51 protein-coding genes and 1 tRNA gene (1 of these 52 running past the window's edge) are annotated in these 57,671 nt (G+C 64.1%); 16 read left to right on the top strand and 36 right to left on the bottom strand.

All coding sequences use genetic code 11. The features are described from left to right. From ggt to GEV06_12265, 3 genes are all read left to right on the top strand, one after another. Positions 1-1,399 carry the 3' portion of a gamma-glutamyltransferase gene (ggt, locus tag GEV06_12275; GenBank protein ID MPZ18673.1) on the top strand. The gene continues 437 nt to the left of window position 1, outside the view, so the window shows 1,399 of its 1,836 coding nt (coding positions 438-1,836); the start codon falls outside the window, past its left edge; it ends in the stop codon at positions 1,397-1,399. 51 nt (positions 1,400-1,450) lie between these two features. Next, positions 1,451-1,909, top strand: a complete 459-nt coding sequence (gene fabZ, locus GEV06_12270) for a 3-hydroxyacyl-ACP dehydratase FabZ (protein MPZ18672.1) — start codon at positions 1,451-1,453, stop codon at positions 1,907-1,909. Between the two features lie 355 nt (positions 1,910-2,264). Beyond that, the gene (locus GEV06_12265) at positions 2,265-2,414 is read left to right on the top strand and encodes a lmo0937 family membrane protein (protein ID MPZ18671.1); all 150 of its coding nucleotides are present in this window, start codon (positions 2,265-2,267) and stop codon (positions 2,412-2,414) included. A 25-nt stretch (positions 2,415-2,439) separates the two neighbouring features. Here the strand turns inward: GEV06_12265 and GEV06_12260 are convergent, their stop codons facing one another. Continuing rightward, a complete protein-coding gene (locus GEV06_12260) occupies positions 2,440-3,441 on the bottom strand; it encodes an EamA family transporter (GenBank protein MPZ18670.1) in 1,002 nt (333 codons plus the stop codon). After that, positions 3,441-3,932 (bottom strand): winged helix-turn-helix transcriptional regulator, encoded by a 492-nt coding sequence (locus GEV06_12255; GenBank protein ID MPZ18669.1) that lies wholly within the window; start codon positions 3,930-3,932, stop codon positions 3,441-3,443. The genes GEV06_12260 and GEV06_12255 overlap by 1 nt, the downstream gene beginning before the upstream one ends. Before the next feature lie 158 nt (positions 3,933-4,090). On the opposite strand from GEV06_12255, the gene GEV06_12250 reads away from it, so the two are divergent. Further along, the gene (locus tag GEV06_12250; protein ID MPZ18668.1) at positions 4,091-5,629 is read left to right on the top strand and encodes a response regulator; all 1,539 of its coding nucleotides are present in this window, start codon (positions 4,091-4,093) and stop codon (positions 5,627-5,629) included. Here the strand turns inward: GEV06_12250 and GEV06_12245 are convergent. After that, entirely contained in the window at positions 5,452-6,480 is a 1,029-nt protein-coding gene (locus tag GEV06_12245; GenBank protein ID MPZ18667.1) for a FliA/WhiG family RNA polymerase sigma factor, read from the bottom strand. The genes GEV06_12250 and GEV06_12245 overlap by 178 nt on opposite strands. 295 nt (positions 6,481-6,775) lie before the next feature. Next, entirely contained in the window at positions 6,776-7,057 is a 282-nt protein-coding gene (locus GEV06_12240; GenBank protein MPZ18666.1) for a hypothetical protein, read from the bottom strand. 274 nt (positions 7,058-7,331) lie between these two features. On the opposite strand from GEV06_12240, the gene GEV06_12235 reads away from it, so the two are divergent. The 3 genes from GEV06_12235 to GEV06_12225 are packed head-to-tail and all read left to right on the top strand — an operon-like array spanning position 7,332 to position 9,556. Further along, on the top strand, positions 7,332-8,777 hold the full coding sequence (locus tag GEV06_12235; protein ID MPZ18665.1) for a response regulator: 1,446 nt from the start codon (positions 7,332-7,334) through the stop codon (positions 8,775-8,777). Between the two features lie 15 nt (positions 8,778-8,792). Then, positions 8,793-9,239: a hypothetical protein gene (locus GEV06_12230; protein ID MPZ18664.1), complete on the top strand. Its 447-nt coding sequence runs from the start codon at positions 8,793-8,795 to the stop codon at positions 9,237-9,239. Then, positions 9,236-9,556, top strand: a complete 321-nt coding sequence (locus tag GEV06_12225; protein ID MPZ18663.1) for a hypothetical protein — start codon at positions 9,236-9,238, stop codon at positions 9,554-9,556. The genes GEV06_12230 and GEV06_12225 overlap by 4 nt, the downstream gene beginning before the upstream one ends. Here GEV06_12225 and dusB read toward each other — a convergent pair. The 3 genes from dusB to mfd all read right to left on the bottom strand — a co-directional run bounded on the left by dusB (position 9,537) and on the right by mfd (position 15,598). Then, positions 9,537-10,649, bottom strand: a complete 1,113-nt coding sequence (gene dusB, locus GEV06_12220; GenBank protein ID MPZ18662.1) for a tRNA dihydrouridine synthase DusB — start codon at positions 10,647-10,649, stop codon at positions 9,537-9,539. The two genes, GEV06_12225 and dusB, sit on opposite strands and share 20 nt — an antisense overlap. Next, entirely contained in the window at positions 10,646-11,743 is a 1,098-nt protein-coding gene (locus GEV06_12215; protein MPZ18661.1) for a hypothetical protein, read from the bottom strand. The genes dusB and GEV06_12215 overlap by 4 nt, the downstream gene beginning before the upstream one ends. Before the next feature lie 225 nt (positions 11,744-11,968). Next, entirely contained in the window at positions 11,969-15,598 is a 3,630-nt protein-coding gene (gene mfd, locus GEV06_12210) for a transcription-repair coupling factor (protein ID MPZ18660.1), read from the bottom strand. A 309-nt stretch (positions 15,599-15,907) separates the two neighbouring features. On the opposite strand from mfd, the gene GEV06_12205 reads away from it, so the two are divergent. Beyond that, positions 15,908-16,378: a hypothetical protein gene (locus GEV06_12205; GenBank protein ID MPZ18659.1), complete on the top strand. Its 471-nt coding sequence runs from the start codon at positions 15,908-15,910 to the stop codon at positions 16,376-16,378. Positions 16,379-16,481: 103 nt separating this feature from the next. On the opposite strand, the gene GEV06_12200 is transcribed toward GEV06_12205, so the two are convergent. From GEV06_12200 to rpmH, 23 genes are all read right to left on the bottom strand, one after another. Further along, positions 16,482-17,357, bottom strand: a complete 876-nt coding sequence (locus GEV06_12200) for a DUF3014 domain-containing protein (protein MPZ18658.1) — start codon at positions 17,355-17,357, stop codon at positions 16,482-16,484. 173 nt (positions 17,358-17,530) lie between these two features. Continuing rightward, on the bottom strand, positions 17,531-18,685 hold the full coding sequence (locus GEV06_12195; protein ID MPZ18657.1) for a methyltransferase domain-containing protein: 1,155 nt from the start codon (positions 18,683-18,685) through the stop codon (positions 17,531-17,533). Beyond that, on the bottom strand, positions 18,672-19,181 hold the full coding sequence (locus GEV06_12190; protein ID MPZ18656.1) for an adenylyltransferase/cytidyltransferase family protein: 510 nt from the start codon (positions 19,179-19,181) through the stop codon (positions 18,672-18,674). Before GEV06_12190 ends, GEV06_12195 begins: the two co-directional genes overlap by 14 nt. A 76-nt stretch (positions 19,182-19,257) precedes the next feature. Beyond that, positions 19,258-19,824, bottom strand: coding sequence for a superoxide dismutase family protein (locus GEV06_12185; protein ID MPZ18655.1), 567 nt, complete (start codon positions 19,822-19,824; stop codon positions 19,258-19,260). Positions 19,825-19,879: 55 nt separating this feature from the next. Next, positions 19,880-21,253, bottom strand: coding sequence for an ATP-binding cassette domain-containing protein (locus GEV06_12180; protein MPZ18654.1), 1,374 nt, complete (start codon positions 21,251-21,253; stop codon positions 19,880-19,882). Further along, complete coding sequence (locus tag GEV06_12175; protein MPZ18653.1) at positions 21,250-22,035, bottom strand: hypothetical protein; 786 nt, start codon at positions 22,033-22,035, stop codon at positions 21,250-21,252. Before GEV06_12175 ends, GEV06_12180 begins: the two co-directional genes overlap by 4 nt. Then, on the bottom strand, positions 22,025-22,759 hold the full coding sequence (locus GEV06_12170; GenBank protein MPZ18652.1) for a SpoIIE family protein phosphatase: 735 nt from the start codon (positions 22,757-22,759) through the stop codon (positions 22,025-22,027). The genes GEV06_12175 and GEV06_12170 overlap by 11 nt, the downstream gene beginning before the upstream one ends. A gap of 80 nt (positions 22,760-22,839) precedes the next feature. Next, complete coding sequence (locus tag GEV06_12165; protein ID MPZ18651.1) at positions 22,840-23,250, bottom strand: F0F1 ATP synthase subunit epsilon; 411 nt, start codon at positions 23,248-23,250, stop codon at positions 22,840-22,842. Between the two features lie 21 nt (positions 23,251-23,271). Continuing rightward, positions 23,272-24,720, bottom strand: a complete 1,449-nt coding sequence (atpD, locus tag GEV06_12160) for a F0F1 ATP synthase subunit beta (protein MPZ18650.1) — start codon at positions 24,718-24,720, stop codon at positions 23,272-23,274. A 65-nt stretch (positions 24,721-24,785) separates the two neighbouring features. Next, entirely contained in the window at positions 24,786-25,649 is an 864-nt protein-coding gene (gene atpG, locus GEV06_12155; protein MPZ18649.1) for an ATP synthase F1 subunit gamma, read from the bottom strand. A gap of 105 nt (positions 25,650-25,754) precedes the next feature. Continuing rightward, complete coding sequence (locus tag GEV06_12150) at positions 25,755-27,284, bottom strand: F0F1 ATP synthase subunit alpha (protein ID MPZ18648.1); 1,530 nt, start codon at positions 27,282-27,284, stop codon at positions 25,755-25,757. Next, positions 27,281-27,823: an ATP synthase F1 subunit delta gene (gene atpH, locus GEV06_12145; GenBank protein MPZ18647.1), complete on the bottom strand. Its 543-nt coding sequence runs from the start codon at positions 27,821-27,823 to the stop codon at positions 27,281-27,283. Before atpH ends, GEV06_12150 begins: the two co-directional genes overlap by 4 nt. Then, the gene (locus GEV06_12140; GenBank protein MPZ18646.1) at positions 27,816-28,493 is read right to left on the bottom strand and encodes a hypothetical protein; all 678 of its coding nucleotides are present in this window, start codon (positions 28,491-28,493) and stop codon (positions 27,816-27,818) included. Before GEV06_12140 ends, atpH begins: the two co-directional genes overlap by 8 nt. Before the next feature lie 39 nt (positions 28,494-28,532). After that, entirely contained in the window at positions 28,533-29,156 is a 624-nt protein-coding gene (locus tag GEV06_12135) for a hypothetical protein (protein ID MPZ18645.1), read from the bottom strand. Then, entirely contained in the window at positions 29,086-30,135 is a 1,050-nt protein-coding gene (selD, locus tag GEV06_12130) for a selenide, water dikinase SelD (protein MPZ18644.1), read from the bottom strand. The genes GEV06_12135 and selD overlap by 71 nt, the downstream gene beginning before the upstream one ends. Position 30,136: 1 nt before the next feature. Further along, positions 30,137-31,099 carry a ParB/RepB/Spo0J family partition protein gene (locus GEV06_12125; protein MPZ18643.1) on the bottom strand — a complete coding sequence of 321 codons (963 nt, stop codon included), beginning with the start codon at positions 31,097-31,099 and terminating at the stop codon, positions 30,137-30,139. 42 nt (positions 31,100-31,141) lie between these two features. Continuing rightward, positions 31,142-31,921 carry an AAA family ATPase gene (locus tag GEV06_12120; GenBank protein ID MPZ18642.1) on the bottom strand — a complete coding sequence of 260 codons (780 nt, stop codon included), beginning with the start codon at positions 31,919-31,921 and terminating at the stop codon, positions 31,142-31,144. 278 nt (positions 31,922-32,199) lie between these two features. After that, positions 32,200-32,781, bottom strand: coding sequence for a 16S rRNA (guanine(527)-N(7))-methyltransferase RsmG (gene rsmG, locus GEV06_12115; GenBank protein MPZ18641.1), 582 nt, complete (start codon positions 32,779-32,781; stop codon positions 32,200-32,202). A gap of 242 nt (positions 32,782-33,023) precedes the next feature. Continuing rightward, complete coding sequence (locus GEV06_12110; GenBank protein MPZ18640.1) at positions 33,024-33,491, bottom strand: hypothetical protein; 468 nt, start codon at positions 33,489-33,491, stop codon at positions 33,024-33,026. Then, positions 33,491-35,266, bottom strand: a complete 1,776-nt coding sequence (gene yidC, locus GEV06_12105; GenBank protein MPZ18639.1) for a membrane protein insertase YidC — start codon at positions 35,264-35,266, stop codon at positions 33,491-33,493. The genes GEV06_12110 and yidC overlap by 1 nt, the downstream gene beginning before the upstream one ends. A gap of 3 nt (positions 35,267-35,269) precedes the next feature. Then, on the bottom strand, positions 35,270-35,551 hold the full coding sequence (yidD, locus tag GEV06_12100; protein ID MPZ18638.1) for a membrane protein insertion efficiency factor YidD: 282 nt from the start codon (positions 35,549-35,551) through the stop codon (positions 35,270-35,272). A 5-nt stretch (positions 35,552-35,556) separates the two neighbouring features. Further along, positions 35,557-35,913 carry a ribonuclease P protein component gene (rnpA, locus tag GEV06_12095; GenBank protein ID MPZ18637.1) on the bottom strand — a complete coding sequence of 119 codons (357 nt, stop codon included), beginning with the start codon at positions 35,911-35,913 and terminating at the stop codon, positions 35,557-35,559. A 157-nt stretch (positions 35,914-36,070) separates the two neighbouring features. After that, entirely contained in the window at positions 36,071-36,253 is a 183-nt protein-coding gene (rpmH, locus tag GEV06_12090; GenBank protein ID MPZ18636.1) for a 50S ribosomal protein L34, read from the bottom strand. Between the two features lie 531 nt (positions 36,254-36,784). Between rpmH and dnaA the strand changes: the two genes are divergently transcribed. The 4 genes from dnaA to gyrA all read left to right on the top strand — a co-directional run bounded on the left by dnaA (position 36,785) and on the right by gyrA (position 44,908). After that, positions 36,785-38,113, top strand: a complete 1,329-nt coding sequence (dnaA, locus tag GEV06_12085; protein ID MPZ18635.1) for a chromosomal replication initiator protein DnaA — start codon at positions 36,785-36,787, stop codon at positions 38,111-38,113. A 452-nt stretch (positions 38,114-38,565) separates the two neighbouring features. Further along, complete coding sequence (locus tag GEV06_12080) at positions 38,566-39,684, top strand: DNA polymerase III subunit beta (GenBank protein ID MPZ18634.1); 1,119 nt, start codon at positions 38,566-38,568, stop codon at positions 39,682-39,684. A 69-nt stretch (positions 39,685-39,753) separates the two neighbouring features. After that, positions 39,754-42,345 carry a DNA topoisomerase (ATP-hydrolyzing) subunit B gene (gene gyrB, locus GEV06_12075; GenBank protein ID MPZ18633.1) on the top strand — a complete coding sequence of 864 codons (2,592 nt, stop codon included), beginning with the start codon at positions 39,754-39,756 and terminating at the stop codon, positions 42,343-42,345. 13 nt (positions 42,346-42,358) lie between these two features. Further along, positions 42,359-44,908 (top strand): DNA gyrase subunit A, encoded by a 2,550-nt coding sequence (gene gyrA, locus GEV06_12070; protein ID MPZ18632.1) that lies wholly within the window; start codon positions 42,359-42,361, stop codon positions 44,906-44,908. A 30-nt stretch (positions 44,909-44,938) separates the two neighbouring features. Here gyrA and GEV06_12065 read toward each other — a convergent pair whose 3' ends face one another. The 5 genes from GEV06_12065 to rsmI all read right to left on the bottom strand — a co-directional run bounded on the left by GEV06_12065 (position 44,939) and on the right by rsmI (position 52,764). Then, positions 44,939-45,925 (bottom strand): aldo/keto reductase, encoded by a 987-nt coding sequence (locus GEV06_12065; GenBank protein MPZ18631.1) that lies wholly within the window; start codon positions 45,923-45,925, stop codon positions 44,939-44,941. 35 nt (positions 45,926-45,960) lie between these two features. Further along, complete coding sequence (locus tag GEV06_12060; GenBank protein ID MPZ18630.1) at positions 45,961-48,270, bottom strand: AAA family ATPase; 2,310 nt, start codon at positions 48,268-48,270, stop codon at positions 45,961-45,963. Positions 48,271-48,585: 315 nt separating this feature from the next. Then, positions 48,586-50,430 carry a glutamine--fructose-6-phosphate transaminase (isomerizing) gene (glmS, locus tag GEV06_12055; protein MPZ18629.1) on the bottom strand — a complete coding sequence of 615 codons (1,845 nt, stop codon included), beginning with the start codon at positions 50,428-50,430 and terminating at the stop codon, positions 48,586-48,588. A gap of 65 nt (positions 50,431-50,495) precedes the next feature. Continuing rightward, complete coding sequence (gene glmU / locus GEV06_12050; GenBank protein MPZ18628.1) at positions 50,496-51,887, bottom strand: UDP-N-acetylglucosamine diphosphorylase/glucosamine-1-phosphate N-acetyltransferase; 1,392 nt, start codon at positions 51,885-51,887, stop codon at positions 50,496-50,498. Next, a complete protein-coding gene (rsmI, locus tag GEV06_12045; GenBank protein ID MPZ18627.1) occupies positions 51,880-52,764 on the bottom strand; it encodes a 16S rRNA (cytidine(1402)-2'-O)-methyltransferase in 885 nt (294 codons plus the stop codon). Before rsmI ends, glmU begins: the two co-directional genes overlap by 8 nt. Positions 52,765-53,041: 277 nt before the next feature. On the opposite strand from rsmI, the gene GEV06_12040 reads away from it, so the two are divergent. Together GEV06_12040 and GEV06_12035 are read left to right on the top strand one after the other, a co-directional pair. Next, positions 53,042-54,760 carry a DUF885 family protein gene (locus tag GEV06_12040; GenBank protein MPZ18626.1) on the top strand — a complete coding sequence of 573 codons (1,719 nt, stop codon included), beginning with the start codon at positions 53,042-53,044 and terminating at the stop codon, positions 54,758-54,760. Positions 54,761-54,868: 108 nt separating this feature from the next. After that, positions 54,869-55,216, top strand: coding sequence for a zinc ribbon domain-containing protein (locus GEV06_12035; GenBank protein MPZ18625.1), 348 nt, complete (start codon positions 54,869-54,871; stop codon positions 55,214-55,216). Position 55,217: 1 nt separating this feature from the next. On the opposite strand, the gene galU is transcribed toward GEV06_12035, so the two are convergent. Further along, positions 55,218-56,093, bottom strand: a complete 876-nt coding sequence (gene galU / locus GEV06_12030) for a UTP--glucose-1-phosphate uridylyltransferase GalU (protein MPZ18624.1) — start codon at positions 56,091-56,093, stop codon at positions 55,218-55,220. A 33-nt stretch (positions 56,094-56,126) separates the two neighbouring features. Here galU and serS point away from each other — a divergent pair, with 33 nt between their 5' ends. Together serS and GEV06_12020 are read left to right on the top strand one after the other, a co-directional pair. After that, positions 56,127-57,416 carry a serine--tRNA ligase gene (serS, locus tag GEV06_12025; GenBank protein ID MPZ18623.1) on the top strand — a complete coding sequence of 430 codons (1,290 nt, stop codon included), beginning with the start codon at positions 56,127-56,129 and terminating at the stop codon, positions 57,414-57,416. Positions 57,417-57,425: 9 nt separating this feature from the next. Further along, positions 57,426-57,515: transfer RNA gene (locus GEV06_12020), tRNA-Ser, on the top strand. Positions 57,516-57,671 lie beyond the last annotated feature (156 nt).

The following is a 57,671-nucleotide window of genomic DNA, read 5'->3' as shown; positions in this document are numbered from 1 at the left end:
GATGGCTCCGGCCAGAGCTTCGCGCGACATGTTCCTCGACGCGCAAGGAAACGTCGTTGCCGACCGGAGCCGCATTGGCCCGCTTGCGGCCGGCGTACCCGGCTCCGTCGCAGGTCTCGTCTACGCGCAAGAGAAATACGGCCGACTGCCGCTGGCCGATCTCATTCAGCCCGCTATCGACCTCGCGGAACAGGGATTCGTTGTCAGCGAAGCCTTGGCCGACTCTCTCTCGAACGCGAAGCCGAGACTTGTCACGTTCCCAGCATCCGCGCGTGTGTTCCTCGAGAATGGCGAGCCGTACGGCGCAGGCGACCGACTCGTTCAGCGGGACCTCGCGCGGACGCTGCGCCTCATTGCCAAGCACGGAGCCGAGGGCTTCTATCGAGGGCCGGTCGCAGAGCTCATCGAGGCGGAGATGAAGCGCACTGGTGGACTGATCACCAAGGCGGACCTCAGCGCCTATCGGCCCGTCGAGCGGGAACCGCTCCACGGCAGCTATCGCGACGTCGAGATCATCGGCATGCCGCCGCCGAGCTCGGGCGGCGTCGCGTTGATCCAGCTGCTGAATATTCTCGATGCCTATCCCATCCAGGAGCTCGGGCACAACTCGCCCAAGACGATGCATCTGATGGCCGAGGCGATGCGGCGCGTCTACGCAGATCGTTCCAAATGGCTCGGCGATCCCTCGTTCTTCGATGTGCCCATAGCAGGGCTCACGTCGACACGCTATGCAGCTGCGCTGCGTCGATCGATCAATCTGGACCGGGCGACCTCCTCAACCGCGGTGCAGCCGGGGCAACCGGCCGACTTCGAGTCGGAGCAGACAACGCACTACTCGGTCGTAGACGCCCAGGGCAACGCCGTGGCCACGACCACGACGCTCAACGGGTCCTACGGGAACGGCATGGTGGTTCCCGGCACCGGGTTCCTACTCAACAACGAGATGGACGACTTCAGCGCCAAGCCGGGCGTCCCGAACATGTTTGGCCTGGTCGGCGATCGGGCGAACGAGGTTCAACCCCGCAAGCGCATGCTGAGCTCGATGACGCCAACCATTGTGACAAGGGAGGGCCGAGCGCATCTCGTCCTCGGCTCGCCTGGCGGGTCGCGCATCATCACGACCGTTCTCCAGGTGCTCATGAACGTCGTCGACCACGGAATGAACGTGCAGGAAGCCGTTGACGCTCCGCGCTTCCATCATCAATGGTTGCCAGACTACATCCGTGTAGAACGCACCGGCTTCCCAACGAACGTGCTGTCGGCCCTCGAAGCTCGGGGCCACGCCGTCAAGGCTCAAGGTGACATGGGAGACGTCCACGCCATTCTCATCGACCCGCAGTCGGGGATGCTCAAGGGCGCCTCCGATCCCCGGATGGACGGCCGGACGCTCGGATACTAGTGGGCTAGCCGCCCTTGGTCCCTTGATCCCTTGATCCCTTAAGATACCCCGATGCCCGACATCGCGCTGCCGCTCGACTATGCTGCAATCGAGCGCATCCTCCCTCATCGGTATCCGTTCCTTCTCGTCGATCGGATCACAGAGCTCGAGCCAGATCGGCGGATCGTGGGCATCAAGAACGTCTCCCTCAACGAGCGTAATCTAGTGCACCGGGCCGGCGAGCCCCCTGTGCTTCCGTCCACCCTTCTCACCGAGGCGGTAGCGCAAGTCGGTGCGATCCTGATCCTGGCCAAGCCGGAGAACCGCGAGAAGTTCATCTTCTTCATGGGCATCGAGCGCGTGCGCTACCGCCGGCCCGTCCATCCCGGCGATGTCGTCGAGATCGAAGCACGCGTCGGCCGCCTTAGGAGCCGAACAGGCGTGCTCCACGGCGTCGCTCGCGTCGACGGAGCCGTCGCGGCTGAAGGGACCATGACCTTTGCGCTCGGGCCGAGGCCGGATCCCACCTAGGTCCTTGGTTCTTGGTCCTTGGTTCTTGGTGCGCCTATTGCCCCGATGCCAAGGCGGACCAAGGATCGAGGACCAAGGACCGAGGACCGCTAGCGGCTCGAGCCCCAGCGTGTAGTTTTGACAAGCTGCGTCTTGGACGACGTCACGAGCCGGCGGCCGGGCAGCAGCTTTTCGCACAAGGTGGCGCAATCCAATGGATTTTGCGATCCTCGCGGCTGGCGTTCAATTTGCAGACAGAAGCCCCGAGACCGCGCGCGCGTGGATGCCGTTTCCACGACCAGCCCAGCCTTGGCGCCGTGCCGCGCGGTTCTCAACCCCTTCGCCCCATTCAGTCGCCAGAAGCGCCCTGCGCGAGATGCTCGAAACGGTCGCTATCCTTCTCATCGTCATCTGGCTGCTTGGGCTCGTGACGGGGCATACACTCGGCAGCTTCATTTACCTCCTGCTCGTCGCCGCGGGTGTTCTCATCGTCGTGCGGCTGGTCACGGGCCGGCGTCTGGTCTAAGGGCCACCAAAAGTACGGCACCCGGCTATTTTTCACACACCCTGAGCGTCTCACCGACAACCTGTGGCACGGCGGCGCTGCTGTCTGTCTGCGCCTGGCGGACGGGCTGCGGCTTACGCCACCACAGCGCCCGTACCGCTGCTGACCCGCCGGGCGCCGATACGACTGCCATGCCCGCGAGGATCAAGATCATCGCCAGGATCATCGTGAGCGTCACTGGCTCGCTGAGCAGCAGCGCCCCCAGAGCGACTGCAAGGACCGGATTGACGTAAGCGTAGAGCGACACCGTCGAGACGGGAAGGTGTCGCAGTGCGTAGACATAACAGGCGAAGCCGACAAGACTGCCGGCAATCGTGAGGTACACCAGGGCGGTGACAGTGCGCGCCGTGAAGCTGACCAGGCGCCACTCGCCGAGTACCGTGCTCAGCAAGAGCATGACCGCGCCGCCCGCGAGCATCTGAATCGCCGCTGCTCCGAACGGGTTTTGGTCCGTGTGACGCCGTTTTGAAAGCACCGTCCCGGCTGCCCAACCAGCGCAGGCCACCTCCAGCGTGAGCAGACCGCTCAGTGAGCCCGAGGTCATGCCCGCCTGAAGGTCCGCCCCCGCAAGCAGGAGCACGCCGATAAAGCCCAGTATCAACCCTGCCACCGCGCGGCGCGTGATGCGCTCACCATGGGGCACAAGAGCCCCGATGCCCACCATCCAAAACGGGGTCGTGGCGACCGTCACGGCCGCCATGCCGCTCGAGACGACCTGCTCTGCGAACATGACGCCCCCGTTACCCACGCCGAGGAGGAGCAGCCCGGCGAGGGCAAAGCTCGGCCAGGTGGAAGGCCTCGGTAGGCTCACTCCCCGCGCGCGCACCAATAGCACGAGGATCATGCCGCTCACCACGAACCGCGTGCCCCCCAGCAGGAATGGCGGAATCGTCTCGAGGGCTATCTTGATTCCCAGATAGGTCGTGCTCCAAATCAGGCATACGGCGAGGAACGCGGCGTAGGCCAGTTTGCGCTCGCGGCCAACCATTAGTGCACCTCCTCGGCCACAGCTGGTGTGGGTAGCGGAAGGCGGGGCGTTTCCTTGATGGTTTCGAGAACAATTGTCGTACGGGTCGACGTGATGCCGCTGATCGCGCCGATACGAGTGCGCAAGATCTCCGCGATGTGCTGCGGGTCTCGTGCGCGCACTTTGAGGAAGTAACAGTCCTCACCGGCGACGTGGTGCACCTCGAGAACCTCGGGCACAGCAGCAAGTAATCGGCTCGTTTTGTCGTCGCTCGGGCCGGAGCTGGCACGCACGGCGATGAAGGCCAGCAATTGGGCGTTGAGCGCCGCAGGGTCAACGAGCGCCGCGTATCCCGTGATCACGCCGCGCGACTCGAGCTTCCGAATGCGCTCCAGGACCGCGGAGGGTGCGATCTCCAAAGCGCGGGCGATATCCGCCTGCGACATGCGCCCGTTGAGCTGAAGCATGGCGACAATCTGAGTGTCGGTCGGGTCGAGGCTTGGAGAGGACATAGAGCACCGCCTAAGAGAATAATATTCTCATATTAGCCCTCCATATCACAGTAAATTTATGGTTACAGCACAATATCAGAACAATATTCTTTATATTCGCCTGTGAGAATTTCGGACAGCCGGTCGCTGTGATACAGTGCCGACAATTCGGCTGCAACATGTCCTCACGAGAGTCCTCGATCGGCACGGAGACCCTTGCCGCCGCACTCGATCGCTTTTTCGTCGCAATGCAGCACGGCATCTACGTTGGTGTCGTGTCGCCGGACGCGAGCTACACGCTCGCGGTGAACCCCCAAGCCAAGCTGATGTTCGGCTTCACGCCCGATCAGGCCGATGAAGAAGTCTGCCTGTTTGCTCCCGAACGATTCGTCGACGCCCAAACGCGGCGCACGTTTCTGGAGCGGTTGACGGCAGACGGCGTCGTCCGTGACCTGCTGCTGCGGTTACGCCGGATCGATGGTCGGATTGTCTGGGTGGAGGTGACGGCCCACGCGGATTCGGACGGAGATGCGCTGCGCATCCAGGCGCTGTTGCGGAACGTCAGTGACCGCAAGCGGCTCGAGGAGCAATCACGCGATATCTATCACCAGATTCTGCAAACCGAGAAGATGGCGGTCCTCGGCCAGACGCTCTCCGGTGTTGCACACGAGCTCAACAACCCGCTGGCGACCATCCTGACCGTGGCCGAGCGCGTTGCCGGTCAAGAGGTAACGCCGCGGGTCCAGGAAGCCCTGCAGACGATTCTGGCCGAGGCGGAGCGTGCGGCGAAGATCGTCCGGCATCTGCTCACCTTTGCCCGCAAGCGGCACACGACGCGGACCATGGTCGACGTCAACCAGATCGTCCGCGAGGCGCTCGAGCTCCGGTTCTACGGCCGTGGCGTCGACAACATCACCGTTACCGACGCACTCGCAGCCACCCTGCCGCAGACGTTTGCAGACCCGCACCAACTCCAGCAAGTGGTGCTCAATCTGATCATCAACGCCGAGCAGGCCATGCACGCGGCGCACGGCGGTGGAACGCTCGTCGTTAGAAGCTGGCACGATCCGGAACGCGACGCGATTCTGCTGGAGATCAACGATGATGGACCTGGTATTCCAGCAGAGGCACAGTCACGGATCTTCGACCCGTTTTTCACGACCAAGGAAGCGGGCCAAGGGACCGGTCTCGGCCTGACGGTCGCCTACGCGATCGTTCAAGAGCACGGCGGCCGGCTCTCCGTGAGGTCGGAGGTGGGACAGGGCACCTGCTTCTCCCTGGCGCTCCCGATCGCTGGAGGACAGTTGCGAGCGCCGGCACGCCGGAGCGCGCCCCAGACGCGATTCGTCGAAGGCTTGCGCGTGCTGTTGGTGGAGGATGAGATCGCTTTGGCTGCGGCAGTTGCCGATGCGATGACCGACGCCGGGTTCCTCGTGGACCGCGCCACTGATGGTCAGCAGGCTCTCGTGCGCGTTCAGGCAGAAGCCTACGATCTGATCGTCTGCGACCTCCGCTTGCCCCGCCTCGATGGGCCTTCGTTCTACCGCGCGATTGCTGGCAAGACACCGGCCCTCGCGCGCCGCGTCGTGTTCGTGACCGGCGACGTCGTGGGCAACGATGCCTCGCGGTTCCTCGAAGAGAGCGGGTGCCGCTGGCTCGCCAAGCCGTTCCGTCTCGGCGATCTGCTGGCCATTGCGCGCGAGGTCGTCTCCGGATAGCGCAAGACGACACCTGGATCCGCGTCGGCATTGCGCATCGCGGACGATGACAAGCGGGCGCGAGCCATACGGCTCTGCACGTTGGCGAGGTTGACGACGTCTCTGCCAGACCTGGACGGCGTCGTAGCCGCAGCTGAAGTCGGTGCCTCGCGCTCATCGGCCAGGAGCTGCCGCAGCCGCGCGACGGCGCGTGCATGAAGCTGTGAGACTCGTGACTCGTTGACGCCGATCTGGGCGCCAATCTCCTTCATCGTTGCCTCACGGTAGTAGTACAAACCAATCAACAGGCGCTCTCGCGGTGGAAGCTGTGCAATGGCTTGGCGCAGCAAGCGGCAGCGCTCAGACGCCTCGAGCTCGGCATCTGGTGGCGGCGTCTCTGGCGGGAGGCAGATCGCGGGCAGCAAACGATCGTCCGACTCTCCCGCGCAGGCGGCCGACGTGGACTCGATGGTCCGAATGCGAACGACGGCTCGTCCCAGCCGTTCCTCGGTGGTTCCTAGCCGCTCGGCGATGTCGGCGAGCGTCGGCTCGCGATTGTGCTCGCGGCGCAGGCAATCGCGCGTCTCGTCGAGCTGACGCCGCAGCCGTCGCACGCCGCGTGGCCACGCCGCACGCCGCAGCGCGTCGATCATGGCGCCTCGCACGCGCCGTTCGGCAAAGGTTTCGAATCGGATACCGCGAGACGCGTCGAAGCGCTGCACGGCATCAATGAGGCCGACCATCCCGTCTTGAACCAGATCGTTCAGCTCCACCGAGTTGGGCATCGATGCCGCAACCCGACGCGCCAGCGCCTCGACAAACGGCAGATGATCAGCCAGGCGAGCCTGTGTCTTCTGACAAAGCGGCTCCATCCTGCTCCCCCTCACCCCCCGAAGGTCGATGGTTCCCCTCGCCACTCAACCTTCGCCGGCGAATCCGCCGGTCGAGACGAAAGGACGCAATCGCAGTGCCAATCGTCGATTCTTCGACAGCTGCGCCGAACAATGATCGGTGCAGGCTGATAACGGATTGATTAGAAATAACTTACTGGGTATGACCGTCCTGTTTCGGACGGTTGTCGCGCGTCTCTAGCGTGGCCTGTCGTCAACAAAATGACGATATACTCCCCCCATCGACGATTCTGTGACGACGACACTGCCGCGGTCGTCACTCTTTCGAGGGGCGCGATCCCTCCCACTGTTCGCGAATCTCGCGAGTCGTGGTGAGCGCGTCGAGCGCGCCGCGCACGACCTCCGAGGCTCGCGAGCGGCTCTGCTCGTCGCCCGCCCGTACCTGCAGTAACTCGGCGTGGGCGAGGATAACGCCGAGCTGGTTGTTCAGACGATGAAACAGCGCGGTTAGGTCAGTGGCGTCGGCAGGCACGCGGCTCCCCTGCTCGTCGAGATTGCCACGGCAGACGCCGGGCCTGGCGGCTAATGAGCTCGTCACTTCCACTCTATCGTTCAGTCTATCGGTCGAACGGGCACAGGCATTAGGAGGGTGACAAGGTGAGCGGATGACAAGGTGACGGGGTGAGGGGGTGACACGGTGATGGGCAGCTCGACGACTGGGGTGAAAATTCGCTCGCTATTGCAAGTTCCTGCGCCGCGGGGCCTAAAAGGCCCCGCGCTACGTACGCCAGTTCACCCCGTCACCCCCTCACCGTGTCACCCCGATTGACGGCGAGCGGTCGGATCGTCAAAATACCGACGGGTCGTGAGAAATGGCTGACAGTAAGAAACATTTGCTCCTGGTCGAAGACGAGGCGTCGCTCCGCCTGGCGGTGGCGGAATATCTCACGGGTCAGGGCTTCATCGTCGAACAAGCTGCGACTGCCGAAGATGCGCTCGCGCGCCTGGACGACTTTGCCTTCGACGTCGTCCTCACCGACCTGCGGCTGCCTGGGCAGAGTGGGACGGTCGTGCTGGACGCAGCGCTCAATCGCTACCCTGACGTCGTCGTGATCGTCGTGACCGGGTACGGCACGGTCAAAGATGCCGTGGCCGCCATCAAGAGCGGCGCTGCGGACTTCCTGACCAAACCGTTTCAGCTCGACGAGCTGCAGCTCGTGCTCGAGGGTGCGCTCGCCGTGCGCCGCCTTCGCTCGGAGAATGCCTACCTCCGCGCCCAGCTTCAAGAGCGCTACCGGTTCGAGGGCCTCGTCGGACGCAGCGGCCTGATGCGCGAGCTCTTTCAGCTGTTGGAAACCGTCGCTGGGACGTCGAGCACTATCTTGATTTCGGGTGAAACGGGCACGGGCAAGGAGTTGGTGGCCCGAGCGCTTCACCACAATAGCCCCCGGCACCGCGAACGGTTCGTGGCCATCAACTGCAGTGCCATTCCCGAGACCCTTCTCGAGGCCGAGCTCTTCGGTCACGTGCGTGGTGCATTCACGGGTGCCGTGACCACACGAAGCGGTCGCCTGGAGCAAGCCAACAAGGGCACGCTGTTCCTCGACGAGGTGGGAACGATGAGCCCCGCCCTGCAGGCGAAGCTGCTGCGCGTGCTCCAGGAGCGGGAATTCGAGCGGGTTGGCGATACGCGGCCCGTCCGGGTCGACGTGCGCGTGATCGCCGCCACCAATGCCGACCTCGCGCAGCTGGTCAAGAGCGGGACGTTCCGTGAAGACCTCTTCTATCGACTGAACGTGATCCCTGTCAGTCTTCCCCCGCTGCGCGAGCGACGCGAGGATATCCCGCTACTCGTGCAACACTTTCTCGAGAAGCTCGGATCCGAGATGCAGCCACCGCGGCGCGGCGTCACCTTCTCGCAGGCAGCCATGCGTCGATTGATGGGCTACACCTGGCCGGGCAATATCCGTGAGCTGGAGAACGCGGTGGAGCGGGCGCTCGCGTTGAGCCCGGGATGCGCGCAAATCGACGTCGCCGCGCTGCCACCCTCACTGCAGACCGTAGAGCTCGTACAGGAGGAGCGGGATGTCGTGCTTCCGGACGAGGGACTCGGCCTCGAAAGCTACATCGGCCGGATCGAGCATGCCTTGATTCGTCAAGCACTTGCCCGTACCAGTGGCAACAAGCGGCAAGCCGCAGAATTGCTCGGTCTCAAGCGCACCACGCTCATCGAGAAGTTGAAGCGGCTCGAGCGCACGATTCTCGATCAAGACGGCGATATCTCGCGGGAATCCGAAGTCCTGACTCCTGATTCCTGATTCCCGATTCCTGAAATGTCCCGTTTGATCTATTGGACGATCCTGGTCGCCGGCGGGCCGACGGCGTTTCGCGCGCGCAATGCCGAAGATCTGCTACCAACGCTGAAGCAACTGCAACGCCGGCAGCCGGACGCGGTCCTCAAGTGGTTCGAGGGTGGGCGGATCTGGAATTCACCGGAGGAAGCCCAGGCCGAGCGGGTGCGCGCGCGTCGCGAGGCGCGGACCCGAGGACGCGACTGGCGACCGGGAGGGACGCATAGCGATCCACGTGCGCGGCCCAAGATCCCGCGGGCGATCAAGCGGCGGACGCTAGCGAGACGCTTCGGTTGGAAGAAGGCAAATGAGACCGATGACGCTGGAGGTGCAGCGCCGAGGCCACCACGCGGGCACTTTCAGGGAGGGCCGAGGGTCCGCCGGCCGCGCGAGTCCCCTGGCTCCAAGAAAGGGCCCAAACGCCGGTGACGGTCCACGTGGTCCTGTACCGGCCGCGTGCCGACGCGTCGGACGAGGAGCGCGACGCCCTCGTCCGTGCAATCGGCGTCGCCGCGCGGGACGTTCCGTCAGTCCGCCGCTTTCTCATCGGAAGCCGGGTGGCGCTTCGGCCAAGCTATGTCATGACAGGCTTTCCGGAGTTTCCCTACGTCGCTCTCGTCGAGTTCGACGATGAGGCGGGGTTGCAGGCATATCTCGAGCACCCAGCACACGCGGAGCTTGGTTGCCGTTTCAACGAGCTTGCAGAAGCGGCGCTCGTCTACGACTTCAACGTGGAAGCTGTGTAGGGACATCGAAACGGGGACAGCCCCCGTTTTCCGCGGACCGGAAAACGGGGGCTGTCCCCGTTTCCGTCGCGAAGAACGCCTCGATGACCTCGCGGAGCTCGGCGATCGAAGCGCACTGATTGATGCGAACTCTGAGGTGCGAGCCGTTTTCGACACCTTTCGTGTACCAGGAGCCCAGGGCGCGAAGCTTGTTGATGACCCAACGCTCGCGGCTCCGCTGCGACGGCTGGCCGCCAGACGAGGGCGACGTCGGCACGGCATGACGGAAGCCTTCTGCTTCGTCCATCCGCTCGCCGAGCAGCAGGTCGATGTACTCCAAGAGAAAGCGTCCCCGTTCCCACAAGGACACCTGGCGACTGGGGCTCCCGGCTCTCAGATCCGCGGCTTGAGCGAGAATCCACGGGTTGCGGAGGATGCCACGCCCCACGAGCACGCCCTCGGGCCCAAACGCGAGGCGGTCGACGACCTGTTCCGGCTCGACGCAGTCACCGCTGCCAAAGACCGGGATGTCGACGCGCTCCGCGACCCGCGCAATGAGGTTCCAGTCCGACGTTCCGCTATAGGCCTGCGCCGCAGTCCGTCCATGCACGGTGAGAGCAGCTGCACCCGCATCTTCGACCATCTCTGCCAGCAGCGGTGCATTGATGTCCTGCTCGTTCCACCCCGCACGCATCTTCACGGTGACGGGAATCTTCACGGCCTTCGCCATCGAGCCCACGACCGCCGCGGCGTGCGCCGGCTCACGCATCAAGCTACAGCCTGCGTTGTGCTTGGAGATTTTGGGTACAGGGCAGCCCATGTTGATGTCGACGACGTCGGCACCCATCGCCTCGACGATTTGCGCCGCCGCCGCCATCTTCTCCGGATCGCCGCCGAAGATCTGGATGGAGACCGGCCGCTCCTCTTCGGTGTACTCGGCGTACTCGAGCGTGCGGTGGATGCCGCGGACGAGGCCCTCAGAGCTCACCATCTCGGACACGACTAGGCCGCAGCCTCCGTGGCGCTTCACCAGACGGCGGAACGCCGTATCGGTCATGCCCGCCATCGGGGCGACACCCAGCGGGCAGTCGAGCGTGAGCGATCCAATCCTCATGACTTCGTCGACGACTGTTGCGGCTCTTGCTGCTGCGGCTGCTTTTGCGCCGCAGCAACCGCCTGTTCGTACGCCCTTTTCACCTCGTTGTTCTTCCACTCGATGATGGCCTGCCGCCGCAGCCGCCCGAGATACTTCTGGAACTCCCCACCCTGCTTCGTCTCGAAAACCTTTTGGTTGATTTCCTCACGTGCCTCGTCGAACGAAGTCACCTTCTGCGGCGTTCGCGACTCGAGCTTGATGATCTGCCAGCCGTCGTTTGTCTCGATCGGCTCGCCCACCTGGCCCGGTTCGATCTTCGCCAGTAGTTGCTGATGGTTGACCGACAACTCCCGCGCCGCAAGCGGGCCGATGAGGCCGGCGTTGGCTCGCGAGGGCGCGTCCGACATCTCGCCCGCCAGCTTCGTGAAGTCCTCACCTGCCTCGAGCCGCGCCTGCACTTTCTCGAGCTTCTCCTGCGCGGCTTGCACCGCTTTCGGGTCCGCCGGCTTGCCTTCTTCGGCCTTGGGCAGGGCCACGAAAACCTCACGCAGCGTCACCATCTCCTCCTGCGTGAACTCGGTGCTGTGCGCCTTGTAGTACTCTCGCGCCTCTTCTTCGCTGATGCTCACGCGGCTGTACACCTCTTGCTGCTGTAGCCGCTGCACGATCATTTGCCGCTCGAGCTGTCCTCGGAGGGTCTCGATCGTCAAGCCGGACTGCTTCAGCGCAGTCTTCCATTCCTCATCCGACTCCAGCTTGTTCTCTTTGCGGATGTTGCCGACTACTTCGGTGAAGCGCTCGTCCGTCAGCTTGAAGCCCAGCTCGCGGCCGCGCTGCATGAGCAACAACTCGTCGATTGTGTTGAGCACGACCTGCGGCGTGATCTCGGCAACCGCCTTCTTGAACGCCGCATCGTCGAGGTCCGCCGTCGACAGCGACTTGTTCCTCAGCTGTTCCTCTAAGGCTGCCGCCGTTCGTCGCTCCATCTCCGTCTTCGTGACGATCTCGCCGTTCACTTTGACGAGAATCTGCTCGAGGATCTCGGCCTGGAGCGGGACGATGACGCTCACGGTGAGCACACCAAGACCCGCCAAGCACCTCAACATCTTCATGGTCAACTCCAGCCGCCGGGGGCGGCGAACCTTTCTATTGTACAGGCAGGGCGTGACACGGTGACACGGTGAGGGGGTGACAAGGTGACAAGGTGACGGGGCGGCTCGATGACCGGGGTGAAGTTCGCTCGCCACTGCCGATTCCTGCGCCGCGGGGCCTAAAGGCCCCGCGCTACCTGCGCTGGTTCACCCCTCACCTTGTCACCTTGTCACCCCGTCACCCCCTCACCCCGCCACCGCAGCCTCCTCCAACTCGACCAGCAGCTGCTCGACCCGGGCGACAACCCCCCCAGGTGCTAGCGGGTCTTCCGCGGGGCGCCTCGTGACCTCCGCCTTGCTGAATCCCGCCCGAACGTCAGCTTCTCTGGCTCGTGCGGTCCACCACGACTGGCCGTCCCCGGAAGCGCGGCTGACCCGGCTGGCGGTCGCCGGCGCCGGGGCGCCGCGCACGCTCCTGTCCGGAACGTGACGCTGGGTTCGCCCCTGGAGCGATGGCGGCGCCAGCTCCAGCCTCAGCAATCCAGGCGGCACAAGCCTTACATCGGGCCGCCTGCCCATCAGGCGAACCAGACGGCCGGGCTCGATCGGTGCGTCGGACCTGAATTTAAGGACGATGGCCGACGCTTCGCGGTCGATCGACTCGACCCGCAAGCGATCCGCCGCGATCCGCAGCCGTGCGCACGCCGCCAGCTGGGACAGCGCTGCAGGTGGCGGACCGTACCGGTCCCGCACGTCCCCCAGGACGCGCTCCAGCTCGTCGAGCGATCGCGCCGAGGCGATGCGCCGATACACACTGAGCCGCTGGTTCATGTCCTCGATGTAGCTCTCGTCGATTCGAATGTCCATCTTGAGATTGAGGGCGGTCCGGCGATCGTCTTCGAGCTCCTCTCCCTTCAGAGCGCGTACGGCTTCCTCGAGCAGCTTCGTGTACATCTCGAAGCCGACCGCCTCGATGTGGCCGCTCTGCTCCCCGCCGAGCAGATTGCCCGCACCTCGGATCTCCAGGTCCAGCGCGGCAACGCGGAAGCCGGCGCCCAGGTCCGAGAACTCTCTAATGGCGGCAAGGCGGCGGCGTGCCACGTCCGACAATGTGTCGGCGGGCGGCACCACGAGGTAGGCGTACGCGCGGCGGTCCGAGCGGCCGACGCGGCCGCGCAGCTGATAGAGCTGCGCCAAGCCGTATCGGTCTGCTCGATTGACGATGAGCGTGTTGGCGTTCGGAATGTCCAGGCCGTTCTCGACAATGGTGGTGGACACGAGCACGTCGAACTTGCGGTCCACGAAGCCGACCATCACGCGCTCGAGCTCTGCTTCCTCCATCTGGCCGTGGCCGACACCCACGCGGGCATCCGGCACGAGCCGCTGGATGAGCTGAGCAAAGCTGTAGATCGACTCGACGCGGTTGTGCACGACGTACACTTGACCGCCGCGCTCGAGCTCCTGCTGAACGGCGCTCGCCAGGATCCTGGCGTCGAACTCCGTGACATGCGTTTGGATCGCCTGCCGATCCTTCGGCGGCGTTTCAATGATGGACATGTCACGGATGCCCACGAGCGACATGTTCAGCGTCCGCGGGATCGGTGTCGCCGTCATGGTCAGCACATCGACGCGCTTGCGCAGCTGTTTCAGCCGCTCCTTGTGCACGACACCGAAGCGCTGTTCCTCGTCGACGATGAGCAGCCCCAGGTCGCGAAGCACGACATCTTTCGACAGGAGACGGTGCGTCCCGACGATCACATCGACGCGGCCGTCAGCGAGCCCTGCGAGCGTGGCCTTTTGCTCGGCCCGGCTCCTGAATCGGCTCACCATGTCAATCCGGGCCGGAAAGGCCGCAAACCGCGACGTCAGCGTTCTCAAGTGCTGCAGCGCCAGGACCGTCGTCGGTGCGAGGAAGGCCACCTGCTTGCCATCCATGACCGCCTTGAACGCGGCGCGCATCGCGACTTCGGTCTTGCCGTAGCCCACGTCGCCGCACAACAAGCGGTCCATGGGCGTGGGCGCCTCCATGTCTCGCTTGATGTCGGTGATTGCACTTCGCTGGTCCACCGTCAACTCATACGGAAACGCATCCTCGAACTCCTGTTGCCAATGCGTGTCGCCGCTGAATGTATGGCCCGCGATGGCGTTGCGCGCGGCGTAGAGCTTCAGCAGCTCCTCGGCCATGTCACGCATGGCGCGCTTGACACGTGTCTTGGTCTTCTCCCAGCTCGCACCCCCGAGGCGATCCAGCACGGGGCGGCCCCCGCCGGTGTGCTTTTGCACGAGGTCGAGCCGGTCGACCGGCACGAACAGCTTGTCCTCGCCCGCGTAGCGCAGCTCCATGAACTCGCGCGCTTCGCCGCTGACGTCGATCTTGCGCAAGCCCACGAAGCGACCGACGCCGTTGTCGATGTGGACGACGAAGTCGCCCACCCTGAGATCTCGAAAGTCAGAGAGGAACGGCGACCGACGTGTCTCGCCCTTCGCGGTGATGCGGCGCCGCCGCTCGCCACCAACCCGTTCTTCATCGAAAACGTCCGTTTCTGCGTAGAGGCGAAGCTTGGCCTCCGGAAGCCGAAAGCCTTCGGAGAGATCGCCTACCACCACAAGGAGGGGTGCTTCCGGGGGTCGCGGGGCTACGTCGTGTGCTCCCTGCACGGCCTCCGCGCGAGACTGCGCTCCATCCAGCGTCTCGTCAACGGGCTCTGCAACAAGGCCGTGCTCGCGCAGCAGCTCGATCACTCGCTCTGCACGCCCGGACGTCTCGGCCACCAGCACCGTCGTTTCACCCATCTCGCGCGCACGAACGAGCTCTTCGACCCACTGGCTCACACGGCCGTGGAAGTGGACCGACGGTTGACAGCGCACGTGCCGCAAGACCTCTGGAGGCGTGGGCGCTGCGAGGTCGTCCAAACCGAGCGTCTCCAGACGTGTGGCGCGTACGAGACGCTCGGCAACGTCGCTCCAGGCCACCGTCATGCGATCGACCGGCAGCACCTCGTCTCCCCGCGCCACCGCGTCTCGATAGCTCGAGGCGATGCCCTCGGCGCGGGCCTGCCCCAGCCGATCGACATCTGTCCACTCCAGGACGACCAGCTGTGCGTCGGCGCGGGCGGCGTAATCGAAGACTGTTGTCGAGGCGGCGCCCGAATCGTCGGCGAGCTGCTCGGTGAGCGGCAGAATGCGGACATGCTCCAGCACCGACACCGAGCGCTGAGTTTCGGGGTCAAAAGCCCGGATCGACTCGACCGTGTCGCCAACGAACTCGAGACGGATGGGCAAGCGATCTCCCGCCGGGAAGACGTCAACGACACCTCCGCGGACATAGAACTCGCCATGTTGATCGACCGGATCCTCGCGTGAGAAGCCAGCCGTCACGAGCCGATCCGCGAGATCGCTCGGGGCAATCTCCTGCTCCGGCCTGAGCTCGGTGACGGCCTGCATGAGGCGATCCGGAGCGACGAGACGCGGCAACAAGGCAGCCGTCGACGCGACAACGAGCTGTGCGCGCCTCGAGGCGAGCGCGTGGAGGGCACGCGCACGTGCGGCCGCCACGTCGAAGTGCGGCGCAAGGCCGCGGTAGGGATCTACCTCGGGCGAGGGAAATGGGAGGACTCGCGGCTCCGCCGCATCGTCAGCCGTGCGCGCGAGAGCACGCAGAAAGAATCGGGCATTGGCAACGAGCGGCTCGATGTCGCGATCGGCCGGCACAACGGCGAGAATCGGCCGCTCACCCGCGGCAGCAGCGATCGCGAGGGCCTTGGCTGCTGCGGACAGCCCCGACCATCCCTGCTCCGGTCTCGTGAACCCGGCCAGGTCAGCGGCGATCGCGAGGATCGTACGAAGTGAGAAGGCGGTCGTAGCGGAGCTCATCATCCGGCAGGCGCATCGCCCGTGCGAACCCTTGATGGTAGCACGCCGCCATTTCTGTTGATTCGCCGATGCCGACAAGTCTGTTGCCGATTACCGGCCTACCTTCAAGCGTGTCTCGGCGCAGCGCCTTCCCTGGGCCGTTTCTGGCCCGGCGAGTAACGCCAGACACCACCGTGCGCGGCCATTTACATTGCCCATTCCGCTCCTGGCCTTTCCAGCCACACCAGTGGCACGTCACTTGCTGAGAACCTCACGGTTACCTACGAGCTGCCGTTCGGCGAGCAGAAGCGCTGGGGCAACCGCAGCGCGCTGGTGAACACGCTCTTCGGCGGATGGGCCGTCACCGCCGTGGGCAGCTACCAGAGTGGCTTCCCTGTGCAGGTCTACCAAGCGAACAACAATTCCGGTCTCTTCGGCAGCAATCAGCGGCCGAACCTCGTGGCCGGCGTCGACCCAAAGACCTCGGGCAGTAATACCGACCGCGTGGATGCCTGGCTCGACCCCGAAGCGTGGACCGCGGCCGACCCGTTCACCCTGGGCGACGCCCCGCGCACCGATACACGCGTCAGAACGCCGTTCAAGAAGAACTGGGACATCGCCATCCAGAAGATGCAGCGGCTCGGTCAGACGAGCCTCATGGTGCGGGCGGAGATTATCAACGCTTTCGACGATGCCAACTTCCGCGGGCCGAACACGGCGTATGGCCTGGCCTCGTTCAGCCGCGTGACGGAGGTGGGCGGCTTTCCACGCATGGTGCAGTTGATGGCGCGCCTAGCGTGGTGAGCCCACCACGAAGATCACGAAGAAAACAAACTGATCTTCGTGTCCTTCGTGTCCTTCGTGGTGTAACTCTTCGTGTCTTCGTGGTCGTCGTCTTCGTAGTGGGCTAGGTGCTCGCCGGGAGCCGGTCTGCTGGGATCCCGAGTGCCAGCGCGAGCTCGCGCACCTTCTGCTGGACCGTCTGTCGGTTACGAGGTCCCATCCGAATGAGCTGCTTCTGAGCGGACGGGAGGGCTTCGATGTTTTTGTCAACGAAGACGTAGTTGACGCCCTTCCCTTGCCGCACCACGACGGGGCCCGTCACGTCTGGCGTGGCCAGCAATCGGACCATCGCCTGCTCGATCGCCGCATCGAAGTCGTCGTCCGGATTGCCCAGCTCGCGATACGCCTCGTCGAATCGTGGCTTGAGCGTCGTGTAGAGCCGCGCGAGCGCGTCGGCATCGAGCGATGCGACCGTCGCAGCGATGCCGTTGTAGCGATCGTACGACCGCGAGTCGATGGTTATGTCTTTCCCGCTGCCCTGCACGGTGAAGTCGCCCTTGGGCGCAACGGCACGCACCTGATTGGCGGGGGCGACGCCGCGGGCGATGTTGTCGATCGAGACCACGAAACGGCGTACGAGGTCGTCCGTGGTGAGGAGTGCAGCGAGCTGCGGTTGCGACGAAAGAGGACCGACGAGTTTACGGATGAGCGTATCCAGCGCGCTTACGTCGGCCAGCGGCGGGACGTCTACCGGCTCCGCCGGTTGACCAAGGCCTTGCGGCTCTGGCGTAGGCAGCGGGGTATCGGCAGGGGCGCTCGTCTCTGCCGGCGGACTCTCCGCCCGCGACCACGGTCGCATCTTGTAGAGATAGTAGCCCGCGACGATCAGGACGACGAATAGCAGGACTGCGCCAACCCGTGCCAGAAGCGAGCCCGGCATGCCGGAGCGCGACGGCTTCTCGGGGGGCTTTTGCAGCTCATAGTTACTCAGCTCGATCATACGCGTCCCTCGGGGGCTCTCCGGCGCTGCGAAAACGTCCAGCGGCCGCCTCGGCGAGGCGGCCCTACCTTCGTCCACGGTCCCGCGGCCGCCTCACCGAAGCAACCCGACCGTCGTCCACGGTAGGGCGCGTTCGCCGAACGCGCCGTGCTCGTCGCCTCTTGCCCCTCGTGTTAAGACGCGGCATGACGGTCGCCGGCCGGGCCGCCGGGCTTCCGGCCGATCATCGCGACAAACAGCGCCGCCCGCTCGATGACGATGTCGGTAAACCCCGCACGCTCGCCGTAGATCTGGAGCTCTTCGCCGGTCGACGACTTGCTCACGTTGGGTGGCCGCAAGGCGGCGTCGACCTTTGAAATCTCGAGAAAGAGATCCCAGCCCATCTCACCGCTCAAACCAAAGTTGTCCACATACACTCGTCCACCTGGACGAAGCACACGGTAGGCTTCGGCAACGTAGCGATAGCGATCCCACTCATCGATGTGCATGAACACGGCGGTGCAGTACACGACGTCTATCGACTCGTCCTGTATGCCGTGAAGATCCACACCGTTGAGACGCACGAACGACACGTTCTCGAAGCGGTCGAGCGCCGGTCGCGCGTAGCGGAGCATGTTCGTCGACACATCGGCGCCAATCCACTGCCGGCAGCGCGGCGCGAGCTTCGCGCCGACGCGGCCCGCGCCACAGCCGATCTCCAACACCACATCGTCCGGCCCGATGCCGGTCAGCTCCGCCACGTGAGAGGCGGTGTTCTCCCCCGTCCGATTCCACTCCGCATCGTCGTCGTAGCCAGCCACCGATACGCGCGCGTCGCGCTGGTTGCGGGCGGACTCGTCCCACACATCATGGTATGCAAAGCGCGGCAGCATCCGGCGGCCGGCTCGCCACCGGACGACCGGCACCGTATCCAGTGTGCCCTCTCTGATGTGACCATTGTGGACCACGCGAGCAGTGCACTTGAGAAGAACGAGACGGCGCTTCGGCAAATCGAACGCTCTGACGAAGGCCTCGAACCCGGCGCGTTCGACGCCGGGCAGCTGGGGATGCACCCTTGCGACGTCCGGCCTCGGAAGAGAGGGCATGACCGTTTCGACCTGCTTGCCGGCGGCGGAGAGAACAATCGTGACCGGCGCGCCATCATCGGAGCAGCACCATCCGCGCACGAGGATCCACCCATGGAACGGCTGCAGGGCAAGCGGGGCATCGATGGCGCCGTAGAGCCAGCTCATTCGAGCGCGCCGACGCCGATTGAAGATCTGAAACCCCTCCTGCGTGACGCGCTGCACCCAGTAAGCGGCGAACCGCCGCAGGTCACCTTTCGCCATACGTTCCGGGCTCGACCGCAATAATGCGCGAGATCATGTCGGTCGTGGAGTGGCCCTTCTCGATTGGCGCGCGCACCACACGGCCCCCACGCGCCACGGTCGCCTCGCGCCCGACGATTTCACCCTCGGCCCAGTCCGCACCTTTCACCAGGACGTCCGGTTGCAAGCGATCAATCGCGCGCGCCGGCGTCTCATCGTCGAAGAGCAGCACGGCGTCGACCGACGCGAGACCGGCGAGCAGCTCAGCGCGCTCTGCCTCCGGAACGAGGGGACGGCGCGGTCCCTTGTTGGCCCTGGCGGAGCGATCGGAGTTCACGGCCACGATGAGGCGATCCCCCTCGGCGCGTGCGGCGGCAAGATAGCGAACGTGGCCCGGATGCAGGAGGTCGAACACCCCGTTGGTGAACACGACGGAGGCGCCGTCCTGTCGCCAGGCCGCGACGCGGGCGACGGATTCGTCCAACGACACGATCGGCGCGCTTCGAACACGAGACATGGAGGTAAGAGGTTCGAGGTAAGGGGTGGGGTGCGAGTAGGCACCATCGCCGACGTCTACCTCGAACCTCAGAACTCTACTTCTTCTCAACCACGCCGCAGGCGATGCGATCGCCGGCGTCGCCGGCCGGATCCGTCGAGTAGTCGTCCAGCTTGGCATGCACGACAATGGCCGTCCCATCGTCGTCCAGCAAGCTCTGGGCGCCAGGCGCGATAGTCACACTGGGTACGAACGCATCGACGGTCAGTGTGCCGTCCTGGCCGACGTAGACATTGGGCAGGTCACCTTTGTGGGGCCCCTCCGGGTTCTTGTACCCATGGCCCTTCGACTCTGGGTTGTAGTGCCCGCCTGCCGACTTGAAGTCGGGCCCCTCACACTGTCCCGTCATATGCAGGTGCAGCGCGTGCTCGCCCGGCGGTACGCCAGAAAGCTTCACCGTCAATAGCACACCCGCCGGCGTCTCGCTCAATTCTGCCGTGCCGAGCGACTTCCCATCCGCATCCTTCACATCTGCTGCCGCCGTCGCCGCCGTTTCAGATTGCGGCCGCAGCGCGGAACCGGATGCCGCAGCTCCGGCAGGCCCCGTCGTCAAGAGAATGCCGACCACACTCGCACTCGCAACACACAGGCTGAGATATCTCATCGTTGCCTCCATTCATTCGATCTTGAGCCACGCCTCGTCTCATGACAAGCACGGGCTATCGGCTGTGCTCCCAACCAACCGGACCGGCGACCCGCCGCAAGCGCACGTTCTCGGAAAACTCCCACGTGTGCGGCGGGCGATAGATACCCACGTCCTTCAGGCGGGATTTCACGCGGAACGTGTAGAGCTGGCGATGGTAGTCGTACGGATACCCGTCCAGCTTGTGGGCCGCAACGTCGAGCTTGTACGTTCCTTCCGTGAGGTCCAGGCGATCGATGACGAACCGCACCTCGCCCCGCCCGCGGACCACCTCCGGTTGGAGCTCCTCGATGCTGGTGTTCGTCCCATAGCAACATACGCCGTCGGCGTTGAAGATCGCGACACCGAACGCGAAGTCGCGCACGGCATCCCGCGCGTGGACCGAGAGCCGGAGCGTCACACGGTCCCCACTGTGGAAGACGTGGGCCGCCTGGCCATCCTCACCGACGAGTGTCACATCTTCGACCTCGACCTCACGCGTGCCCCATCGTCCTTCAGTGGCGCGAAACATGTCTGTCGGAGGGACGGCCCCCGGGGGGTTCCTCTCAACTGACGCGCGCACACGGGACGCGTCGGTCGATGCGTCGCTACCGCCGGCCACCTCACGCGTCACGGCATCCTCTGCTGCGAGGTGCGCCTCTTCGCTGGTCTCGACTTCGGTCACGTACGCGTCGACGACTCGCTTGGGATCACCGGCGCCGCAGACACGCCCTCGATCGAGCCACAGCGCTTCATCGCAGAAGCGCTCCACCATGCCAAGCCCGTGGGTGACCAACAAGATCGTCTTACCGCGGCGCCGGAACTCCCCGAACTTGTCGAGGCACTTGTGCGTAAAGCCCTCGTCACCCACCGCCAAGACCTCATCGATCAGGAGGACGTCGGGATCCACATTGATGGCCACGGCAAAACCGAGCCGCATGTACATGCCGGACGAGTACGTCTTGACCGGAGCATCGATGAACGACTCGAGCTCCGCGAATCGGACGATCGCATCGAAGCGCCGCGCCACTTCCGCCCTCGACAAGCCGAGCATGATGCCGTTGATGAACACGTTCTCCCGCCCAGAAATCTCCGGGTGGAAACCAGCGCCCAGCTCGATGAGCGCGGAGATCCGCCCGCGCACAACCACTGATCCGCTCGTCGGCCGCGAGATCCCCGCGACGCATTTGAGCATCGTGCTCTTGCCCGAGCCGTTCCGCCCGATGATGCCGAACGTCCTTCCGGCTGGCACCGTGAACGACACGTCCTCGAGCGCGCGAAAGGTCTCATCCGGTCGCAGCTCACCGATCAGGCTGCCGGTGATGATGGCGCTCTTGAGCGTCGCGAATTGCCGGCGATGGTTGAAGCGTCGGTACACCTTCGAGACGTTCGAGACCTCAATGGCATTCATACTTCTTCAGCAAACGAGTCACGGAGACGGTCGAAGATGAAGTATCCCACGAAGAAGACCAGAATCGCCGCGAAGGCCAACGCCATGAGCCACTTCCAATGGCCAAAAGGTCCGTCGTAGTACAGGATCTCCTGATACGAGACGGCAAGGTGCGTGAACGGGTTCAGGTTCAGGAATTTTTGGTGCGCCTCCGGCACGAACGACATCTGGTAGATGATTGGTGTCGCGAAGTACCAAAACGTCAGCAGGTTCGCGAGGATGTCCTTGATGTCACGAAAGTGGACCGTCAGCGCGGAGAGAAACAGGCCCATGCCGAGCGTCAGCACGAGCTGCACGAGCACGACGATTGGAAACCAGAGGAGCTCGCTAACGCTGACCGATGCCCTGTAATAGACGACGAACGCCGCCAGAATGGGGAGCCCGAAGAAGAAGTGCATCATGTTGGCGAGGACCGACACAATCGGCAGCACCTCGGCCGGAAAGAGCACCTTCTTGATCAGGTTACCGCCCGCGAGGAGCGAGTTCGCGGATTCCATGATCGACGCGCTGAACCAGGTCCACGGCAGCAGGCCGCAGAAGAGAAACAGCGCGTAGTTCTCGATCTGCGTGTTCGGCAGCACCACCTTGAACACGAAGGTGTAGATCAACAGAAGCAGCAGTGGGTTGATGAACGACCAGAAGAAGCCGAGGACCGAGCCTCGGTAGCGCGCCTTGAGCTCGCGCGCCACGAGGCTCTGAATGAGCGCTCGGTAGCGCAGGAGCTGCCGCAGGTTATAAATCATCGATCTGAAGGCCAATAGCGGTGATGTTGTCCGGGCCGCCTGCGCGGTTGGCTTCGTCGATCAGGCCGCCGCAGGCGCGCTCCAGGCCGTCCTCGCCAGCGAGAATCTCGCGGATCCGGTCGTCGGCAACAACCGTCGTCAGACCATCGGAGCAGAGCAGCACGCGATCGCGCCGCTCGAGCGTGAATGTGCTGACATCGATGGCCGGATCCTCCATCCCTGTGAGCGCCCGTGTGACGACGTGTCGCCACATGGAGTAGCGCGCCTCCGTGACGGAGAGACGACCTGCGTCAACCTCTTCTTGCACCCATGAGTGATCCCGCGTGAGCTGCGCGAGACTGCCTTGTCGCAGTCTGTAGACGCGACTGTCGCCGACGTGTGCGATCGCCGCGTCGCCGCGCTCGACCAGGACGGCAGATGCCGTGGTGGCCATCCCACGCAGCCGTGCCTCCGCGCGCATCGCTCTGGTCAGGCCCTGGTTCGCGTGCAAGAACGCTCGCCGGAGCTGCTCCAAGGGCGGGGCCGCTTCCCCCGCATGCAGGTCGGCCGTGAGAAATGCCTCTGCCTCCTCCACCACCAGACGCGACGCCACCTCGCCGGCGGCATGGCCTCCCATGCCGTCCGCGACGATGAAGAACCCAAGCTCCGGTCGCGCGCCGAAGGCGTCCTCGTTGACGGACCGTCGGAGGCCCGGGTGCGTGGCGGCGGCCCAGGAAATGCGCATGGATCCACGATAGAACGGTGCCTCGGTGGAATGGTGCCTGGCCCGAAGCCTCAATGGCAGCGGAATACGAACGAGAGCCCTCAGCCGCGAGCGCGTGCGTGTCGCGCCACCTGCAGCCGCGTGTTTGCCTTGTCTATGGCGGCCCGTACGCGCTCGTAATCGAGCCCCGCCTCCGGCGTCCGCGCGCGTTCATCGGCACGCGCCTTGGCGGCCTCAGCACGCGTGACGTCGATGTCCTCGGCGCGCTCGGCGCGCTCGGCCAGCACCGTCACTCGATCTGGCAACACCTCCGCAAACCCATTGGCGATCATCACATAGAGCTTTTCTGGCCCCTTACGGTACCAGAGCTCACCAATCTTCAGCGTGGCCAGGAGCGGCGTGTGACCGGGTAGAACGCCGAAGTAGCCCTCGGAGCCCGGCAGCTGGACCTCGTCCACGGTGTCGTGAACGACCTCTCGCTCCGGCATCACGATGCTCAGTGTCAAACTCATGAGTTCTGACCAAGAACCTCGTTACAGCGTCGTGGCCATTTCCAGAGCCTCGTCGATGGTGCCCATCATGTAGAACGCCTGCTCCGGCACCTCGTCATGCTTCCCGTCGCAGATCTCCTTGAAGCCGCGGATCGTATCGGCAACCGGCACGTACTTCCCCGAGCGCCCCGTGAACTGCTCCGCCACATGGAAGGGCTGCGAGAGAAACCGCTGGATCTTACGCGCGCGGCCCACGGTCAGCCTATCCTCCTCGGAGAGCTCATCGATGCCAAGAATGGCGATGATGTCCTGCAGATCCTTGTTCCGCTGCAGGACTTGCTTGACGCGCCGCGCCACCTCGTAGTGCTCCTCGCCGACGATCCGCGGATCGAGAATACGCGACGTGGAGGCGAGCGGATCCACCGCCGGGTAGATGCCCAGCGAGGCGATGTCACGAGACAGGTTCGTGGTCGCATCGAGGTGCGAGAACGTCGTCGCCGGTGCCGGATCCGTGTAGTCGTCTGCCGGCACGTAGATCGCTTGCACCGAGGTGATGGAGCCCTTCCTGGTCGACGTGATGCGCTCTTGGAGCTCCCCCATCTCGGTGAGCAGCGTCGGCTGATAACCCACCGCGGAGGGCATGCGGCCGAGAAGCGCCGAGACCTCCGAGCCGGCTTGGGTAAAGCGAAAGATGTTGTCGATGAACAGGAGCACATCCTTGCCTTCGGCGTCGCGGAAGTACTCGGCTACCGTTAGTCCCGTGAGCCCTACCCGCAGGCGGGCGCCCGGCGGTTCCGTCATCTGGCCGTAGATCAGCGCCGCACGGGACTTCTGCCAGTCGCTGGGATCGACGACGCCGCTCTCCTGCATCTCGTGCCAGAGATCGTTCCCCTCGCGGGTGCGCTCCCCGACGCCCGCGAAGACGGAGACGCCGCCGTGCTTGAGCGCGATGTTGTGAATGAGCTCCTGGATGATGACCGTCTTGCCAACGCCGGCGCCACCGAAGAGCCCGATCTTGCCGCCGCGCAGGTAGGGCTCGAGGAGATCGACGACCTTGATGCCGGTCTCGAACATCTGCAACTCGGTCGACTGCTCCTCGAGTGACGGCGCAGGTCGATGAATCGGCCATCGCTCCTGCGTCTCCACGGGGCGGTCCGGGAAGTCGACCGGCTCACCCAAGACGTTGAGCACCCGTCCGAGCGTCTGGGGGCCAACCGGCACGGTGATTGGCTCACCGAGGTCAACCACCTTCATGCCTCGCTGCATCCCGTCGGTGGCCTTCATCGCGACTGCACGCACTCGATTCTCGCCCAGGTGCTGCTCCACCTCGGCGATCACGTCGACCCGATTGCCGCTCGCGTCCCCTGAGGCGATCCGCACGGCGTTGTAGATGGCAGGCAAGCGCCCCGACTCGAACTCGATATCGACGACGGGCCCGATGATCTGCACTATACGCCCTTCCTGTTGCTCTACGGCTGCTGCATCGCTCATGTGGTGCTCTTTCGATCTCAATCCTGTCATCCACTGGGTCGTCGGCGCCGGTTTGTTCGCCCGTCCTATGCCTTCGCGCCCGAGACGACCTCGATGATCTCGCGGGTGATGGCCGCCTGGCGGACCTTGTTCATGTAAAGCGTCAGGTTGTCGATCATCTCCTCGGCGTTCCGCGAAGCGGCATCCATCGCGGTCATGCGGGCCGCGAACTCGGCTGCTTCCGACTCCAGCAACGCACGGAAGATCTGGACCTCCACGTGCTGGGGCAGGAGCCGCGCCAGGATCTCGTCGGCCGACGGCTCGTACAGGTAGTCCGCTTGCGGCGCCCCTAATTGCTCCGTGTCGGCGAGCCGCGGGATGGGCAGTAACTGTTCGACGACCACGCGCTGCTGCATCACCGTCTTGAACTCGTTGTAGGCCAGGCACACCCGGCCGGCACGCCCTTCGACGAACTCCTCCACCACCGCACGGGCAATCTCGCGCGCATGATCCAGCTTCAACCGCCCGAAAATCTGCGTGAGCTCGAAGCGCACGTCGACGCGTCGGCGCCGGAAGTAGTCGCGCCCCTTCCGGCCAACGAGCGCGAACGTCACCGCTCGTCCCTGCTGCTCACCGACGAAGCTGCTTGCCGCCTTCGTGACGTTGCCGTTGAAGCTCCCGCACAAGCCCTTGTCGGCGCTCACGACGACGAGCAGCGTCGGCGCATCGCCCATTGCCTCACTGCCCAGGAGCGGGTGTCGTCCTGCCTCGACGCGCGTCGCCAGGCTATTCAACACATACGCCATCCGCTGCGCGTACGGCCGCGCATTCACGACGCGTTCCTGCGCGCGACGCAGGCGCGACGCCGCAACCATCTTCATGGCCTTGGTGATCTGCTGTGTCGCTCGCACAGCCCGCACGCGGCGCCGGATATCAATCAGTGACGGCATAAGAACAGTTCTTGGTGCTTGGTCCTTAGTGCTTGGTTCTTCCTCCTTGGTGCTTGGTCCGGCGGCAGTCGCGCACCAAGAACTAAGGACCAAGGACTAAGGACCTTATATGACGGTTCCCTGCGGTGTCGCCACGAAGCTCTGGTTGAACTCCTTGATCGCCTCCGTCAACGTGCGCTTCGCGTCATCATCGACGGTCTTCTTCTCCGCGATCGTTGTCAGAATGCCCGGGTGACGCGTCTCGAGAAATCGGTGGAACTCCCGCTCCCAGCGCCCGACTTCCGCCACCGGAATGTCGTCGAGCAGACCGTTCGTGCCGGCAAAGGTAATCGCGACCTGCTTCTCGACGGCCAGGGGCCGATACTGCGGCTGTTTCAGGATCTCGACGAGACGCACGCCGCGATGCAGCTGCGCCTGCGATGCCTTGTCGAGGTCGCTGCCGAACTGTGCGAACGCCGCCAGTGCGCGATACTGCGCCAACTCGAGACGCAACGTTCCTGCGACCTGGCGCATGGCCTTGATCTGCGCAGCGCCGCCGACACGCGAGACCGAGTTGCCCACGTTGATGGCCGGCCTGACGCCCTGGTGGAAGAGGTCCGTCTCCAAGAAGATCTGCCCGTCGGTAATGGAGATCACGTTGGTCGGAATATACGCCGAGAGGTCACCCGCTTGCGTCTCGATGATGGGCAGCGCCGTCAGCGAGCCACCTCCGAGATCGTCATTCAACTTGGCCGCCCGTTCGAGCAAGCGCGAGTGCAGATAGAAGACGTCGCCAGGATACGCCTCTCGGCCCGGTGGCCGCCGGAGCAGCAGTGAAATCTCCCGGTATGCCTGCGCGTGCTTGGAGAGATCGTCGTAGATGACCAACGCGTGCCGCCCGCTATCACGAAAGTACTCGCCCATCGCACACGCGGCGTACGGGCTGATGTACAACATCGGCGCAGGGTTGGACGCCGCGGCCGCAACGACGATGGTGTAGTCCATCGCGCCGTGCTCCTCGAGCGTCCTGACGACTTGGGCGATCGTCGATTGCTTCTGGCCGACCGCGTTGTAGATGCAGACGACGTCCAGACCCTTTTGATTGATGATCGTGTCGACCACCACCGCGGTCTTGCCCGTCTGGCGATCCCCGATGATCAGCTCGCGCTGTCCGCGCCCAATTGGCACCATGCAGTCGATCGCCTTGAGCCCAGTCTGCAGCGGCTCTCGCACGCCCTGTCGCTCGACGACGCCCGGCGCCAGCCGTTCGATGGGCGCTGTCTTGTCGGTGACGATCGCGCCCTTCCCGTCCAGCGGCTGGCCGACCGCGTTCACCACACGGCCGAGCAGTGCCTCGCCCACCGGTACGGAAATGATGCGATTGGTACGCCGGACCGTATCGCCTTCCTTGATCTTCGAGAACTCGCCCAGCAGCACCGTGCCGACGCCATCTTCTTCGAGGTTCAGCGCAATGCCGTAGACGCCGTGCGGGAACTCGATCATCTCGCCCGCCATCGCACGCTCCACGCCGTGGAGACGCGCGATGCCGTCGCCGACCGACACGACCGTCCCCACCTCTGCGACATCGACATCCGGGGAGAAGCCGCCAATCTGCTCGCGAATGAGTCGCGAGATCTCGTCTGCTTTGATCGTCATACCTCTGCGCTCAGTTGTTCTTTGAATCGCCGGAGCTGCGTCGTGATGCTGCCATCGAACACCAAGCTGCCAACGCGTGCCACTGCGCCGCCAATGATGCTGGGGTCGACCGCGCGCACGAGCGACACGCGCCGGCCCGTCGCTCGAGACAATCCGGCCGCGATTGCCGCCGCTTGCTCCTCGCTCAGCGGCACCGCCGTAGTCACCGCGGCCTCCATCACACGTTGATGCTCGAGCATCCGTCGGTGGAAAGCGGCCGCGATGGGGCGGATGGTGGCGAGGCGATCCCGATCGGCGAGCGCCAGCAACAGCCGGTGGCTGATGGAGGTGAGATCGAGCCGCGGTGCAAGCTGATCGACCAGCGCATGCTTGGCTGCCGGCTTCACCATCGGACTGGTCAGCGCAGTCTCGAGGTCCCGGTGCGCGTCGAGTAGTTCGACCATGCGTGTGAGGTCTGAGGCCGTATGCGCTGGATCACCCTGTTGAAGCGACACGTCGAACAACGCCCTGGCCGCGCGTGTCGCTTCGAGCCTAGTCATACGGCTGCCTCACATCCGCGACATAATGCGCGATCAGACGCTCTTGATCTGCCTGCGTCATCGTGGCACGCAGATGGGCGGAGGCGACGTCAGCGGCAAGCGTCGCGGCGTCGGCCACGAGCTCCTGCTTCGCCACGCGGAGCGCCAAGTCGATCTCCCGGCGTGCCTGGGTAATCATCCGGCTCCGCTCTTCCTCGGCCGCGTGACGGATGCGCGTTTCTTCCGCCGCGATCTCCTCGACACCACGCTGCCGCAGCGCCTCTATCTCGCCCGGAAGGGCCTGGAGCTTGGCCTCGACCTCGGCGAGCTGCGCGCTGGCCGCGTTGCGGGTCGACTCTGCCTCGGCGAGGCCAGACCGGATCCCCTCCGCACGTCCGGAGAGATGTCCGGCAAGCGGCGTCCGAAGAAAGTAGTAGAGGCCGCCGGCAAGCACCAAGAAATTCACGAGCGTCGCGATCGTGCCCCAGGGGCTCTCGTCGTGGCCCGCCTCGTCTGCGTGCGCACCTTCTCCGTGCTGCGGAGGGCGCTCTTCTGAAGGCGCCACTTCGCCGGCCGCGTTCGATGCGCCCGGCTCTGCGGCAACCAACAGCGCAGGGAAGCTCAGGGCGCCGGCCAGCACTGCCGCCGCCACCGAGAGATTGATCCGAATTTCACAAGCGCGCACGTGCATCGGTCTTTCGCGTCTTGCCCCTTCGATGTTGAACCACGATTAGGAAGCTTGGCGGTCGAGCAGGCGGCTTGCGACGGCAAGACCGAGCTCGTGTGCCTCAGCAGCCAGGCGGGCCCGCGCCGCTTCAGCAGATGTGCGCAGCTCTTCAGCAGCCCGCGCTCGTTCTTGCTCGACCTCGCGGCGCGTTTCGGCAACAAGGGTCGATCGCTTCTCGAGCGCGTTGCGGCGGACCTCGTCCATTTCCCGGTAGAGACTCGCGCGTGCAGCGGCGGTCTTGGCTTCGTACTCTTCCGTGGCCCGTCGCGCTTCAGCCGCGGCACGTGCGGCCAAGGCGCGCGCCGACGCCACCGCTTCTTCACGCGCGCGCATCACGCGGGTCAGAGGCTTGAACAAGAAGTGCTGCAACGCGGCTGCTAGCACGAGAACCGAGAGGATGACCCACAGGACCGACAGGTCCAGCGACACGCAATTGCCTCCGGAGAAACCCAGCCCACGAACCTGCCGGGCATGGAAAGGCCGGATCAGGCGCGCCTCAGACGGCACGCCGAAACGTAGTTTTATACCATCCCCACCAAACTGTCGCAAGAGCACATCAGAGAAGCCGGACCTTCCACTCGCCCTGTGGCTCGACGAGCCCGACGCGGACGGCAGGCACCCCGGCACGGTGCAACCGCCCCAGAACGGTCTGTTCCTCGGCGCTCGACACGGACGCCAGCAGGCCGCCCGAGGTCTGCGGGTCGTACAGCAAGGCGAGCAGCGCCGGCTCCATGTCGCGCGGCACGTCGACGCCTGACCCGAAATAGGCCTCGTTCGTCTTACCGCCGCCGGTGAGGTTGCGCGCGACCAAAGCGCGGACACCCGCCAGCAGTGGCACCGCGCTCGCGTCGATCGCGATCGTCACTCTGCTCGCAATCGCCATCTCCGATGCATGCCCGAGCAAACCGTATCCGGTGACGTCCGTGCACGCCCCAACGCTACGCTCCGGCGCACCTGCGAGTGCCTCCGCCGCAGCGCGGTTGAGCGTCGCCATCGAGACGACAGCCGCCTCGAGCACATCGGCTGGCGCACGCTGAAACTTTGCAGCCGTGGTGATCACACCGGTTCCGAGAGGTTTCGTCAGCAAGAGGACGTCGCCGGGCCGGGCCCCGGCATTCGCCCAGATTTGCCCGGGATCGACCATACCGGTGACCGCATAGCCGAACTTCACTTCGTGGTCCTGGACAGTGTGGCCACCGAGGAGGGCCACTCCCGCCTCGACAAGCTTCTCCAGGCCGCCGTGGAAGATCGCGCGCACGACGCTCGCGTCGAAGTCGTTCGCTGGGAAGGCGGCAATAGCAAGCGCCGTGAGAGGACGCCCGCCCATCGCATAGACGTCGCTCACGGCGTTGGCTGCCGCGATCTGGCCGTAAAGACGGGGGTCGTCAACAATTGGCGTGAAAAAATCAACGGTTTGAACCAGCGCCTCGGCTGCCCCGATTTGGTACACACCCGCATCGTCCGCGGTCCTGAAGTCAACCAGAACCCGGTCAGAGGCTTCCACGGGCCAGTCGCTCAGCACGTGAGCGAGCTCGCCGGCAGCGAGCTTGCTCGCTCAACCGGCGCAGGCGGCGTAATCGGTGAGTCGGCGTTTCTTCTTGAACATTTCAGCTCGGTTCTGTAATGCGCTCGTAGATTCGATTGAGCTCCTCTTCGGAGATGAAGTCGATTTCGATACGTCCCCCTTTCCCCGCGCGGACGATACGGACGCGTGTGCCGAGCGCGAGGCGCATGCGCTCCTCGGCGTGGCGTGTGTGCACATCGGTCGACGGCTCGGTGCGTGTGGGCTTGGCCGGCGTCAGGAGACGACGCACGAGCGCTTCGGTCTCGCGCACCGAGAGATGACGATCAAGCGCCTCGCGCGCGGCTGTCTTCATGCGCGCGTGATCGTCGAGGCCAACGATGGCACGAGCGTGGCCCATCGAGAGCGCCGCGCCCGCGACGAGCTGGCGCACCTCTGCCGGCAGCTTCAGGAGTCGGAGGTGATTGGCAATCGAGGCGCGATCCTTGCCGACGGCATCCGCAATTTGTTCCTGGGTGAGATGAAACTCCTCGACGAGGCGCCTGTAGGCGAGCGCTTCGTCTATCGCGTTCAGGTCTTCCCGCTGGAGGTTTTCGATGAGCGCGACCTCGAGCAGCTTCTCGTCGGGGACGTCTCGAAGGACCACCGGCACCTTCAGCAAGCCGGCGCGCTGCGCGGCTCGCCAGCGGCGCTCGCCGGCAATGATCTGATAGCGCTCCCCGCGGCGCCGGGTGACCAGCGGTTGGATGACCCCGCTGGCACGCAGGGAGCGGGCAAGCTCGTCGAGTCGCCTATCGTCGAAGTGCGCGCGAGGCTGGAGAGGGTTGGGATCCAAGAGATCGAGGTCGACCTCGAGCGCTTGGCCGATGTTCTGCCGCCCCTCCCGGAGCTCGTGAGAAGCAACAGCCCCTGGCCCCTCCGCTTGGGAGCTCCCTCCACCAGGAGGCTCGGTAGCCGGCTGCGTGGAAGGAGCAATCGCGGGGGGCTGCCTGTCGGGAATGAGCGCGCTCAAGCCGCGCCCCAAGGCGGAGCGCTTTTCCGCTGCCATCTGCTTCACTCCTCACAAGTTAGGTCTATCAACATAGTCACGTCATGCCCTTGGACCATTCCGCGACAGGAGCTCACGTGCAAGGGTTGTGTAGGCTTCAGCGCCGCGGGATTTGGCATCGTACAGGACGGCCGGCATACCGTGGCTCGGCGCCTCGGCCAGACGGATGTTTCGTGGGATCACGGTGTCAAAGACCTTGTTGTCGAAGAACCCCCGAATCTCGCGGGCAACCTGTTGACCGAGGTTGGTTCGGTCGCCGTACATCGTCAACAGCACGCCTTCGACGTCCAATCGCGGGTTGAGGGCCGAGCGTACGCGCTTGAGCGTGGTTAGGAGATCTGCGAGTCCCTCCAGCGCAAAGTATTCGCAGTGCAATGGGATGAGCACCGTGTCGGCGGCGACGAGCGCATTGAGCGTGAGCAGGCCGAGGGAAGGCGGCGTATCGACGAGCAAGTAGGAGAAGCGATCCCGGAGCGGTTCCAGCACCTGCCGCAAGCGCCCCTCGCGGTTCGCTTGAGTGACGAGCTCTACCTCCGCACCTGAGAGGTCGCGATCGGCAGGAACTACCTTCAGCCGTTCGATCGGCGTGTCAAGGATGGGGAGGGGTATCTCGCCGTCGGCACCAGCTCCCATCAGCGCTTCGTAGATGGTGCGGCCGTCATGCTGCTTCTGTCCGACGCCGCTGGTGAGATTTCCCTGCGGGTCGATATCGACAGCGAGCACATCATGGCCGGCACTGGCCAGCGATGCACCAAGATTGATCGCCGTTGTGGTCTTGCCCACACCGCCCTTTTGGTTCGAGATCGCGATGATCTTCCCCATTTTCAAAAGCTTAGGGTCGAGTTGCTTGCAGGATGTTGGTGATCGGCGGCTCGCCGTCCGACAAAACGATAGCACAGGCAGAAATCCGATTCCTGTTTCCCATTCGACTCGTCTGACGCTCGCTCATGGCAAGCCGTCAGGTGAGTCGAAGGGTGCCTCGCGTTTCCTGGTTCCTGGTTCCTGGTTCCCGTTGTCCTGAGGTAGGGCCGCCTCGCCGAGGCGGCCGTTTTCCCTGGTTCCTGACTTCTGATTTCTGATCGTTCCACGTGGAACACCGATCAGGGGACCTTGCGCAGGATTGACAGTTGGCCCGCCTGACCCGAGAGTAATGGATACTCTCCGGCAACTTCTAGGCCTGACGCCAGCGGCGGCTTCCCCTGCCCGGCCCGAAACCACAGCAGCCGCCCTCCAGGTCGCAGAAAGGTCCCTAGCGCCGCGAGCTCCTGCGTGCCGACTCGAATCGCCCGGACCGTCACAACGTCCATCCGCGCCGCCAGCGTGCCCGCCTCGACCAACGCCTCGAAGCGTGAACGCGCCACCTCCGTTCCACTCAGCCCGAGCTCACGAACGGCTTCCTGCAGAAACGCTGCCTTCCGCACTCGACTCTCTACCATCACCAGCGCCAAGTCCGGCAGCGCCAATTTCAAAGGGATGGCGGGTGACCCTCCACCAGAGCCGACGTCAATCAGCAAGCCCGCCTCGCCAGGTATCCACTGCGCCGCCATCAGCGGCTCGACGATCAGCCGGTCCACCGCCTTGTCCGGATCGTCAAAGGCCACCAGGTTCATCCGGCGATTCCATCGACTGAGCAAGGATAGGTAAGCCGCCAACCGCGCTCGCAACGCCCGTTCCGGCGCCATCCCGGCAGCTCGCGCGCGCCGCTCGATACGCTGTTCTAGAGAGGGGAGCAAGGCAGCAACGGGGTTAAGGGCTATACCGTTCACTTACGACGTAGCGAGGGGTCTTTAGCCCCCTCGCCCGCGGAGGCGGAAAGGCCGCGCGCTACCTGCGAAACGGGGTTCGGCCAAGCAAGGCAATAGCGGGTCGTGCCGGCCGTCACGGCGGTGGCGCCGTAATTAGGTCTGTTAGCCTATCTTAGGCGCTACGGCTTCCGCGAGATGATGACGCGCTTCGCGGCACCATCCCCCTGACTTTCAGACGCCAGCTCGGGATCGGTCCCAACCTCGAGGTGGACGATGCGCCGGCTGTAAGAATTGAGTGGGCCCAGCTCCTGAGCCCCACCGGTCGCCTTTACGCGATCCATCAAGAAGCGGGCCATCTGCCGCAGCTCGTTGTCCTTCCCTTGGCGGAAGCCGCAGGCATCCACGACAATCCGATGCCCCTCCTCGAGATCCCGCCGGTACGCGGCGTTCACCACCTGCTGCAGCGCATCCAGCCCCTCGCCCTTCCGCCGCAACAGCTCCGTCGCTTCGGCGCCGCTCAACTCAACACACAGTCCGTCCTGGTGGTCCTGTACCTGCGCTTCGAGCTCCAGACCCAACGCGCTCACGACCTCCTGTACGAAGGTGCGCACCTCGCTCCGAAATTGCGTTGCTCGCTCCGTATCCATCACTGCCGCTCCTGCTGCACGGGCCGACCGCTCTTCCGCGCCTCACTTCCCTTCACACGCCGTTCGGCCGCCGGTCTCGCTGCTTGAACCTGCGGCGGCCCAATCAGCTTGTTCGTCAAGAATTGCTGGCCGATCGTCCACACGTTACTGAGCAACCAGTACACGACCAGACCGCTTGGGACCCACAAGAAGAACACCGTGAACATGACCGGCATCATCGTCATCATCTTCTGCTGCACTGGATCCATGCCGGTCGCCGGTGTCATGCGTTGCTGCAAGATCATCGATGCCCCCATCAGCAGCGGTGTCACGTAGTACGGATCGTGCACGGAGAGATCCTTGATCCACAGCATGAAGGGCGCACCACGTAGCTCGATCGCCTGCGACAGGAGCGCGTAGAACGCGAACAAAATGGGGAAGGTGAGCACCATCGGCACACACCCGCTCGCCGGGTTCACGCCCTTCTCGCGGTACAGGCCCATGAGCTCCCCGTTCATCTTCTGTCGCGCCGGATCCGTGACCTTGAGCTGTTTGTAGCGCTCCTGAATCGCCTTGACCTGCGGCTGAAGCGCCTGAAGCTTTCGCATCGACACGACACTCTTGTGCCGCAGCGGAAAGATCAGCACGTTGATGATGACGGTGAGGATCACAATCGCCCACCCGTAGTTCCCCACGTATCCGTGCACCCATTGGAGCGCGTGCAGCAGCGGCACGGCGAGGAAGGCGAAGAAGCCGAAGTTGATCGTCCGTACTAGCTCGCGATCCGTCGCGGCGAGCAGGTTGAAGTCTTTCGGTCCCAAGTACGCCCTGACCTCGGACGGCTTGGTGTCGAACCGCAATGCGTACGAGACGAGCTCCCGCTCCTCCTCTGTCCCGGGTATCGGCACCACGCGATAGTCTGCCCGCGCCGGCTGATTCCCCGGAAGGACGACGCCGAGGAAGTAGTGGTCGTCCATGCCAACGTAGCGAAATCTGCCTGCGTGCGCCGCATCCGTGCGGATGGTGCCCGGCGGGAGTCGTGTCACCTCCTCGTCCTTGTAGAAGATGCCTTGAGGCGGCTGGGAATACGTCCCAAACAAAAAGCCGCTGCCGCCCCCGCGGGTGAGATCACCGACGCCCACGCCGCCGTGAACAATGAGAGTCTCGGCCTCCCCGTTCTCCGTCACCGCGGCGTTGAAGCCGAGGACGTACGCCTGGTGATCTTTTTGGATCGTGAACGTCTTGGTCGCATGGAGGCCCGTCTCGTCGTCGTACTCGAGGACCAGCATCCCCTCTTGCGCTGGCTTGACCGTTGTTCTGCGCGTGCTCGGCCGGAACAGCGCGTTGCTCAACCGCGACGACAGCGCCTCATTGTCCGGCACTGAAAGAGCAAACGCGGCCTGCAGCACCTCGACGCCGATGTCCTGCGGCAGGAGATCGACAGCGTGCCCATTGTTATCGCGATACTTCTTCAACTGCCATCGTGTGAGCACCGCACCGCGAGTGTTGAACTCCGCCCGCACGGCGTCCGTCTCCACGACGACCGTCTCGCCGGGAGCGCCTCCATTCTCAGCGGGAGGAGAGATTCCGCTTGCTGCCGGCGGTTTCTCTTGAGCAGGCTCTGTCGCGACCGGCGCCGCGGTCGCGCTTGGCGCTCCAGCCTCCGGCCGAGACTGGCTGCCCGGCGCAGAGCTTGCTGGGGGGCGTGGGGACTGTCGCCGCGGCGCGATCAATGCTTGATAGGCATAGAGCACCACGAACGACAAGGCGAATGCCAGAATGACTCGCTTTTCCATGAATCAGGCTCTTTGGTGGCGGTCCAAGCGTCGCTCGTTGGTGCCCGTGGAGCTATCGGGCGCGGGTACGGCGTCCCAACCCGCAGGTCCGAGCGGGTGACAACGAGCGAATCGCTTCAGAGCAAGCCAACCACCTCTGAAGAAGCCGTGGATCGTCAGCGCCTCCGCTGCGTACTCCGAGCACGTCGGCTGGAAGCGGCATGCGCCGCCCGCGAACGGCGAGAGCAGGACCTGGTAAGCCCGCACCGCGGCGACGGCAAAGATCACGAGCGAAGTATGAAGGATGTGCGTCACGGACGTGTCGATCGTTGCCGGCCGCCCGCGCGGCGGATCATGGTGTCGAATTCCGTCTCGAGGCGAGTGAACGATTGGGCCAGGAGCTCGCGCTTGGGCACGAGCACGAGATCGATACCGGGCGTCGGCTTGTGCCGCCGGAACAATTCCCGCGCGAGGCGCTTGGCCCGGTTGCGCCGCACCGCGTCGCCAAGCTTCCGCGTCGCGGCCACACCGAGGCGCGTCCCCACGGCGTCGGTCGCGAGCACGAACAGCGTCATGAACCGCCCGTGCAGCTTCTGTCCTTGAGTGTAGATCCGCTGGAAGTCGGCGCGTCGCTGAATGCGCTCGGTCGGCCTGAACGTGTGGCGCATGCAAGGCCTCACTCGAGCGAAGGCTGTCTCGCCGAAGCGGCCAAGCCGCGAAGGCGGACCCCTGTAGTGTTCGCCAAACCTTGCTGGCCTCCCGCAGCCTACGGCCAGTCAGGGCCATTCCTCTGAATCCCGAATCGCCAATCCTGATTCCTGATTCTCAGCGACGGGATCCGCTCGCACGCGGCGAGTCGGGTCGCGTCGAGCCGGAAACAGCCAGCCGCTTCCGTCCCTTCGCGCGACGCCGCTTCAGGATCGAGCGTCCGCTCTTCGTACGCATCCGGACCAGGAAGCCGTGCGTACGAAGGCGACGGCGCCGACTGGGCTGATAAGTACGCTTCATGATGCCTTTCTTTCGACCAAGCTCGCGGCGCGTTCGGCAAACACGCCCCACCATAGCGTCAGTATGGACGCGTCGCCGAGGCGTCCTCGCTACACGAACAAGAACCCGTTATCGTACCGGGCTGGCACGAGCCCTGTCAATCTCGCGGGCGTTTGCGACACGACAATTCCTGCTGGAGCAGTTGCGCGACGGCACCAGCCATGATACCTTCGCGGTGCCTCACGGTGGCTCCCTAAACGACCCAACTTGAACGGCTGTTATACGAAGTTTTCCACACCTGTGGAAAAAACTGTGGAAATTCCAGGGCCTTCGCCTCGACGCACGCGACAGAGCTAGGAGTAGAGACCACTTTCGTCTAGACCACAGACAATTACAACCGATACTTGTCTGTTTTCGCCTACCTCCCCAACGCGGCGGAGGGCGCGCTGCGACGGCCGGAGATGGCGAAAGGTCAGGCTCGTCATCGAGTAAGATCGATCTTCTCGGCGCCACCCGCCGACCATTCTGATGCAAGGCGGTTACAGGGCTGTGATGAACGTGGTCATTTGGGATCAGGTGCTGGCTGTGGTGGAGACGCGGGTGAACCGCCACATCTTCAACACCTGGTTTCGCCCCACCTCGTTCATTCGGGACGAGGGCACCCGGCTGCTCGTCGGGGTGCCGAGCAATGTGTTTGGCGATTGGCTGACCAGACACTACAAGGGAGTATTGTCTGAGGCGCTCACCTCTATCGGCCGTGCCGGTATCGAGATTGCCTTCGTGGCCCAAGATCCCCCCTCGGCACCTGAGAGCGCGTCGCTCGATCACGAGCTCTTCACGCCCGAAGAGGCCGATGCCCCCGTCTCCGGCGCCCGCCTCAATCCTCGATACACGTTCGACACCTTCGTGGTGGCCTCGTCCAACCAGTTCGCGCACGCCGCTTGCCGCGCCGTCGCCGAGGCCCCGTCGCGCTCGTACAACCCCCTCTACATCTACGGCGGTGTCGGTCTCGGCAAGACGCATTTGATGCACGCCGTCGGGCACTACGTGCTGCGCCACATGAAGGGCGCCCGCCTCACCTACATCTCTGCTGAGCGCTTCATGAACGAGATGATCAATGCGCTCAAACTGGAGCGCATCATCGAGTTTCGTGAGCGCTATCGGAACGTGGAAGTCCTGCTGATCGACGACGTGCAGTTCATGGCCGGCAAAGAAGGAACACAGGTAGAGTTCTTCCACACGTTCAATGCGCTGTACGACGCGTCGAAGCAGATCGTCATCACGAGCGATTGTCCACCACACGAGATCCCACAGCTCGAGGAGCGCTTGCGATCGCGCTTCAACTGGGGGCTCATCGCCGATATCCAACCACCGGATCTCGAAACGAAGGTGGCGATTCTCAAGAAGAAAGCAGAAGCCGAGGCTGTACCGCTTCCCGACAACGTTGCGCTCTATATCGCCAGCAAGATCAAGTCGAATATTCGAGAGCTCGAAGGATCCCTCATTCGCCTCGTGGCGTACGCGTCATTGACCGGGCGCGAGATCACCGTCGCCCTCGCACACGACGTGCTCAAGAACGTCCTAAGCGGCGACGACCGCGCCGTCACGATCGACGCCGTGCAGAAATTCGTCGCCGACTACTACCAACTGCGACTGAGCGAGCTGCGATCCAAGGACAACTCCAAATCGGTCGTCATGCCTCGCCAGATCGCCATGTTCCTCTCCAAGGAGTTGACCAAGGCGTCACTCCCAGAGATTGGTCGCGCCTTCAACAAGCACCACTCGACGGTTATTCACTCGATAGGAAAGGTGGAGGAGCTGCGCAAGCGAGACACGGATTTCAACAGGATTATCAACAGCTTCATCGACAACTTTCGGTAACCTGAAACGGGGTTCGCGAGCGCGGCGCGTTCGGCGAACGCGCCCTACCATTGACAAAGTGTAGGGCCGCCTCGGCGAGCCGGCCGCGATTTTCCACAGATGATCCGACGTGGCGTCTGTGGATGTTCTGTCGATGCTTCGAGCGCCGCCGTTACCCACAAGAGGTCCGCTTACAGGCACACCGTGGATCCACAGGGATTTAGCGCTCTAAGTATCTGAAGGACAAGTAGTAATTGACGCGTCCGCCTTTTCAACACGTCTTATTCTTGCTATAATTCTATGTTGGTTTATCTCTAAGGCTAGATTACTGAAGGACCGATGGAAGGGATTGCCGAAAGGTCCTTCAAGGGGCACAAACAACGCACCCGCCGCCTGTGGAGAGGCTCACCAGCTTTTCGAGCTTGCCGCCCGTCGACGGCCGGGCAGTGCGACAGACCAAGGACAGCACGTTAATGGAACTCGTCGTCCGGAAGAGTGACCTGCTCCGTGAGCTGCAGTTCTTCCAAGGTATCGTGGAGCGCAAGACTACGCTGCCGGTGCTTGCCAATGTCTTGGTGCAGGCGGGCGGTGAGAGTGTCGAGCTTGCCGCGACCGACACCGAGGTTGGTCTTCGGAGCCGCTGTGCGGCCTCGGTGGCCAAGCAAGGTGCCGTCACCCTCCCAGCGAAGAAGCTGTACGAGATCATCAAGGCGCTGCCCGAGACGGACGTACGAATCGAGCAGGACAAGAGCGGCGTTAAAGTGGCGGCTGAACGCTTCGAATCGCGATTGTCGACGCTGCCACGGGATGAGTTCCCACAGCTGCCGGACGCGGGCGAGGCCGTGGCCACGCTACCGCGTGAGTCCCTCAAGCACATGGTCGAGAAGACGCAGTTTGCCATGACGGGGGAGGATACGCGGTACTACCTGAACGGGGCGCTCTTCATCCTAAAGCCTGAACAGATGACCTTGGTTGCGACCGATGGTCATCGCCTTGCCCTCGTCACGGTGCCGCGCGAGAACGGCGACGCGAAGGTGTCCGATGACGACGAAGGTGTGAAGGTGCTCTTGCCAAGGAAGACGACGCTCGAGCTGAGCAAGCTGCTCGGTGAGGGCAAGGAGGCGATTGCTTATGAGCGATCCGAGAACCACCTTTTCTTCCGCGTGGAGGGTCGGACACTCATTTCGCGGATGATGGATGCGCAATTTCCAGCCTATGAGCGAGTGATTCCAAAGGGAAACGACAAGACCGTGACGTTCGACCGCGAGCGCATCAACAACGCAGTGCGACGCGTCGCACTGCTGTCGAACGAGCGCTCTCGAGCCGTGAAGTTCCAGATCGCACCCGGCAAGGTCGAGGTCACGTCGAGCAGCCCAGAAGTCGGAGAAGCCCGTGAGGAGCTGCTCGTCGACTACGAAGGGGCCGCGTTGCAGATTTGCTTCAATGCTCAGTACGTGCTCGATTTCCTCGGAGCGGTGGAGAGCGATACCATCAGTCTCTCCTTGAAGGATGAGGCGAGCCAAGCGCTCCTGAAGCCCGTGGGTGTCGACGGCTACGACTACACCTACGTGATCATGCCGATGCGCATCTGACGGCAAAATGCGGTGCATTCGGGCGACCGCCGTGAATGCAGCCCGTTTTCGGCCTGCAAGAACGATTCGATGGAACACCTGACCCCCGATATTCCAGAGCCGGAGGAACGCCGCGTGTCGCCGCCCGCCGAGACGGACACCTACGGCGCCGAGAGCATCAAGGTGCTCGAAGGCCTCGAGGCGGTCCGCAAGCGGCCCGGTATGTACATCGGTACAACCGGACCGCCAGGCCTGCACCATCTCGTTTACGAGGTCGTCGACAACTCGATTGACGAGGCGCTGGCGGGCTACTGCGACGAGGTCAACATCACGATCCACGTCGACAACTCGCTCACGGTCCTCGACAACGGGCGCGGCATCCCGATCGACTTGCACGAGAGCGGAAAATCAGCAGCGGAGGTCGTCATGACCACGCTGCACGCAGGCGGCAAGTTCGGGGAGAAGGACAGCGCCTACAAGGTCTCCGGTGGGTTACACGGCGTGGGCGTGTCCGTGGTCAATGCGCTCGCGGAGAGCTTGACGCTCGAGATCTATCGCAACGGGGACGTCTTTCAGCAGATCTACGAGCGTGGAAGACCGCTTGCGCCTTTGGCAACGCTGGGCACGACGAAACGGCGGGGCACGAAAGTCACCTTCAGGCCAGACCCACTCGTCTTCGAGACCATCGAGTTCAGCTTCGACACGCTCGCGCAGCGCCTGCGAGAGCTCGCCTTCCTCAATGCAGGCGTCGTGATCACGCTCGATGACGAGCGCGAGGATGGGAAGCACGCACGGTACGAGTATCAGGGTGGCATCAGCGAGTTCGTGGCGTACTTGAACACGAACCGCACCGTGCTGCACGACGAGCCAATCTACATGCGGGGCGAGAAGGAGAGTGTCGACGTCGAGATCGCGCTGCAGTGGAACGACGCCTATATCGAGCAGGTCTATACGTACGCCAACAACATCAGCACGGTCGATGGAGGGACGCATCTCTCCGGTTTCCGCGCGGCGCTCACGGGCACCATCAACGCCTATGCGTCCAACTCCAATCTCACGAAGGACCTGAAGGATACGACGATTGACGGCAGCGACATCCGTGAGGGTCTCGTGGCCGTGGTCAGCGTGAAGGTGCCCAATCCGCAGTTCGAAGGCCAGACCAAGGCAAAGCTCGGAAGCACCGAGGTCAAGGGTATCGTCCAGAGCATCGTCAACGACCGGCTCGCCGCGGTCCTGGAAGAGAATCCAACCATCGCGCGCAAGATTGTCTCGAAGGCCATCGACGCCGCGAGGGCGCGCGAGGCTGCGCGCAAGGCGCGGGATCTCGTACGCCGCAAAGGCGCACTGGACAACAGCACGCTTCCAGGGAAGTTGGCAGACTGCCAGGAGCGTGATCCCGCGCAGAGCGAGCTGTACATCGTCGAAGGAGAGTCGGCCGGCGGATCGGCCAAGCAGGGGAGAGATCGACGCTTCCAGGCCATCCTCCCGGTCAAGGGCAAGATCCTCAACGTCGAGAAGGCACGCTTCGACAAGATGCTGGGGAGCGACGAGATCAGGACGATGATCGCCGCCCTCGGGTGTGGCATAGGCGAGAACGACTTCGACCTGTCGAAGCTGCGATACCACCGCATCATCATCATGACGGATGCGGACGTCGACGGCTCGCATATCCGGACGTTGCTGCTCACCTTCTTCTACCGCCAGATGCGCGAGCTGATCGACAACGGGTACATCTACATCGCGCAGCCGCCGCTCTACCGTGTCAAACAGGGCAAGCGGGAGACGTACATCAAGGACGATCGCGATCTCGAGACATTCCTCGTGCGTCGCGCCGTGGAGTCACGGCTGCTTCGCCTCGTCGACCAGCAGCGCGAGGTCAGCGGCGAGGAGCTCGTCCAGCTTCTGCAGCGCCTGATTGCTTTCCGGAAGAACCTGAAGCTGGTCGAGCGCCGAGGACCGGCCTCCGACCTGTTGTACGCGCTGCTCGACGAAGGGATCAAGGACCTGACGTTCTTCGCGGACCGCGCGGCCGTTGATGCCTTCGGTCAGCGGCTGGCCAGCGCCGGCCGCAGTGTCGGCGTGGAGGTGGATGAGGAGCACAATGCGTTTCGCTTGATGATCGACGATCGCACCTCCGGTTACCCCAGGCGCTTCGACATCGGGCTGGATTTCGTGAGCACGCCGGACTATCGCGCGCTCCTTGGCGGATACCGGGACGTGAAGGCGCTTCAAGGTCAGATGATCGTCGCGCATGTCGCGGGACCGGACACGCGGGAAGAAGAAGAGGCCTCGGCCGCGCCAGGAGACGCCGCTGCGGCCGCCGAGAGCGCCGCGGCCGCGGAGATCGGCGTGCCGGACGCTGCCGCAACCGCGCGGCGGGCGGCGGCGCGCAGTGCGCCGGCGGAGGTTGCAGTTGCCTCGGTCCCGGACTTGGTCGACTACTTCCTCGCCGGTGGCCGCAAGGGTGTGGCCATCAATCGGTACAAGGGTCTCGGCGAGATGAACCCGGACCAGCTCTGGGACACGACGATGAAGCCGGAGGTGAGGACGCTGCTCCAGGTGCGCGCCGAGGATCATGCCGAAGCCGACTTGATGTTCACCACGCTCATGGGCGATCAGGTGGAGCCGCGACGCAAGTTCATCGAGAGCAACGCTCTCGATGTGAAGAATCTGGACATTTAGACCCCTTGTTTGCATGACCACCTCGACCCGCATCCCCGTCGCCATCGAAGATGAAATGAAGCGCTCGTACCTGGATTACGCGATGAGCGTGATCATCGGTCGGGCGCTGCCAGACATCCGTGATGGGCTCAAGCCGGCGCACCGCCGCGTGCTCTACGGGATGCGGCTGATGGGGCTCGGCTCGAGCCGGGCCTACCGCAAGTGCGCCAAGATCGTCGGCGAGGTCATGGGGAACTTCCACCCCCACGGCGACCAGTCAATTTACGACACGCTCGTTCGGCTCGCCCAGGACTTCAACATGCGGTACCCCCTGGTGGACGGCCAGGGGAACTTCGGGTCGATGGATGGCGATCCGCCGGCGGCCATGCGCTACACGGAGGCGCGGCTGGAAGCCTTGGCGGAAGGGATGATGGCCGACCTCGGGCACGACACGGTCGACTTCATCGCGAACTACGACGAGACGACCGAGGAGCCGGTTGTCCTCCCCACGCCCTTCCCGAACCTCCTGGTCAATGGGTCGTCCGGGATCGCCGTCGGGATGGCGACCAACATCCCGCCGCACAACCTGCGTGAAGTCGTCGACGCGACCATTGCCATCACCGAGCCAGCGCTCGACGGGACGCGTCTGGCGCGTGACGACCGCCAGCGTCGTCTCATGCAGTTGGTGCCCGGTCCGGACTTCCCAACCGGCGGCATCATTGTCGGCAAGCGCGGGATCTATGAGGCTTATCGGGGTGGCCGCGGCGTGATCACGTTGCGCGCTCGCACGACTGTCGAAGATCTGCCGCGGGGCGATCGGCAAGCAATCGTGGTGACGGAAATCCCGTACCAGGTCAACAAGGCCAAGCTGGTCGAGCGCATTGCGGACCTGGTGCGCGAGAAGACGATCGAAGGTATCTCGGACCTCCGCGATGAATCGGACCGAGAGGGGCTGCGGATCGTGATCGAGCTCAAGCGCGATGCGTTGCCCGATGTCGTCCTCAACAACCTCTACAAGCACTCGGCGCTGCAGACGACCTTCGGCGTGATCATGCTGGCGGTGGTTGGCGGCCGGCCGCGGGTCTTACCGCTTGTCGACGTCATCGACCACTTCGTCGAATTTCGGCGGGAAGTCGTGCGCCGCCGCACCGAGTTCGAGCTGAAGAAGGCCGAAGCTCGGGCGCACATCCTCGAAGGCCTCAAGATCGCCCTCGACCATCTCGATGCCGTCATCGCGCTCATTCGTGCGGCGAAGAGCCCGGCGGAGGCCCGCGAGGGGCTCATGGGTCAGTTCGGGCTGACCCAGATCCAGGCGCAAGCCATCCTGGACATGCAGCTCCAACGCCTGACTGGGCTGGAGCGGCAAAAGATTCTCGACGAGCTTGCGGACGTGTTGCAGACGATCGAGCGGCTGCGGGAGACTCTCGCCAGCGATCGGCTCCTGATGGAGATCGTCATCAGGGAGCTGCGGGATGTGCGCGATACCTACGACGACGACCGCCGCACCGAGATCCTCGAGCAAGAGGGTGAAGACTTCCGCATGGAGGATCTCATCCCGGACGAGGAGATGGCGATTACGGTGAGCGGGACCGGTTACATCAAGCGGACCGCGATCTCCGCCTACCGGGCGCAGGGCCGTGGCGGCAAGGGCCGCCGTGGAATGACGCTCAGAGCCGAAGACTACGTCACGCAGTTGTTCGTGGCATCGTCACACGCCTACCTGCTGGTGTTCTCGGACCGCGGCCGTGTCTACGCGCTGCGCGTCTACGAGATTCCCGACGTCGGGCCGGATGGCAAGGGCAAGGCGATTGCAAACCTTGTACAGATGGTACCCGAGGAGAAAGTCGCTGCTATTGTCGCCGTGCGCGAGTGGCCTGCGGAGGAGGGCCGGCAGTTCATCGTCGCGGGAACGCACCAGGGCGTCATCAAGAAGACCGATCTTTACGCATATCGCAACGCGCGCGCCGGTGGCATCATCGCCATGGGCGTCGACCCAGAAGATCGCGTGATTGCGGCGCGGCGCACCGAGGGGAGTCACGAGATCGTGCTCGCCACGCGCCAAGGCGTGGCCATTCGGTTTGCCGAGGGCGACGTGCGGCCGACAGGCCGAACAGCATACGGCGTGCGTGGCATCTCGCTGCGCGAGGGAGACGAGGTGGTGGGACTGAACGCGGTGACGCCTGGCGGCGCCGTGCTCACCGTCACTGCCCACGGCTACGGCAAGCGTACGCTGCTCGAGGAATATCGGCTGCAATCGCGCGGGGGCTACGGCGTCATCAACATCCAAACCACCGAGCGCAATGGCCCGGTAGTCGGCATGGTCTACGTGACGGGCGAGAACGAGCTGATGCTCGCCACGCAAAAAGGCAAAGTGCTGCGGATGCCTACAGGGACGCTCAGGCTCATTGGCCGCGTGACACAGGGCGTGCGCCTCATCGACATCCACGATGACGATGGCGTTGTTGCGATCGCGCGACTCGATATCGTTCCGGAGAATGGGGAGAACGGAGAAAACGGGGAAGGTGGCGAGAACGGCGGTCCCGCCGAGACGGTCGACAGCGACTCATCGCCGGAGGAAGAGTAACGGTGACTGGGTGACCCGGTGACCCAAGCCCTACCGTCCGACGAACCGCATCATCGCTTCCGTGTACCGAGCGCCCGCGACGGCGCCGAGCGGGCAAATCGCTTCGATCTCCTCGACGTCTTGTGCGATGAGTGACACGTCGAGCGCGGCGACGTTCTCTTCTAGATAGCGGAGGCGCTTCGTCCCCGGGATCGGGACGATATCGGCGCCTTGCTCGATGACCCAGCGCAAGGCGAGCTGTGCGGGCGTCACCCCCCTGTCGCCTGCCAGCGCGCGAATCTTGTCGACCAGATCCAGGTTCTTCTGAAAGTTCTCTCCTTGATAGCGCGGCGCTTTGCGGCGATAGTCGTCCGGGGCGAAATCGTCGACGCTGCGAATCTCTCCCGCCAGGAAGCCTCGGCCGAGCGGGCTGTACGCCACCAACCCGATGCCGAGCTCGCGGCACAAGGGGAGGGCCTCGTCTTCCGGATCCCGGCTCCACAGCGAGTACTCGTTCTGGAGGGCGGAGATGGGATGCACGGCGTGCGCACGGCGGATACTTTCCAATCCAGGTTCGGACAAGCCAAGAAACCGAACCTTGCCCTCCTCGACGAGGCGCCCCATGGCGCCAACCGTCTCCTCGATTGGAACGTCCGGATCGACGCGGTGCTGATAGTAGAGGTCGATCTCGTCCACGCCCAGACGCTGCAGGCTGCCGTCACATGACTTGCGGACGTAATCGGGTCGGCCGCACACGCCCCTATATGTGGGGTCGTCCGTGCGCACGATACCGAACTTCGTCGCGATGATCGCCTGCTGTCGGCGATTGCGGAGAGCGCGCCCGACGAGCGCCTCGTTCGTGTACGGCCCGTACATGTCAGCCGTGTCGAGCAGCGTGACGCCGAGCTCGAGCGCGCGATGAATCGTCGCGATCGTCTCCTGCTCGTCGCTTGGACCATAGAACTCCGACATGCCCATGCAGCCGAGCCCGATAGCCGAAACGACCAGTCCCTGAGTCCCGAGAGATCGAGTTTCCATAGCCCTAAGTCTACATCCGCGAAATGCCGATTGTGCTAGACGGGCCCGAGCTGTGCGAAGCGAGCCATCACCTTCTTCTGCCCATAGTCTGCGAACCGGATGGTGAGCTTGAGTTTCTCGTCTGCACCTTCGACGCCCACGATCGTGCCCACGCCAAATCGAGGATGGCGAACACGTTGGCCCGGGCGAAGGTCCGTCGCAGACTGGTCCTCGTCTTCGTACGTGTAGCTGGGTGGTGTCTCGCGTACGGAGCGGCGCCCGTAGGGTGTGGCCCGGCGCTCGAAGGGCGCACGCCGCGAGTGCTCTGGCACGCCAAACGCCGGCAGCTCCTCGATGAGTGAGCTCGGGATCTCGTCGAGGAACCGCGACCGTTCCGTCGCTTGGTATTCGCCGAAGACGCGACGGCGGTACGAGCCGGTGAGCACGAGCTGCGCCTGGGCTCGCGTCATGCCCACGTAGCAGAGGCGGCGCTCTTCTTCGAGCTCCTCGCGGTTCTCGAACGCGCGCGTGTGCGGCACGAGGCCCTCTTCCATGCCCGCAATCGCAACGACCGGAAACTCGAGGCCCTTGGCCGCATGCAGCGTCATCAGCCAGACCCGCGCCTGAGCGCTGCCCTCGGTCTCGTCTGCCTCGGAGAGTAGCGACAACTTGTCCACGAAGCCGCCGAGCGAGGCGTCCGGCTCGCGCTGCTCATACTCGCGTGCGGCGGAGACCAGCTCCTTCAGGTTCTCGATGCGACTGCGAGCCTCCTCGCTGTGGTCCTCTTCGAGCATGCGGAGGTAGCCTGACTCCTCGATCACGTGCGAGACGGAGTCCGCCACGGTGGCATGCTGACGGACCTGCGCGCTGACGCGCTCGATGAGTGTGATGAACGCGCTGAGCGCGGCGGTACCTCTAGCGGGGAGCTGGCGGGAGGCCACGAGCTGCGCGCTCCGTGCGCAAAGGGACTGGGAGGAGGAGATTTCAAAGAGACCAGCAGTGACCAGGAGAGGCGTGGGCGTCTCCGGTCGAGGCGCGGTCGAGTCCAGAGCCTCCAGTACGGCTTTCCCAATCCCACGCGCCGGCGTGTTCACCACACGTCGAAAGCTCACGTCGTCATGCGGGTTGAGCACGATCTTCAGATACGCGAGGGTATCTTTGACCTCCTTGCGCTCGTAGAAGCGGACACCCCCAACGATCCGGTATGGAATGCCGTCGCGCATCAAGGCATCTTCGATGGCGCGCGATTGAGCATTGATGCGGTACAGGATCGCCATTGTTGCCGATGAGTCCGCGGTTGCGCCGCTCTGAACCATCCGGCGGAGGAAGTCTGCTTCCTGGAGCTCGTCCGCTCCACGGAAGTAGAGCACCTTCGAGCCGCCCGCGCGATCGGTCCAGAGCCGCTTCTCCTTGCGGTCCTTGTTCTGCCGAATGACCGACGACGCGGCATCGAGGATGATCTGCGTCGAGCGGTAGTTGCGCTCCAGACGCACGACCGTCGCGTCGGGATAATCCTGCTCGAAGTCGAGAATGTTCCGAATATCCGCGCCCCGCCACTTGTAGATGGATTGGTCCGGATCCCCCACGACGGCGATGTTGGCGTGTGCCGACGTGAGCTGGCGAATGAGCAGGTATTGCGGACGGTTCGTGTCCTGGTACTCGTCCACCATCACGTAGCGGAATTGATGCGAGTACCGCAGGCGGACCGGCTCGGCGTCGTCGAGGAGCTCCACGGTCTTGAGGAGGAGATCATCGAAGTCGAGCGCGTTGGCTGCCGTGAGAGCGCGCCGGTAGGCGCGGAAGATCTCGGCGATCTTCTGCTCACGAAAGTTCCAGCTCCCCTCGAGGCCCTCCGGTCCTTGCATCCGATTCTTGATGTCGCTGATCTGCGAGAGGGCCGCTCGCGGCTGGATCAGCTTGTCGTCGATGTGTAGCTCCCGGAGGATGCGCTTCACGAGTGTGAGCTGGTCGGAGGCGTCATAGATGACGAAGTCGCGCGAGAGGCCAATTGCAGGCGCCTCGCGTCGCAGCAAGCGTGCACACAGCGCATGGAACGTGGAGATCCAGAGGCCGCGCAGGTCGGTGCTAAGCAGCCGCGCCACGCGCTGCCGCATTTCCTCGGCGGCCTTGTTGGTGAACGTCACTGCCAGCACCTCGTGCGGCGAGGCCAGGCCGCTGCCAACGAGATGCGCGATCCTGTGCGCAATCACACGTGTCTTACCGGAGCCCGCGCCCGCCAGGATGAGCAGCGCACCTTCTGCATGCAGAACCGCTTCGCGCTGCTCTGGGTTGAGATCGTCCAGAGAGGAGACGGAGCCAGCAGCTGGCGACTCAGGGCTAGAGATTGGTGGGTGCGGGTTCGACACAGCTACCTCGGAAGGACACGCGCTCGCTGCCGCAGTAACGAGCAGATGCAGTATAGCAGGCCGATCAAGACGCGTTCAGCGCACAACGTCGGAACGAATACACGCGAGGCAGGAATTGCCATTCTGCGATGAATCGCGGATCGCAATTCCTGCAACTAGCTGGAATCTCGATGCGCGCGAGCACGGCGCGTTCGGCGAACGCGCCCTACCTTCACCGACGCGAACACGACAGTGGGCGATGGTAGGGCCGCCTCGCCGAGGCGGCCGCAACTCCTGGCGACCAGCTCGCTGACAGACGCGTGGAGAGCAAGGCACTCACTCTACAGTCACGCTCTTCGCGAGGTTGCGAGGTTGGTCGACGTCGCATCCGCGGCGGACGGCGACGTAGTACGCGAGGAGCTGCAGCGGGACTGTCATGATGACAGGCGAGAGGAGCGGATCGGTCACCGGCAGTTGGAGGTTCACATCGAGCACCGGCGAAAGCAAGGCTTGGATCCGCGTGTCCCCTTCGGTAGTGAGCGCGATCACGCAGCCGCCGCGCGCTTTGACCTCTTGGACGTTGCCGACCATCTTGTCGAACAGGTGATCGCCAGGCGCGAGGGCCACCACCGGCAGATCTTCGTCGATGAGCGCGATCGGGCCGTGCTTCATCTCGCCGGCGGGATAACCCTCGGCGTGGATATACGACACTTCTTTCAGTTTGAGCGCCCCTTCGAGGGCAATGGGGTAGTGGATGCCGCGACCGAGAAACAGGAAGTCCCGCCGGTGGTGAAAGCGTCGCGCCACCTCCTCGATCGTGGGAGCGAGCTGCAGCACCTTCTCGACCGTGAGCGGCAGCTGGGTGAGCGCTGCGGCGTGCGAGCGGATCTCGTCCGCGTCCAACGTACCACGGCCCTGCGCGAGATACAGCGCCAGCAGATGCAGCGCGACGAGCTGGGCGGTGAACGCCTTTGTCGAGGCAACCCCGATTTCAGGACCGGCGTGTGTGTAGATCGTGCCGTCCGCCTCGCGTGGTGCCATGCTTCCAACGACATTGCAAATGGCGAGCGTGCGGGGTCCGAAGCGCTGTGCCTCACGCAGCGCTGCCAGCGTATCGGCGGTCTCACCCGACTGTGTGATGACGACCACGAGATCGCGGTCCGAAATGATCGCTTGCCGATAGCGAGACTCCGAGCCGTAGTCCACTTCCACGGGAACGCGCGCGAGCCGTTCGATGAGGAACTTGCCAACGAGGCCCGCGTGCCAGGACGTGCCACAGGCCAGGACGAGCACACGCTCTATGCGCCGCACGGCGGCCTCGTCCAGGCACGCCTCGTCGAGAAACACCCGCCCCTGCTCGACTGACGTTCGGCCGAGCACCGTCTCTCGGATGGCCCAGGGCTGCTCGAAGATCTCCTTGAGCATGAAGTGCTTGTACCCGGCCTTCTCGGCCATGATCGGATCCCAGAGGATCCGCTGCGTGGCCTTCGAGACGGCGCCACCCGCATAGTCGGTGAATTGCACACCGCTCCGCGTGACAACCGCCATCTCCTCATCGTCCAAGAAGACGACGTCGCGCGTGTGACTGAGGATGGCCGGAACGTCGGAGGCGACGAAGAACTCGCCTTCTCCCAGACCGACGACAATCGGTGGACCGTTGCGCACCGCGACGATCTTGCTCGGGTCGTCGGCCGAGACCAGCACCAGCGCGAACAGGCCGCGGAGGGAGAGCAATGCACGGCGGACCGCCTGCTCCAGGCCGTCACCGCGCATTTCGCGCTCCACCAGATGCGCAACCACCTCGGTGTCGGTCTCCGTGACGAAACGATGTCCCTCGCTCTGGAGCTGCCGCTTCAGCTCGATGTAGTTCTCGATGATGCCGTTGTGAACCACCACCAGACGGCCGCTGCAATCGCGATGGGGATGCGCATTCTCTTCGGTGGGGCGCCCGTGCGTCGCCCACCGCGTGTGGCCCACGCCATAGTCGCCTTCGAGCGGTGCCATGGAGAGCGCCTCTTCGAGGCAGGCGAGCTTGCCAGCCGAGCGGCGAACGTCGACCGTGCCGTTGTGGACGACAGCCACACCCGCAGAGTCGTAGCCTCGATACTCCAGCTTGCGGAGCCCGTCGAGAATGACCGGAACCACCGCCTGCTCACCGATGTAACCGATGATGCCGCACATAGAGATTCATCCCGCAACTCATTGGCCTGATAGGCGCTGCAAACGCCAGGGCGCCGGCGCGACTTTCATTCCGCACCGTGCGCCTTTTTACGCCGTTCCCGGGCCCAGCCTTCCTTGTTGACCTGCCGGCTGCGTGCCACGGCCAGCGCGTCCGCCGGGACCTCGTCCGTGACCGAGGATCCCGCAGCTATATACGCCCCTCGGCCCACGCGCACTGGTGCGATCAGCTGTGAATCGCTGCCGATGAACGCCTCGTCCTCGATGACTGTCTGGTGCTTCGTCGTGCCGTCGTAGTTGCAGGTGATCGTGCCCGCCCCGACGTTGACACGCTCACCGACGATCGCGTCGCCGAGGTATGTCAGGTGGTTCGCCTTCGAGCCGCGACCGAACGTTGTCTTCTTGAGCTCGACGAAGTTGCCGATCTTCGCCTCCGGGCCAACGCGCGTGCCCGGCCGGAAGTGCGCAAACGGCCCAACCGTGGCGTGTGATCCAATCTGCGACTCCTCGATGACGCAGTGGTTCAAGACCACTGCATGATCCGCCACTTCCGAGTCCACGAGACGCGTGCCGGAGTGGATCTCGCAGGCGGTGCCGATGCGGGTACGGCCTTCGAGGTAAACGTTGGGATGGAGCACTGTGTCCGGCCCCACTTCCACGTCGGGACCGACGTAGGTGGTGGCAGGGTCCTCCAGGGTGACACCTGCTGCCATGAGCTCTTCGTTCTTGGCTTGTCGCATCAGAACACCTGCCTCGGCGAGCTGGGTCTGCGAGTTCACACCCATCAGCTCGCCCGGCTGAACAGCCTCGACCGTGTGAATGGCGAGGCCACGCTTTTTGAACAACGCCACCAGGTCGGGCAGCGTGCGATCACGCTCTCCCTCTCGCCAGTCGAGCGTCCCCAGAATCTCCCGAAGCGGAGCCGCGGCAAAGGCGCACACGCCCCCCGCGATCTCGCGAGCGCGCCGCTGCTCGGGCGACAAGTCCCGTTCCTCGACGATGTGCGTGAGGCGGCCCTGCTGGCGAAAAACGCGTGTGTAGCCGTACGGCTGGGGCACCACTGCCGTCGCGAGCGTCATTGCCGCGCCAGACCGTGTGTGCTCGGCAACCACCCGCCGCAGCGTAGCAGGACGAAGGAGCGGCAGGTCGGCGGGGACGATGAGATAGGTGCCGTGCACCATCCCAAGCGCTTTTACCGCACAGGCGACTGCGTGGATGGGACCAAGGAGTGGTTGCTGGACGGCAAGACGGACCGCGGGCCACGCACGGAGCGCCTCACGGATCAATTCTGGTTTATGACCTATAACTACTGTTGTTGTTGAGGCTCCATCGGCGTGTGCGGCTCTTAAGACCCAATCTAATAGGGCAATGCCCCCAAGTTTGTGAAGCGGCTTCGGCCGCTGAGAGTGCATTCGCAAACCGGGCCCTGCCGCCAGGATGATGGTTTGCAGCTCAGTCATGGTTGCTAGGCATGCACCGCTTCGCCCGTTCTATGGCAGCGTACACTTCTTTCTGGCTAATGCCATAACGAGTGGCCACGCCGGCAATTGCCCGTCGGCGAGGGCGGCGATCTGAAGGACCCACGTTATCTATCATTTGACCGAATAGCGAAGCAATCTCTTGATCGGTAACGGGGCTGCACCCCTCAGCAGGTGCAGCGATTCCACTTGATAGGTCAAACACCAGAGTAAGCTCGCCAAGGGGGTGCTGGAGGGACTCCGCTGCGAGCACGGTTGAAACTGGCCCTCGAATCAATTCCTCGTGAATCTTGGTCAGCTCGCGACACACCGCAACCTGACAGTCTCCCACGAGGGCCGCAATATCCTGTAGCGTCCGGCGGATGCGATGAGGCGCCTCGAAGCAAACCACGGTTCGCTGTTCCTGGGCCAGGGTCTGGAGCCAGGCCCGGCGCTCCTTGCCGCGCGCTGGCGGGAATCCGAGGAACGTGAACTGGTGCGACGGCATCCCCGACACGACCAAGGCGGCGACGACTGCACTTGGTCCCGGGATCGGCTCGACACGGATGCCGGCGTCGAGCGCCTGGCGAACCAGCTCGAGGCCAGGATCGGATAGAAGCGGCGTCCCGGCGTCGCTCACGAGCGCCACGTCGCGCGCCGCCGACAGCTCGCCCAGCACTCGAGCCGAAGCCGCCCGCTCATTGTGACCGTGCAAGCTGATCATGCGGGTGCCTATACTGGCATGGGCGAGCAGGCGCCGGGTCCGACGCGTGTCTTCGGCAGCAATGAGCGCCACGTCGCGCAGTACCCGGAGTGCCCGCAGCGTGACATCCTCCAGATTGCCAATGGGCGTGGAAACGACATAGAGGCGGCCTCCCATGCTGGCGCGATCCTTCGCCTGCTGAGGCAGGACAATCAAGGCCTACTGACGGGTGTCGGGCGGAAAAGACGCATGCGAAATGCAAAAGACCACTTCAGAAGCCGCAGAAGACGTATTCTACATTGTCGGTCTTGCGGGCCCCAGCCCGACGGCTGGGCACCACCCGGGGAGGACGGGACCGCCCGTTTTCGGCCCGCTATTTTGGTAACGACCCACGTCGTCTCCCGAAAGCGAGGACTGTCCCCGTTTTCTCCCGACGACGCCCGTAAGTCCCAGAATCCAGAAAGCCGAAGACTATAAAGTGACTCGTCAATCGAAAGGCTCCCTAGGAAGAGCCGGCGTGGCCGAAGCGCTTCCGCATTTCGTCGAGGATTATCTGAGCTGGCGCTACGAGCAGGAGCCCACCGGCGCGACGTTCGATGGTGTTCATGCCTACGATGACCTCCTCGAGGATTTCTCGCGCGCAGCCATCGACCGTCAGACCCGCGAGCTCGGTGGATTCGCACGCCGCCTCGCGGCAATCAAGACCGCCGTGTTGAACGATGAGGAGCGGGTTGAGGCCGAGGCGCTGTCGAGCAACCTACAGTCGCGTGTGTACGAGCTGGAAACCGTTCGTACATGGGAGCGCAATCCGCAGCTCTACGCGGAGACGTTGGCCGTGAGCCTTGCCGCGCAGGCCATCTTCCCTTACGCGCCCGTTTCTGAGCGCGCGCGCCGGGTCGTCTCCAAGCTCTGGCAAGTGCCGCGACTCTTCGATGCGCTGCGGAACAACGTGAAAGAGCCGCCCGGCATCTTCATCCGGACAGCGGTCGAGACGCTGCGTGGCTTGTTGCAGTTCATTGAGCGTGACCTGCCCCGGGCGTTCGCCACGGTCGATGAGCTCTCGCTGCTTGGCGACCTCGCGGACGCCTCCTCTGAAGCCACGCATGCTCTCGAAGCGACAATCGAGTATCTCGAGAAGGAGCTCGCGCCGCGGGCCCGTGCGTCGTTCCGGCTGGGAAGCGAGCGGTTTCTCCAAAAGCTGCGTCTCGATGAGGGTGTCACGGCAGACGCCAATCGGCTGTTGGCCATTGGCCTCCGAGAGATCGACTCGGTCAAGGAGGCGTTTCGCCGCGCTGCGGCACGCGTCGGCCGTGACGAGGCGGCCGTGGTATGGGAAGCGGTGAAGCGCGCCCACCCGCCAGCCGGTCAAATGGTTGCGCGAGCGAGCGAGCAGGTCACGGCGCTGGCTGACTTTCTCCGTGCGCGCCAGCTCGTATCGGTGCCAGAGGACGCGGCGCTCGAGGTTGGGCCCACGCCGCCATTCTATCGATGGACCTTTGCGAGTCTCTGGGCGCCCGGACCGTTCGAGCCGCGCCCCATCCGCTCGAGCTACTACGTCACGGACGTCGATCCCGCCTGGTCGCCAGAACGGCAGGAAGAGCATCTGCGCGACTTCAGCGACGCGACGCTCTGGGCAATCTCCATGCACGAGGCCTACCCTGGGCACTTCTTGCACTTTCAGCACTTGCGCCGCGTGTCCCCGAAGCAGCGGCGCTCAGCGCTCTTGGCGCCGATGTCGTTTGTCGAAGGATGGGCCCACTACGGTGAGCACTTGATGATCGAGGCGGGCTTTGGCGAACAAGATCCCGCCATCGAGCTCGGCCAGCTCGTGGAAGCGCTCGTGCGTCTGGCGCGCCTCGTGGTTGGTGTGCGGCTTCACACCGACGATTGGTCGGTTGAGCAAGGGGTGCGCTTCTTCCGAGACGAGGCGTTGCTCGAGGAGGGATCGGCCAGGCGTGAGGCGGAACGCGGCACCTTCGACCCGGGCTACGTGACCTACGCCCTCGGCAAGCTCATGCTCCTCAAGCTTCGCGACGATTGCGAGCGTCAGGAGCGCAACAGCTTCTCGCTGCGGAAGTTTCACGACCGGCTGCTGGGCCAGGGGACGCTGCCGTTTCCAGCACATCGCCGCCTCCTCCTCGGTGCCGCCGACGATGGTGTGGCGCTGGAGTAACGGGTCCGTGCCCTGCTCCCGAGGATGCCGGCGCCCTGCCGTGGGGATGCTCGTTGCGCTGGAGGAGGGAGACCGGCTACAATTGATGGGCTGTACGGGTAGGTAACTATGCCGCTCTACGAGTATCAATGCGAACAGTGCAGTCACCGCTTCGAGGTCATCCAGAAATTCTCCGACGCGCCCCTTGCCGATTGTCCCCAATGTGCGGGAGCGATTCGCAAGCTTCCTTCGTCACCCGCCATCCAGTTCAAGGGAACGGGTTGGTACATCACCGACTATGCGCGGAAGGGTGGCAACGGCAGCACCGCGACAGATGGCGGCTCCAAGGGCGAAGCGACGGCAAAGGACGAAGGCAGCGCCAAGAGCGAAAGCAGTGCTAAGAGCACCGGCGAAAAGAAGAGCGACACTGGTGCCAAGAGCAGCGGCGCTTCAACCCCCTCCTCATCTTCCTCGTAGCTCACCGTAGCTTTGTCTGGCTCTGGAGATACGCTCGGAACGACTCGGCCAGCTCCGGCCGTTTCAGCGCGAAGTAGACCACCGCTTTCAGGAAGCCGAGCTTGTTTCCGGTGTCGTGACGCGTGCCCTTCACGTGGCAGGCGTAGATGGGCCGACTCTTGAGCAGTGCGCGGAGGCCGTTGGTGAGCTGGATCTCGCCCGTTCGATCCTCGCGCGTCGCGGCGAGCGCGTCGAAGATGTCCGGCGTGAGCACGTATCGGCCGATGATGCCCAGGTCCGAGGGCGCGTCGCTCGGCCGTGGCTTCTCGACGAGGTCGCGGATCTTGAACACCCCATCGCCAACGGGCTCGGCATCGATGACGCCATAGCGGCCGATCTCTTCGCGCGGGACCTGCTCCACGGCCAATACCGGCCCGCCGACTTGCGCGAAGACATCCGTGAGCTGCCGTATCGCCACCGGTTGCGCATCGATGACATCGTCGGCAAGGACCACGGCAAACGGCTCATCGCCGACGAGGTCGCGCGTGACCAGCACGGCGTGCCCCAGGCCGAGCGGTTCGCCTTGCCGTACATAGGCGACGTTGATGAGGTCGGAGATGGCGCGAATCTCCCGAAGGAGATCCTGCTTGCCCCGCGCTTCGAGGAATGTTTCGAGCTCGACGTTGACGTCGAAGTGATCCTCGATGGCGTTCTTTCCGCGTCCAGTGACGAGCACGATGTGATCGATGCCGGCCGCCACAGCCTCCTCGACGCCGTATTGGATGATTGGCTTGTCGACGAGCGGCAGCATTTCCTTCGGCTGAGCCTTGGTGGCAGGCAAGAAGCGTGTACCCAGGCCGGCAACGGGGAAGACGGCTTTACGAACGGTCGGTGTCATGGCAACAGCATAGTAGAGGAATACAATCCAGTCATGCTCGACACGGCGTCACTGCGAGACCAGTTCGAGGATGTCCGCCAACGGCTGGGGACGCGCGGGCCAGGGACGGAGAAGGCGCTTGACCGGCTGGCGGCGCTCGATGTGGCACGGCGCGACATCCTGCCACGCGTGGAAGCGTTGCGGGCGGAGCGGAAGCGTGCGGGAGAAGCGATTGGTCGCGCGAAGCGTACGGGCGAGGACGTTGCGGCGCTGCTCGAGGGGAGCACCGAGCGCTCCGAGGCGATCAAGCGATTCGACGCCGAGCTCGCCGGCGTCGAGACGGAGCGCGACGCGCTGCTGCTGACGATTCCAAACCTGCCACACGTGACGGTGCCGGTCGGTCGGAGCGCAGCAGAGAATCAGGAAGTGCGACGCTCGGGTGAGGTCCCGACGTTCGACTTCACGCCGAAGCCGCACTGGGACCTGGGTGCTGCGCTTGGCATCATCGATTTCGAGCGCGCGGCCCGGATGTCAGGTTCGCGCTTCTCGGTGTTGATGGGCAGCGGTGCGCGCATGGCGCGCGCGCTCATTGATTTCATGCTCGACCTGCACACACGGGAGCATGGCTACCTCGAGGTCCAGCCGCCGTTCCTGATTGGCAGCGCGGCGTTGCGCGGCACCGGCAACCTGCCGAAGTTCGAAGAGGATCTGTTCAAGGTCGCGGGAGACTGGGATCTCTATCTCATTCCGACTGCGGAGGTCCCGCTCACGAACCTGCATCGCACCGAAACGCTCGAGGAGTCCCTGCTGCCGCTGCGTTACACCGCGTACACGCCGTGCTTCCGCAGCGAGGCTGGATCCTATGGGACGGACGTGCGCGGGCTCATGCGGCAGCACCAGTTCGACAAAGTGGAGCTCGTCAAGATTACGACGCCGGAGCAATCGTACGACGAGCTGGAGTCGCTGACCACGCACGCGGAGGAAGTGTTGAAGCGGCTCGAGCTGCCGTACAGGACAGTGGTGCTCTGCACGGGCGACATGGGCTTTGCGGCGGCGAAGACCTACGACATCGAGGTCTGGCTGCCAAGTCAGCAGACCTACCGCGAGATTTCCTCCTGCAGCAATACGGAGGCGTTTCAGGCGCGGCGCGCCGGCATTCGGTATCGGCCGACAGGCGGCGGCAAGTCGGCGTTCGTCCACACGCTGAACGGCTCCGGTCTCGCCGTGGGACGTACGCTCATCGCGGTGCTCGAGCATGGCCAGCAGCGCGACGGCAGTGTCGTCGTGCCCCCGGCGCTCCGCCCATACATGCGCGGCGTGGAAGTCCTGGAGCCAGTGAGATAATGAGCCGTTGGAGGGATGGCCGAGCGGTCGAAGGCGGCGGTCTTGAAAACCGCAGTAGGGGAAACTCTACCGGGGGTTCGAATCCCTCTCCCTCCGCCACTCTCGCTCCGCTCACGTGGCGGCGTGAGACGGTTTCCCGTCCTCCGCGGCTCACGCCGCTCCGGACCGAATCCCGCGGTCTGTGCCAGTGCTGGACGCCGCGTGGCGGCGTGAGACGGTTTCCCGTCCTCCGCGGCTCACGCCGCTCCGGACCGA

The sequence above is a fragment of the Luteitalea sp. genome, assembly GCA_009377605.1.
GTDB lineage: Bacteria > Acidobacteriota > Vicinamibacteria > Vicinamibacterales > Vicinamibacteraceae > WHTT01.
This window is presented reverse-complemented; position numbering and strand designations above follow the sequence as displayed.

Excerpts from the sequence above, each read along its gene's own strand:
- GEV06_12165 (MPZ18651.1), bottom strand. The coding sequence starts at position 23,250 with ATGAGTTTGACACTGAGCATCGTGATGCCGGAGCGAGAGGTCGTTCAC.
- atpG (MPZ18649.1), bottom strand. The coding sequence starts at position 25,649 with ATGCCGTCACTGATTGATATCCGGCGCCGCGTGCGGGCTGTGCGAGCG.
- GEV06_12260 (MPZ18670.1), bottom strand. The coding sequence starts at position 3,441 with ATGGTTGGCCGCGAGCGCAAACTGGCCTACGCCGCGTTCCTCGCCGTA.
- GEV06_12195 (MPZ18657.1), bottom strand. The coding sequence starts at position 18,685 with ATGGCGAAAGGTGACCTGCGGCGGTTCGCCGCTTACTGGGTGCAGCGC.
- gyrB (MPZ18633.1), top strand. The coding sequence starts at position 39,754 with ATGGAACACCTGACCCCCGATATTCCAGAGCCGGAGGAACGCCGCGTG.
- GEV06_12035 (MPZ18625.1), top strand. The coding sequence starts at position 54,869 with ATGCCGCTCTACGAGTATCAATGCGAACAGTGCAGTCACCGCTTCGAG.
- GEV06_12250 (MPZ18668.1), top strand. The coding sequence starts at position 4,091 with ATGTCCTCACGAGAGTCCTCGATCGGCACGGAGACCCTTGCCGCCGCA.
- GEV06_12265 (MPZ18671.1), top strand. The coding sequence starts at position 2,265 with ATGCTCGAAACGGTCGCTATCCTTCTCATCGTCATCTGGCTGCTTGGG.
- glmS (MPZ18629.1), bottom strand. The coding sequence starts at position 50,430 with ATGTGCGGCATCATCGGTTACATCGGTGAGCAGGCGGTGGTTCCGGTC.
- dusB (MPZ18662.1), bottom strand. The coding sequence starts at position 10,649 with ATGAGGATTGGATCGCTCACGCTCGACTGCCCGCTGGGTGTCGCCCCG.
- GEV06_12110 (MPZ18640.1), bottom strand. The coding sequence starts at position 33,491 with ATGGATACGGAGCGAGCAACGCAATTTCGGAGCGAGGTGCGCACCTTC.
- serS (MPZ18623.1), top strand. The coding sequence starts at position 56,127 with ATGCTCGACACGGCGTCACTGCGAGACCAGTTCGAGGATGTCCGCCAA.
- GEV06_12215 (MPZ18661.1), bottom strand. The coding sequence starts at position 11,743 with ATGAAGATGTTGAGGTGCTTGGCGGGTCTTGGTGTGCTCACCGTGAGC.
- GEV06_12080 (MPZ18634.1), top strand. The coding sequence starts at position 38,566 with ATGGAACTCGTCGTCCGGAAGAGTGACCTGCTCCGTGAGCTGCAGTTC.
- rsmG (MPZ18641.1), bottom strand. The coding sequence starts at position 32,781 with ATGGCGCCGGAACGGGCGTTGCGAGCGCGGTTGGCGGCTTACCTATCC.
- GEV06_12200 (MPZ18658.1), bottom strand. The coding sequence starts at position 17,357 with ATGATCGAGCTGAGTAACTATGAGCTGCAAAAGCCCCCCGAGAAGCCG.
- GEV06_12255 (MPZ18669.1), bottom strand. The coding sequence starts at position 3,932 with ATGTCCTCTCCAAGCCTCGACCCGACCGACACTCAGATTGTCGCCATG.
- GEV06_12150 (MPZ18648.1), bottom strand. The coding sequence starts at position 27,284 with ATGACGATCAAAGCAGACGAGATCTCGCGACTCATTCGCGAGCAGATT.
- fabZ (MPZ18672.1), top strand. The coding sequence starts at position 1,451 with ATGCCCGACATCGCGCTGCCGCTCGACTATGCTGCAATCGAGCGCATC.
- GEV06_12140 (MPZ18646.1), bottom strand. The coding sequence starts at position 28,493 with ATGCACGTGCGCGCTTGTGAAATTCGGATCAATCTCTCGGTGGCGGCG.
- GEV06_12170 (MPZ18652.1), bottom strand. The coding sequence starts at position 22,759 with ATGCGCATTTCCTGGGCCGCCGCCACGCACCCGGGCCTCCGACGGTCC.
- yidC (MPZ18639.1), bottom strand. The coding sequence starts at position 35,266 with ATGGAAAAGCGAGTCATTCTGGCATTCGCCTTGTCGTTCGTGGTGCTC.
- atpH (MPZ18647.1), bottom strand. The coding sequence starts at position 27,823 with ATGACTAGGCTCGAAGCGACACGCGCGGCCAGGGCGTTGTTCGACGTG.
- GEV06_12190 (MPZ18656.1), bottom strand. The coding sequence starts at position 19,181 with ATGTCTCGTGTTCGAAGCGCGCCGATCGTGTCGTTGGACGAATCCGTC.
- GEV06_12065 (MPZ18631.1), bottom strand. The coding sequence starts at position 45,925 with ATGGAAACTCGATCTCTCGGGACTCAGGGACTGGTCGTTTCGGCTATC.
- rsmI (MPZ18627.1), bottom strand. The coding sequence starts at position 52,764 with ATGGGAGGCCGCCTCTATGTCGTTTCCACGCCCATTGGCAATCTGGAG.
- GEV06_12235 (MPZ18665.1), top strand. The coding sequence starts at position 7,332 with ATGGCTGACAGTAAGAAACATTTGCTCCTGGTCGAAGACGAGGCGTCG.
- dnaA (MPZ18635.1), top strand. The coding sequence starts at position 36,785 with ATGAACGTGGTCATTTGGGATCAGGTGCTGGCTGTGGTGGAGACGCGG.
- glmU (MPZ18628.1), bottom strand. The coding sequence starts at position 51,887 with ATGACTGAGCTGCAAACCATCATCCTGGCGGCAGGGCCCGGTTTGCGA.
- rpmH (MPZ18636.1), bottom strand. The coding sequence starts at position 36,253 with ATGAAGCGTACTTATCAGCCCAGTCGGCGCCGTCGCCTTCGTACGCAC.
- galU (MPZ18624.1), bottom strand. The coding sequence starts at position 56,093 with ATGACACCGACCGTTCGTAAAGCCGTCTTCCCCGTTGCCGGCCTGGGT.
- GEV06_12180 (MPZ18654.1), bottom strand. The coding sequence starts at position 21,253 with ATGAATGCCATTGAGGTCTCGAACGTCTCGAAGGTGTACCGACGCTTC.
- gyrA (MPZ18632.1), top strand. The coding sequence starts at position 42,359 with ATGACCACCTCGACCCGCATCCCCGTCGCCATCGAAGATGAAATGAAG.
- GEV06_12245 (MPZ18667.1), bottom strand. The coding sequence starts at position 6,480 with ATGGAGCCGCTTTGTCAGAAGACACAGGCTCGCCTGGCTGATCATCTG.
- atpD (MPZ18650.1), bottom strand. The coding sequence starts at position 24,720 with ATGAGCGATGCAGCAGCCGTAGAGCAACAGGAAGGGCGTATAGTGCAG.
- GEV06_12230 (MPZ18664.1), top strand. The coding sequence starts at position 8,793 with ATGTCCCGTTTGATCTATTGGACGATCCTGGTCGCCGGCGGGCCGACG.
- GEV06_12185 (MPZ18655.1), bottom strand. The coding sequence starts at position 19,824 with ATGAGATATCTCAGCCTGTGTGTTGCGAGTGCGAGTGTGGTCGGCATT.
- GEV06_12175 (MPZ18653.1), bottom strand. The coding sequence starts at position 22,035 with ATGATTTATAACCTGCGGCAGCTCCTGCGCTACCGAGCGCTCATTCAG.
- mfd (MPZ18660.1), bottom strand. The coding sequence starts at position 15,598 with ATGATGAGCTCCGCTACGACCGCCTTCTCACTTCGTACGATCCTCGCG.
- GEV06_12125 (MPZ18643.1), bottom strand. The coding sequence starts at position 31,099 with ATGGCAGCGGAAAAGCGCTCCGCCTTGGGGCGCGGCTTGAGCGCGCTC.
- GEV06_12120 (MPZ18642.1), bottom strand. The coding sequence starts at position 31,921 with ATGGGGAAGATCATCGCGATCTCGAACCAAAAGGGCGGTGTGGGCAAG.
- rnpA (MPZ18637.1), bottom strand. The coding sequence starts at position 35,913 with ATGCGCCACACGTTCAGGCCGACCGAGCGCATTCAGCGACGCGCCGAC.